Source organism: Streptococcus mitis, from assembly GCF_946190375.1.
GTDB classification, from domain to species: Bacteria; Bacillota; Bacilli; order Lactobacillales; family Streptococcaceae; genus Streptococcus; species Streptococcus mitis_CJ.
In genome coordinates this window covers 1-48,079 of sequence record NZ_CAMIAF010000016.1, presented here as the reverse complement: position 1 = coordinate 48,079, position 48,079 = coordinate 1, and the positions used below count along the sequence as shown (strand labels likewise).

Below are 48,079 nucleotides of genomic sequence, written 5' to 3'. Positions count from 1 at the left end.
ACCGTTATGGGGAGGATGGGAGGTAAAGTCCTACTCACCTTCAATCTATCTTTCTGTAACTTTATCTTCGCTAGACTGCTGGATAATAAAACTGCCCTTGAGGTTACCAAACACCTCTATGACATCAAGAACACTCTTCACCAAGCTGACAAAGATTTCTTCCAACTCTTTCCTGTCATTCTGACCGATAATGGTGGGGAGTTTGCCAGGGTCGATGATATCGAAATGGATGTGCGAGGAGAGAGTAAGCTGTTCTTTTGTGACCCTAATCGCTCTGACCAGAAAGGCAGAATTGAGAAAAATCACACGCTGATTCGCGACATTCTACCTAAAGGAACTTCTTTTGACAATTTAACTCAAGAGGACATCAATCTCGTTTGTTCGCATGTCAACAGCGTCAAACGTGCTGCTTTGAATGGAAAGTCAGCCTATGAGCTCTTTGCATTTACCTATGGAGAAGAGATTCCTAAGCTTCTCGGCATTTCTAAAATACCTGCAGAAGACGTCTGTCAGTCGTCTAAATTACTCCAACATAAGTTCTAAAAACTAACCTTTAACCGCATTCAAACGTCTCACAATAACTTCCACCATAGCGGAACTTAATCTGAAACGCTTTCAGATGAGGGGATTTTGTGCGCTCTTTTTTTCGATTCATTTTGGCTATAAAAGCGATGAAATCAAGCATTAGTAAAACCAGTGGAACTTACCCTGACACGGAATTCCACTGGTTTTTACGATTTTTATCAGACTAACTTCCACTTGGATTAGCGGTGGAAGTTAGTTTGGGAATTTACCCTTATAAATTGCTTATAAATTGCTTATAAATTGCTAAAGTCATATAACTGTGGGTACTGGTCACACTCTGGATTTTTAGGATGACAAATAGCTCTTCCAAAATAAATCATGGCCTGATGGGCTGCTAACCACTGCTCAGGTGGTAAGATATCCATGACCCGCTTTTCCACCTCAAGTGGTGTCGCTGATTTTTTGACGATATCATGGTGTTTGCAAATACGCTCCACATGAGTGTCTACTGCAAAGGCTGGAATCCCAAATCCTACACTCATGACAACATTGGCCGTCTTGCGACCAACACCTGCCAAACTCTCTAATTCCTGACGTGTTTGAGGGACTTGACCATCGAAATCATCTAGTAACTGTTGGGCACATTTTTTTAGGAATTTAGCCTTATTTCGATACAGTCCCAGGCGAGAAATGTGTGAGGCAATTTCACTTTCTGTTGCAACAGACATGGCTTGTGGCGTTGGAAAGGCAGCAAAGAGACCTGGTGTGGCCTTATTTACCGCTGCATCCGTTGTCTGAGCTGACAACATGACCGCAACCAAGAGTTCAAAATGATTGGTGAAATCAAGACTAGGCTTGGCATCTGGAAAAAGAGCAATGATTTCTTCTAGCACCTTTCGTGCACGTTTTTTTGACAAGACCATTATTCGTCTCCGTCAAATAGTCCTTGTAAGCCAGCAAAAGGACTGTTTTCTTCTTTCTTAACTGCCTGTTGAGCTTGGTATTCTTCCTCAGTCATGATTTGCCAGTCATTTCCTGAAACAAATCCTTGACCAGCTTCTTCTTCAGCCGTCAAGACCTTGATAGGAATGTTCAGAAGGATATTATCTGACACGCTCTCAGCAAGGTCAAGTTCTCCATTTTCGATAGGAAGGACCAAATCATCGTCTAAAACTTCCTGATCTAGTTGGTTAGATGCACCTTCCATGAAAACTTCCGTTACTGGATAAGATTCAACTAACTCAACTGGTTCCATACTGCGACTTGAAGCAAGAACAATGGTATAAGATAGTTGATAATCTAAGAAATACATACGGTCTTCGTACTGTACTTTCCCAACTGCAAGGATATCTTTTACATCTAAAATTTCTTGATTGCGTGCACGCAGGTCTGCGGCTAGGTCTAACGTTTGTTCAAAATGCAAGCCTTCAGACTGCTTACGAATTTCTTGAATATTTAATTTCATACTTCCTCCATAAAGATTTACTCTCTTGATTATACCATGAAAAGCCTACAAATCAGCCCACCAAACTTTGTAATTAAAATTCGATTTTTTAATATATTTATCACTATATTTTTTGGTGCTATACTATAGGCAAGAATACATGATAGCAAGGAGGATGCCCCTATGGAAGACAAAGAACTCATTACAAATGCTTACCACTCGTATTTTAGAGGTATTTTAGAGATTGGAATTTCCAGTTTTCTGTTGACAAAATTTCCTTAAAGGTATAGGATAAAGATACTAATACTCGGAGGTAAGGGAGACATGAACAACTAAATCTATCAAATAAAGAACCTTTATTTAGTAGATCTTGTTTTTGTCTCTTTTTGTGTGCTCTTTTATGCTCTTTTTCTGGCATTTTATACTCAATGAAAATCAAAGATCAAACTAGGAAGCTAGCCGCAGGCTGCTCAAAGCACTGCTTTGAGGTTGTAGATAAGACTGACGAAGTCAGCTCAAAACACTGTTTTGAGGTTGTGGATAGAACTGACGAAGTCAGTAATCATATCTACGGTAAGGCGACGCTGACGTGGTTTGAAGAGATTTTCGAAGAGTATTAATAGAGTTTTTTGACATAAACTTTGGCTCTACTAGGTAAAGTAGAGCTTTTTGTTATGCACTATGGACAACATTCTAGAAAGGGCAATCATATGATAAAAATCAATCACCTGACCATCACACAAAACAAAGATTTACGAGACCTTGTCTCTGACCTAAGCATGACCATCCAGGATGGGGAAAAGGTAGCTATTATTGGAGAGGAAGGAAATGGCAAATCAACCTTACTACGAGCTTTAATGGGGGAAGCATTACCTGATTTTACTATCAGGGGCGACATCCAGTCTGACTATCATTCTCTGGCCTACATTCCTCAAAAACTTCCCGAGGAGCTGAAAAAGAGAAGTCTACACGACTACTTCTTTTTAGATTCTATTGATTTAGACTACAGTATCCTCTATCGTTTAGCAGAGGAATTGCATTTTGATAGCAATCGTTTCGCAAGCGACCAAGAGATTGGTAGTCTATCAGGGGGTGAAGCTTTGAAAATTCAGCTCATCCATGAGTTAGCCAACCCCTTTGATATTCTATTTTTAGATGAACCTTCAAATGACCTAGACCTTGAGACGGTTGATTGGCTAAAATGTCAGATTCGAAAGATTCGGCAAACTGTTATTTTCATCTCCCATGATGAAGACTTTCTTTCTGAAACGGCAGACACTATTGTTCACTTGCGACTGGTCAAGCACCGTAAAGAAGCAGAAACGCTAGTAGAGCATTTAGACTATGATCGCTATAGTGAGCAGAGAAAGGCTAATTTTGCCAGACAAAGCCAGCAAGCTGCTAACGACCAAAGAGCCTACGATAAAACCATGGAAAAACATCGGCGAGTCAAGCAGAATGTAGAAACTGCGCTTCGAGCTACCAAAGACAGTACTGCAGGTCGCCTATTGGCTAAAAAGATGAAAACTGTTCTCTCTCAAGAAAAACGCTTTGAAAAGACAGCTCAGTCCATGACCCAAAAACCACTTGAAGAGGAAGAAATTAGACTTTTTTTCTCAGATATACAGCCATTATCAGCATCTAAAGTCTTAATCCAACTGGAAAAAGAAAATTTGTCCATTGACGACCGTGTTTTGGCTCAGGAACTACAACTAACTGTCCGTGGACAAGAAAAAATCGGTATCATTGGCCCAAATGGTATTGGGAAATCAACTCTATTAGCTAAATTAAAGCAACTTCTTAATGATAAAAGAGAGATTTCGCTTGGTTTTATGCCACAAGATTACCACAAAAAACTGAAATTGGATTTATCACCAATAGCCTACCTCAGCAAAACTGGAGAAAAAGAGGAACTGCAGAAAATCCAATCTCACTTAGCCAGTCTCAATTTCAGTTATCCAGAAATGCAGCATCAAATTCGCTCCTTATCTGGCGGGCAACAGGGAAAACTCCTGCTTTTGGATTTAGTGCTGCGCAAACCAAACTTTCTCCTGTTGGATGAACCTACACGAAACTTTTCTCCAACTTCTCAACCCCAAATTAGAAAACTCTTTGCTACATATCCAGGCGGACTCATCACTGTTTCGCATGACCGTCTTTTCTTAAAAGAGGTCTGTTCAAGCATCTATCGCTTGACAGAACATGGTTTGGAGGTAGTTAATTTATAAGATTCATACTCATGAGGATAATTCTTTGCTTTGGAGCGCTATTTAAACATTATAATCAGTGAATAAATCTTATATCCACATTCAAGTCAATAATTTCTTTCAAGATTATTTGTAATCAACTCTAAATAGACGGATAAAAACTACTTCTAACTATCAAAAAACGAGCACCTCCTCAGTTGGAAATGCTCGTTTTCTTATCTTGCCATGGTTTATAATTACAATGAGAAATAGGAAACAGCCTTGAATGGGAAAATCTCCTAGATCTACGACCACAAACATTTTTATTCTACTGGTTTTTCTTGATTTCCAGTACTTGTTGGAGATTCTGTTGTTTCCTTTTCTGAAACTGATTCAGCAGATTTAGAACCTGTTGCGTTGCTCGGTTTGTTTTCGTCGCTAGCAGTTTCACTGTTAGATTCTGTAGCTACATTTGGTTGGTTCTCAGCACTGCTGTTATCACCATTTGCCTCGGTATTTGTTGCTGGACTTGCTTCTTCACTCGCACTTGATTTTGACTTGATTTCTTGATTCAAGACCAGAATAGCTTTTGTCAATTCAAGTAAAGCAGACTTATCTTTACTCTTAGCAGAAAGTTGATCTAGTAGAGCATCCACCTTATCAAAGTCCTCATCAGAACCCTTATTGTTTTCTAAGTAAGCGTGAAGTGACATGAGGATATTGTAAAGTTTTTGATAGAGTACAAGTGTCTGAGGATCTTGCTCAGCATTTTCCTTCTCTTGTTGAAGAGCGCTAGCGATACGAGTCAAGACATCTTTCACCTGACTATTTACTTCATCCAAGTCTGCATCAGCCTTGTTTGTAGCAGCTTTGAGATTTTCTACTTCTTCTCCCAAGGATTGTCTGATTCCTTCTTCTTGGATTTGCTCTAAGAGTTGAGTTGCCTTGCTCAAGAGATTTTCTACTTGTTCCTTGCTGACATGATTCACATGCTCTTCAGGCATAAAGTCTCCATACAATTCTTTCAAGAAGCCATAAATAGCTGTCTTGGCACTTTGATTATCAACTTTTTCAGTATCTAGAACTGTCTGACTTGATTTCGCAGTAGTTGGCTGAGCTTTCAAAGCTTCTTCCACTTCTTGTTTTGCCTGATAGATACTTGGGAATAATTTGTTCAATTCTGCCGCCTTAAGGAAGGATTGAGATTGATACAAGGTCCAAGTCAACTGAGCCACTTTGTTTCGAAGTTCATCATTCAAACGACCGTCATTTACGTGTTCGTAGAAATACTTGATGTATTCTACAGTTGTAACACCTGTTCGATCATTAAAGTCTTGCAAGGCTTGAAGTTGTGATTCAACCGCTGCTAAACCAGCCTCATCTTTAGCCAACTTAGCTTCCTGGAGTCGAACGAGAAGGTCTTTCTTAGGAAGTCCATAAGAGTCTGTATCCAGTGTATTGATTTTATCAATCAAAGCTTGATATTTCTTATCTAAAGCACTTGTTTCAGCAGGCTTGACACTCTCATCAATATGGATATATTGCTTATCAAAGAGATCCAGTGTCGCAAGATAACCTGCTGTAGAGTTAGTTGCCAGTTTCTTCATGTTCTCAGTAAACTGACCTAAGGCTAACTCAATCTGTCTTTGTTCGATAGGCTTGTCTTTGTAGATGCTTCTGCTATCAGCTAGAAGTTGATCTACTTTTTCCAAGACAACCTTTTCATCAAAAGCTCCAGGTTGATAATTGGATTGTAGGGCTGGAATCTTGTTTTTCAAAGCTACTTCATAGCCCTTCGTTTGAACCTTGATGTAGTGATTGTGATCGCCATGAGGAATCACAAAACTACCATTTTCTACCTGTAAACTATAAGGAGACACACCATCTCGCAAAGCAGTGGTATAGAGTTCATTTAGGAAATCAAGTTCTGGATTTCCAGTCTGGAGTGGAAGTCGAACGTGTTCCTTACGAACAGCATAGGGATGGATATGAGTTGGATCGTAGGCTTGGTCTGGATTTCCAAAAACAAAGAATCCGTTTGAAATTCTAATCGCTTCAAGTGGAACACCGTAGGTCTTCGAAATATAAGCAATCTTTTCTTCATCGCTAGCATCTCTTGAGAAAGACTCTACCGTTTTAGCAAGAGGTTTTACAGGCTCTGCATCATGATGTGTTTTCAGATGATCCTGTGCGACCTTAATTTGCTCAGCTGTCAAATCTTTCTTATAGAAGTAATGATTATGGTCGCCGTGACTCATGACAAAGCCTTGATCATCCTCACTAATGACACGATCGGCATCAAAACCGTGATCATGGTCTTCACCATGATGGTGTCCATGATGATCTTCATCGTGATCGTCATCATGAGCTGGATTTGGTTTTGCTGTATTTGCCCCTTTCAAGTGGTCTTGCGCTGCCTTGATTTGATCAGCTGTCAAATCCTTCTTGAAGAAGTAATGATTGTGGTCGCCGTGACTCATGATAAATCCTGCTTCATCTTCAGCAATAATACGATTAGCATCAAAGCCGTGCCCACCTTCTTCATGTTTCTCATATGAAGTTCCTGGATTGACTGGAAGAGATGGCGAAGGTGTTGCTAGACCATTGTTTGGAAGAGTCGGTTGACCAATTTGATTCGTCTTAGGAATGTAATGGAAATGATCACCATGTCTTACAATATAAGCTGTAGCAGTTTCTTCAACAATATCTTTTGGATTAAAGATATAGCCATCAGATGTTGCAGAGATTGCCTTATTTGTAGTCAATGATTCATGATTCAAAGTAGACGAATTAGTTGGAAGACTTCCTAGACTAGACGCTACTTCATGAGGTTTTTCATTTGTAGAGACCGTAGAATCAGTTCCACCGATAGGCACCATTCTAGCAATCTTTTCTTCTAAAGGAGAGAGCTTGCTATAAGGAATAAAGTGATAATGATCGCCATGCGGAATCGCAACTCCATTTGGTGTACGACTGATAATCTTAGCAGGGTCAAAGACCAAACCATCTGATTCACTGTAACGTTGGTCGCTAGGTGAATTGTAGAGTTCTTTCAATAGACTTTGGAGATTTTCAGCTTTATTTGCTGGCTTGCTAGTTGAGCCTTGTGCTACAGATTGCGTGTTATTGTCACTAGCTGTTGAAGAATAGCTTAGCTGACTCGGTTGCGTATTTTTGCCAGCTAAATGAGCTTTTGCTGCTGCTAACTCACTAGCAGACAAATCACTTTTTGGAATGTAGTGATAGTGTCCTCCATGAGGAACGATATAAGCATCACCCGTATCTTCGATAATATCAGCTGGATTAAAGACATAACCATCATCTGTCGTATAGCGTCCCTGAGACCTTGCTACAGCAACATCAGAGCTGACCTTCTCATTATCTTTGACGTGTTCTTGTTTTTGACGATTGATTTCATCCTTAGTTCGAACATTATCAGCATGAGCTACATCTTTCAGGTAGACATAATATTTTCCATTGACCTTGATAATGTAGCCACCCTTGACCTCATTGACAATATCTCCATCTTTAAGTTGGTAGTTTGGATCCTTCATCAGAAGTTCTTCACTAAAGAGGGCATCATAAGGAACTTTCCCATTATAGTAATGATAGTGGTCGCCGTGTGACGTCACATAGCCCTGATCTGTAATTTTGATGACAATTTGCTCAGCCTGAATTCCTTCTTTCTGGCTAACCTGATCTGGTGTCAAGTTTTCACTTTTCTGACTTGATTGGCTACCATCCACATAAGAAACACGATTATTGTCTTTATTTTCCTGCGATCGATGCTGGTTCAATGCATAAGCACAAAGACTCAAGGATACGATAACAGCTGATCCAGCTGCTATATACTTTTTACTGAATTTCATAAATCCCTCATTTCAATAAATGATGAAGCTTTTTCTTAACTTCCTTTACTTGATTAAATAGTTTTCTAAATTGGTTATTTAACCAATTAATTAACCAGTAAATAGTTTACATTTTTTAAGTTTATCTGTCAAGATTTTTATGTTATTTTAATCATAATCACCCCTAAAACGGGTGGTTTGCCTGTCTCACACCTGACTTAGCGAAACGGACTGAAAGTCACGTAATCCAAAATATCGCCCCGTCTGGAGCGATATTTTTATTTTTTCTTTTTCGATGGTGTGTGGATAGCAATCTTCACTTCAAAGATTGTTCCCTTGGGTTTATTATCTTTAACAGTAATGGTTCCTTTAAGCGCATCTACAATTTGCTTGGCCAGAGATAATCCTAAACCAAAACCACCTTTTTGGCGGGTTCTAGCCTTGTCTACTCGATAAAAACGGTCAAAAATTTTCTTTTTATCTTCTGTCGAAATACCGACTCCATTATCAGAAACCAGTAAATACAGATTGCGATCGGTCGCCGAGATAAGAAAATCAATTTCACCATCCTCTTCAGTATACTTGACAGCATTATCAAATAGGATAGTCATCAACTGCTTCAAGAGAAGCTGATCTGTGACAATCGTGCGATGGATCCGATTTTCAAAACGGAAGACACGATCATTTTCCGAAGCAATCATCTCATAGTTTGTGAAAGTCGTATTAAAAAAGCTAGTTGGAACTTCTGCAAGTTCTGGCTTAATGCCATCATCTCTACGAGCTAAGTTCAACAAGTTTGTTGTCAAAAAACGCATATTTCGGACTTCTTCCAAACTAGAGGCAATGCTTTCGCTTACATCCATAATGGTTGCTTCTGGCTTACGAAAAAGGGTCTCTAAGCGATTTTGCAAAACTGCGAGTGGAGTTCGTAACTCATGACTAGCATTTTCCACAAAGGACTGTTGCTTCTGCATGCTCTCAAGCAGGGGACGAACACTGACCCTAGCTAGATAGAGACTGGCAATCAAAGACAACATCCAGAAACTAGCCATCACAATCACAATCAATTTCTCGTGCTTTTGACTAGCCTGCTCCAACTGACTGGTATTAATCAAGATAGCTGCATACTTGATATTGGTTGAAACCGAACTAATATTGGTTTCCATCAAAATCATGCGATAGATTTCTTCTTGTCCATAGCTATTAAAAACCTGAATCTGATAGATATGGCCTAGTTCTTTCTTCTCTAACTTAATCTTATCTAATCCCAAAAATCGATTTCCAGAAAGGAGCTGGGTAAAATTCTTATCAAAAAGAATGACTTCTGTGTTGGAACTGACATTGGGTTTTACTTCAGTCTTACTAGTATCTGTAGCGGCATTCTCTAAATCTTTAATCTCTTCTGTCGCCCTATTTACCGCCAGCTGAATAACTGCCTGAGGATTTTCACTCAGTCCATGAAGCTTATCATCCACCGAAGTATAGAGACTCGAATGCATGACCTGCAAAATAATCAAGGTCATGGTGGAGAAAATCAGAGTAAAGACACCAAAGTTGCGGATAAAATAACTAAAGTCATCCGCATACCATGTTTTTTTTAGTTTACTGAACATCTTTTAAAATATACCCAACACTGCGCAAGGTTTGCAAATTCTCTGCAAAAGTGGTTCCTTTTAATTTCTTACGGACTTTTGAAACATAGACTTCGACAACTGAAATCGTTGTGTCACTATCAAATCCCCATAGACGATCAAAAATCTGAGTCTTAGGCAAAATAACATTTTGATTTTGAAGGAAATAAACTAGTAAATCGAACTCTTTCCCCAGCAATTCGACAGGAGTATCTTCAACCTTAACGGTATTTGTTGATAAATTGATGAGAATATCTCCATAAGATAGCGTATTTTCATTAAACTTACCTGAACGTTTGAGAAGGGCTTGAATCCGCATTTTGAGTTCTTCTAAGTAGAAAGGTTTGGTCAGATAGTCATCCGCTCCCAGTTCAAATCCATGTCCCTTGTCATCCAAACTTTCCTTGGCAGTCATAATCAGAACTGGTGTCGTAATTCCCTTTTCACGCAATTCTTTCAAGACTTGGAAGCCATTTTTTTCAGGTAACATCAAATCGAGCAAAATCAAATCATAGACTCCACTCTCAGCTTCGTAGAGACCTTCTTCCCCATCAAATACCTGCATGACATCCGCAAAATCGTCTAAAAAGTCAAATACTGAATTTGACAGGCCTAGGTCATCCTCAACCAATAAGATTTTTATCATGAGAAACTCCTCCTTATTAAAACCATTATACCAAATTTGCCTTAAAAAAACTCAACTCTCTGCATTTTATACTCAATGAAAATCAAAGAGCAAACTAGGAAGCTAGCCGCAGGCTGTACTTGAGTACGGTAAGGCGACGCTGACGTGGTTTGAATTTGATTTTCGAAGAGTTTTACATGAGATAGCTGAGTTTTCTTTTTATTTTAGGCTTATTTATGCGTTTCCGTATTGAAGAACGACTACTTCCACTGCAGCTTTTTCACGGTTAATCAAGTCAACACGCGCTGCAATTTCCTTGATTCCCATACCGATGTTACGGCTAAGAGCAAGGTCAGAAAGTTGTGGCTCAAAAAATTCCTTGTACTCTGCCAAACGTTGCTGAGTCTTAAATACATGCGCAGGAAGGATAACAAAGCTATCAAAGCTCATATCTCCTCCAAGAGCTGCCTTAATCCAAGCCCAGTTTTCACGCGCCCAAGACCAAGCTGTTTCCTGAGTTGCTTGGTGAGCTAGGAATTGGTAATACCAAGCAGACAAGTCCTGCGGTTTCACCACAAATTTGTCCTTCCAAGCAGCAATCAAGGTTTGGATATTGTCCGCATCTTTACTATAGGCAAGAGCGGCTGCCAACTGACGTTTAAAGACAGCATCTGTTGCGTGCGTATAAGTATCAAGATAAAGTGCTAACAAGTCTTTGGTCTCGTGATGTTTCATCTCATTGATCAGGACTTGTGAGCGAATAGCTGCTGGAAGTCCTGCAAGATGATCCTTGTGAGCTTCGAAGATTTGGCTAGCGACTTGGCTAGCTGCTGCATCATTTGAGCGAATCATCATAGAAACAGCCAGCTGACGAACCAATTCATCCTCATCTGATTCTCCGTCTTTAGCTTCAAAACCAAGACGGTCATAATTGTGACGAGCCAATTTAGCAACCAAGGCTTTGAAGGCTCTTTCAGCTTCTGTACCTTCATCGATAAAACGCTCAAGAGCAGAAATCACTTGAGAAACAGCTGAAACGACAAGGTAAGATTCTTCTTTAGCAAGTTTATCAAGGACAGGGAGCAAATCAGCATAGGAAATGTGCCCTGCTTCAGCAAGCAAACGACGTTCTTGGACGATTTGAAGTTTACTTGTGTTATCAAGTTCTACTAGGTCTGCAAGCACAGCATCAAGTAATTGACCTTGATAGTCTGTAATGTAGTGGGCTGTATTTTCAGTGTTGAGACGAAGTGCTCCTTCATTTTCAGCAAGAAGTGCTGCATAGCCAGGGATTTCGATACTTTCAGTTTCAAGTGTATCAGGTAAACCTTTCCAGTTGCTATTGAGTGGCACTACCCAAAGTCGGTTCTTATCTTCGTGTTCACCGATAAAGAATTGTTTTTGCGAAATCTTCAATACATCATTTTCAACTGTGACAGTAAGGACTGGATAACCAGGTTGCTCCAACCAAGAATCCATGAAGGCTGCTACATCACGACCAGATGCTTGTCCGAGAGCATTCCAAAGGTTACGACCAATGGTATTTCCGTATTGGTGTTTTTCAAAGTAAGCGTGCAAACCTTTGGCAAAATCAGCATCCCCTAACCAACGACGAAGCATGTGCATGAGGCGACTTCCTTTGGCATAGACGATAGCTCCATCAAAGAGCGTATTGATTTCATCTGGGTGTTTGACTTCAACGTGAACAGATTGAACGCCATCCGTCGCATCGCGTTCAAGAGCGAGAGGTACTCCACCTGTTTGGAAATCTTCAAAGATATTCCAACTTGACTCGATGGCATCCACACAGACGTATTCCATCATGTTCGCGAAGCTTTCATTGAGCCAGAGGTCATCCCACCACTTCATAGTCACAAGGTTACCAAACCATTGGTGAGCAAGTTCGTGAGCAATGACAAGAGCTACCTGTTGACGGCTGGCAAAGGTAGAGTTCTCATCCACAACCAAGTAGACTTCACGATAAGTTACCAGACCCCAGTTTTCCATAGCACCTGCTGAGAAGTCAGGAAGGGCGATGTGGAGAGATTGAGGAATTGGGTACTTAACTCCGTAGTAATCTTCGTAAAACTCGATAGAGCGAACGGCGATATCAAGTGAGAAATCAAGGTTAGATAGTGGATGGGCTTTGGTTGAGTAGACACCTACGAGGGTACCGTTTTTAGTTTTAGCCGTTACCCCTTGCAAATCACCCGCAACAAAGGCCAACAAGTAAGAAGACATGCGAGGTGTTGTCTCAAACTTCCAGATACCTGTTTCCTTACGGTTTTCAACATCGATTTCTGGCATGTTAGACAAGGCCAATTCATCTTCTGCTTGGTCAAAACGTAGAGAGAGGTCAAAAGTTGCTTTGGCTTCTGGCTCATCCACACATGGGAAGGCTTCGCGCGCAAAATGGCTCTCAAATTGAGTAGACAAGACTTCCTTCTTAACTCCATCAACAGTATAGTAAGAAGGGTAAATCCCTGTCATGTTGTCTGTAATTTTTCCTGAGAAAGCGATAACCACTTCAACTTGACCTGCTTCTGCAAGTTCAAAATGAAGGGCTTCATTATCATGGTCAACTGTAAATGGACGAGCTTGACCTGCAACTTCTATAGAAGCGATTTCCAAGCCTTTTTGGTGGAGGGAAATACGGTCACTCTGTGCTTGACCAGTGATGGTCACCTTCCCTGAAAACGTCTTGGTCTCACGACTCAAGTCTAAAAATAAATCATAATGTTCAGGAACAAATTGCTTAATAAAATGTTCAACTGCTTGCATAGTTTTCTCCTATTCTAAGTTTAAGAGCTGCTGCTCTTCTTCAAACAAACTTATTATATCATGTTTTGCTTGAGAAAAAAGGATTGGACAGCGATTTCTAAAACTTTCTTCCGTCTAACAGTCTACAGGGGGTAGACCTTGCGAAATTCTTCTAAAACAACCTTGCTGTCAGGTGTAAAAGTCTGTCCTGCCTCCCTCAGCCACTCGGCGAAACAATCCTCATGAACCTGACGCCAATAGGCTAGGGATTTGTCACCTTCCCCTTCATTAAAGGCATGTTGCGCAGAAACTTGATTAAAGGGCTGAACGGAAACCCTTGTAATTTCGACAATGCAGACAGCCTGATTTTGACTGTCTAAAATGATGTCAAAGGTGCCTTCTTGCGGAAGAAGTTCGCCTTCTAGTGCGTAAAGGTCGTAGGCTGAAGCTGTTGCAGTCTTTTCGCCTTTTAAAACCAAATCTGCTAAAAGGTCTGGTTCCACTCCAAAAGCCCAAGCATCGATTTCATCTCCGATAGAGGGGTTAATTTTCTTGTATGCATTCCACATTTCTTGCGGTGTCATGGGCGCTCCTTTGTGATTTTTTACTTTCTTCTTTTATGTGTTTAAGATGATCTGCATGGTCAATTTCTAAATCAAAAATCTCTAGAATAGAACTGTAGTGAATAATGCACTTGATACCCAACTGATTCATTTTTTGTATGAAAGAAACATTCAGATATCCTGCTACAGCAAAATCAATCTTTTTCATCCTTGCTTTATCCTGCATCTGTCTCAGCATATCTAACATTATTGGACTTTCCATATCATGCCATTGACTGTTTCTTACAGTGGCAAAAACAAAAGAAGTCAAATCATTCATTCCGACTACAATCTTTGAAATGCCTGTTTCCATTATTCTGTCCAAGTCAAAATACGCTGACGGTAATTCAATCATAGTGCCGACTTTCCCAGTAAAACCATGCTGGCGCAATACTCTAATAGCTTGTTTTAACTGTTCAGCATCATTGACAAAAGGAAAGATAAGAGATAGATTGGGATTGATTTGATAAACTTCTGTAACGACATGTGCTTCAGTCTGAAATTCATCCGGACACGCCAGCAAACGCCTAGTTCCTCTATAGCCAAACAAGGGATGATTTTCGTCAAAATACTCTTTAGTCCCCTCTAAACAATTGGCTTCTGTATTTGTTAACTCTGAAAAACGATACCAAACCTCTTCATCTGAGTACAAGAAGCAAATAGTGTCTAGATAATCTTTTACAAATGCCTGACAACTTGGTAACAGGATGTTTTGATTGAACTCTCTCAACAAATATTCCCCACGAATCATGCCAATGTGGTGAAATAGTTGGGGGTAAACTTTTGCAATAATTTTTTCGCCACTAAGAGCTAGTTGGTTTCTCATCATTCACCTTCCAATTCATGTAAGAGGTCTTGTCCAATTATGGAAATCCTAATAATTCTGCTTTGACTTTCAGGACTAGTGGCGATGCATTCTCTTCTGTGATTTTTGATTTCCATCCAATTACTCCTACTTCAAAGACCAGCCACCATCTATTGTCAGAATTTGTCCTTGCATGGCAGATGCCTTTCCACTGGCCAACAAGAGACTGACTTCTGCCACTTCCTCTGGTTCAATCCAGCGCTTGATTGGCGTTTCACTCGCCACCCAGTCAGCCAATCCACCTGGCTCAAAGTCGGCAGCGGTCATACCCGTCTTGACTGCTCCTGGAGCAATACCAAAGACCTGAATACCAGCTTCTGCATAGTCTAGAGCCAACTGCTTGGTAAAGCCAGCTAGGGCGTGCTTCGAAGAAGTATAGGCGTGTCCACCACCGCCTGCTAGACTAGAAGCGATAGAACACATATTGATAATGGCCCCCTTTTTATTTTCCAGCATTTGTGTCAAATAATAGCGAGTCAACTCAACAGGAGTCACGTAGTTTATTTCAAAAATCTCTTGAATTTCCTGGGCTGATTGCTCCAAAAGTGGTTTATAATCATCCAAAACTCCAGCAGTATTGCACAAAACATCAACCTGAGGACACCAGTCAAAAATAGGCTCCAAGTCCAAGGTCAAATCTCTCTGTAAAAAATGGAAATCACCTTGTAGGAATGGATTTTCACCTTGGTCCACTCCATAAACTTGATAGTCCTTCTCTAAAAAAAGTCGAGCCTGAGCCAATCCGATACCTGAACTCACTCCTGTAATGAGTACACGCCTAGTCATGCACTTCTACCCAATCTGTCGCCAAAACATCACAAGGTGTCGGACTCCACATGGAAAAACCTTCTCCCTCCCCAGATACGTTGATTAGGAAATAGGGCGTTACTTCAAGCGCAACCCCATTTTGCTCGATAGTGTCAAAGATTTGGACATAGTTTTCCGCCCCTCCCCAACCAGTGCGTACATATTTTTTCTTAGCCTTTAAGCCAGGCAGAATTTCTTCAAAAGTCATGTTATTCTCCTTTAATTCTACATTCTTCATTTAATTATAACAAAAAACCGCTTTGCAACGGCTTTTTGACTCATTTTAAATCAAAATCTATAAGCATTTTATAATTATAGTCATTTAGTTTTAAAAAAGCGTTCCAAACATTCAAAAATATTTGGAACTTCCCTTAATAAATCCGTCACTTTCTTCTTCAAAATATCTCAAACTTGCTCAATAGGATTCAAATCTGGTGAATGAGGTGGTAGAGGTAAGAGAAAGTGTCTATTTTGGATACAGAGTTCATCCAAAATGTTCTTGGGATGAAAACTAGCATTGTCCATGACAATGACATGAGGTGTCTTCAAAGCAGGCAGGAGTTACGTTTTAAACCACTCCACAAAGAAATCGATTGTCATACTTTCCTCGTAAATCATGGGAGCTATAAACTCTCCGTCTACCTGTCCTGCAACAATTGAAGTCCGCTCAAAACACCGTTCGCTAATCTTTTCATAGACTTTCTCCTCTATAGGAGCCCGTGCATAAGGACGATAGAGGTAGTGGTCGATTCCTGTTTCGTCAATATATACGACTGGTAAATCTTTTAGGTTATCCAAAATATCAAGAAACTCAGCGACTTTCTGGTGTCCTTAATCTGCTTTAAAGCTGTCCATACTGAAGGAACAACACAATCAAAATGTGCCGCAATTTCCCGTAAAAAAGCGTCTGGATGAGCCTCTACAAAGGCTTTCAATTCCTCTAAAGGGATTTTCCGCTTTGTGACGACTCGCTTTTTCCGCTCTAAGTGTCCTTGTTCACGTCTTTCTTTTCCCACGTGAAGAGAGTTTTGACGCCAACATCAAAAACTTTAGCTGCTTCGACATGGCTATGTCCCTCTTTAATGTAATCTAATGCTCCTTGTTTAAAATCTGTACTATATACCATAGCTTTATTATAATATTCTTATTTAAAACTAAGCAACTATACCCTGGCTTGAACTGACTATTTTATATATTGTCTTACTTCGTCCTCACAAAAATATATCAAAAATCAAAAGCGCTTAGGAAAAAACTCTATTTCATTAGAGAATACAATAAAACGCATAATATCAAGTTTTTTTGGCTCGCTCCTGATATCATGCATTTTCTGTTCTTAAAACCTTTTTCTCAGTCTCTTGTTGTTACAAGTTCATCTTCAAGATCCTTGATTGGGGGTAAATCTAAAAACAAATTTTACCCAACTGATCCTTCCATTTCATAGCTAATCAAGCGATTCAGCTCAACTGCATATTCCATTGGAAGTTCTTTTGTGAAGGGCTCCACAAATCCCATAACAATCATCTCAGTTGCCTCAGATTCTGACAATCCACGGCTCATGAGGTAATAGAGTTGCTCTTCTGAAATCTTAGATACCTTAGCTTCGTGTTCCAAAGCGACTTGTGAGTTGTGAATTTCATTAAATGGAATGGTATCTGATGCTGACAAGTCATCCATGATAATGGTATCACATTCGATGTGAGAGACAGATTTCTTAGAGTTCTTATTAAAGGTTACCTGTCCACGGTAGTCAACCTTTCCTCCGCCTTTAGCGATGGATTTAGACACAATAGACGAGCTGGTATGTGGAGCATTGTGGATCATCTTGGCACCAGTGTCCTGGTGTTGCCCTGCATTAGCAAAGGCAATAGAGAGCATGGTACCACGCGCCCCTTCTCCATCTAGGTAAACAGATGGGTATTTCATGGTTGTTTTAGCACCCAAGTTACCATCAATCCACTCAACAGTGGCATCCTTTTGAGCTTTAGCACGTTTGGTTACCAAGTTATAGACGTTATCAGACCAGTTTTGGATGGTTGTATAGCGCATATAAGCTCCGTCCAAAGCAAAGATTTCTACGATGGCAGCGTGCAAGCTGTTACTTGAATAAGTAGGCGCTGTACATCCTTCTACATAATGGACACTTGCTCCTTCATCAACGATAATCAAGGTACGTTCAAACTGACCAGTATTTTCGTTGTTGATACGGAAGTAAGTTTGAAGTGGGATATCTACTTTGACCCCTTTTGGTACGTAGATAAAGGTTCCACCAGACCATACTGCTGAGTTAAGGGCAGCCAATTTGTTATCTGTTGGCGGTACCAACTTCGCAAAGTATTGTTTAAACAAGTCTGGGTATTCCTTGAGGGCAGAATCCGTATCTGTAAAGATAATCCCCAATTTCTGGAACTCTTCCTTCATATTGTGGTAAACCACTTCTGACTCATACTGGGCAGAGGCACCTGCTAGATAAGCACGCTCAGCTTCTGGAATCCCGATACGTTCAAAGGTTTCTTTGATTTTTTCAGGAACCTCATCCCATGAACGAGCTGGTTTATCAGATGGTTTTTGGTAGTAGATCAAGTCATCAAAATCAATCTCTGACAAGTCTGCTCCCCAAGTTTGCATGGGCATTTTTTTAAAGGTTTCATAAGACTTCAAACGGAATTCTAACATCCACTCAGGTTCTCCCTTAGCAGCTGATAGTTCACGAATGACATCTTCGTTCAATCCTTTTCCTGTCGATAGGACAGGCTCTACATCATCATGGAAACCAAATTTATATTCACCAAGGTCAATTGGTTTTGGTTCTACTCTTTCTTCAGCCATAATATCCTTTCTTTCATTCTTCATTTCTAATAGTCCATAAGACAAAAGAAACTTGTCTTACTTGTTTTCTTGATTTTTAATTGTTTTCTTCAGGGCATTCCAAGCTAGGGTTGCACACTTAATTCGTTGAGGGAATTTTGCAACGCCTGATAAGAAAGATGCATCTCCAAGTTGGTCTTGACGCTCATCTTTTTGCCCTTGAACCATTTCAGAAAAAATAGTTGCAAGTTCTAAAATTTCTTGTTTGGTTTTTCCTAAAACTGCATCTGTCATCATGCTAGCAGAGGCAGTCGAGATGGTACAACCTGAGTTTAGAAAAGCGATATCCTCCAAGCAGTCATCTGCATCAAACTTGACGGAGAGATTGATAACATCTCCACAGGTTGGATTATTGAGACTGATTTGCTCAGCATCATCCAGCTTCCCTTGATGATGTGGATTTTTCGAATGATCCGCTACCACTGCCATATAGAGGCTATCTAGTTTAGAAAGTGCCATTGAAAAACTCCTTTGTCTTTTGTAAGGCATCGATCAACTTGTCGCAATCTGCCTTGGTATTGTAGATATAAAAACTTGCACGAGCTGTTGCTGGGACATCCAAATACTGGAGCAAAGGTTGAGCGCAATGGTGACCCGCGCGAACAGCCACTCCTTCATAATCAAGTGCTGTAGCTAGGTCGTGCGGATGAAGATCACCTAGGTTAAAGGCAATGACACCTGAACGTTGAGCCAAATCCTGTGAACCATAAATGGTCAGTCCTTCAATCGCCTGCAGTTTTGGATAGACGTATGCGATTAATTCCTGTTCATGAGCTTCAATGGAATCCATACCAATCTTTTCCAGATAATCCACTGCCGCAGCAAGTCCGATTGCACCAGCCATGTTAGGAGTTCCAGCCTCAAATTTCCAAGGCAATTCTTTCCAACAAGCAGATTGCTCATAGACGAAATCAATCATCTCACCGCCAAATTCAACTGGTGACATTTGCTCCAGATACTTTTCTTTGCCATAAAGAACACCGATACCAGTCGGACCAGCCATCTTGTGACCTGAAAAGGCAAAGAAGTCCACATCCAAGTCCTGAACATCAATCTTCATATGAGGTGTAGATTGAGCACCATCCACCACCATGATGGCTCCCACTTGGTGGGCCAATTGAGTGATTTCTTTGATTGGATTGACCACACCAAGAACATTTGAGGCGTGAGCTAGGGAGACAAACTTGACTCTATCAGTCAATTTAGCTCGCAGATCATCCATATCCAAGGCTCCATCCTTGAGATAGACATAGACAAGCTCAGCCCCAGTCTTGCGACAGGCCTCCTGCCAAGGAATGATGTTGGAATGGTGTTCCATGACAGAAATCAAAACCTGGTCTCCCTCAGTCAAGACTTCCTCAGCATAACGCGCTACCCAGTTAAGACTAGTTGTCGTTCCTCTTGTAAAGAGAACTTCCTTTGTAGACCCTGCATTGATAAACTTACGAATTGTTTCACGGGCAGCTTCATAAGATGCTGTCGCTCTCTCAGCCAAGGTATGAACGCCACGATGAACATTGGCATTGTCGTTCTCATAGTAGCGGTTAATCGTCTCCAGAACTGCTAGTGGTTTTTGTGTCGTCGCAGCATTGTCCAAATAAACCAATGGTTCATCATTAACAATCTGGTCTAAAATTGGAAAATCCTTGCGAATCGCTTCTACATCTAACATAGGCTACCCCTTAGCGTTTTGACAATTTTTCTTCGATAGTTGCAATCATTTCATCACGAACTTCCTTGACAGGGATCTCAACGATAACGGATCCAAGGAAACCACGAACAACCAAGCGTTCTGCAGTTGCCTTATCCAAGCCACGGCTCATGAGGTAGTACATATCTTCTGGATCTACCTGACCGATAGAAGCTGCATGACCTGCAGTAACATCATTTTCATCAATCAAAAGAATTGGATTGGCATCTGAACGCGCTTGGTCTGAAAGCATAAGAACACGACTCTCTTGTTGCGCATCTGCTCCCTTGGCCCCCTTAATAATGTGACCGATACCGTTGAAAGTTAAAGTTGCTTTTTCAAGAATAACCCCATGTTGGAGGATATTTCCGATTGAGTTGCAACCATAGTTAGTTACTCGGGTATCAATCCCTTGTACCTGACGGCCACTTGAAAGAGCTACCACTTTAAGGTCAGCATTGCTACCATTACCAATCAAGTCACTATCAAAATCCGCAACGACATTTCCTTCGTTCATGACACCGATTGCCCAGTCAATACTTGCATCGTTACCTAGTTTACCACGACGGCTAATGTAAGCAGTAACATTTTCACCTAGACGGTCGATAGCCGCAAACTTCACTTGCGCACCAGAACGAGCAATCACTTCTACTGTGATATTAGCAGTTGCTTTGGCACTTCCTCCACCACGTGACTCTAAACGTTCTAGATAACTAATCTTAGAGTTTTTACCAGCGATAATCATAATATGCTTGTTAAACGGCACATCGCTATCGCTGTCTTGATAGAAAATTCCTTCGATTGGTTCTTTAATCTCAACGTTATCAGGAATGTAGAGAACAGCACCACTATTGAAATAAGCTGTATGGTAGGCTGCCAACTTGTCATCGTCATACTTAACAGATGACATGAAGAATTCTTCGATCAGCTCTGGAATTTCTTCTAAAGCTGAATGAAAGTCCGTAAAGACAACTCCTTGTTCAGCCAACTCAACTGGAGTTTGCTCAAAAACAGTTTGAGTTCCTACTTGCACCAACTTCAAGTGATTATCTAGTGCAGTGAAATCTGGAACATTTGCTGATGGCTCACTTTCTGTAATCGTTCCATCACCCAGATTCCAACGGTGGAATTTGACACGCTCAATAACTGGTAATTCCAAAGTCTCAATCTTGTCAAAAGCTTTTTGACGGAGATCAGCCAACCAGCTTGGTTCAGCGTGCATTTCTGAAAAAAGTTTAATAGTTTCTTTAGTCATTTACTTCTCCTAAAAGATACGAGGGAATTACAATTCTTCCTTGTAGTCGTAGCCAAGTTCTTCAGCTAGTTTTGCGTATCCTTCACGTTCCAAACGCGCAGCCAATTCTGGACCACCAGAAAGGACAACACGCCCCTCCATCATGACGTGTACCACATCAGGTGTGATGTAGTTCAAAAGACGTTGGTAGTGAGTGATAATCATAGCACCAAAGCCTTCACCACGCATGGCATTAACACCTTTAGAAACAACTTTAAGGGCATCAATATCAAGACCAGAGTCAATCTCATCCAAAAGGGCAAAAGTTGGTTCCAACATCAAGAGTTGAAGAATTTCATTTCGTTTTTTCTCACCACCAGAGAAACCTTCGTTGAGGTAACGCTCAGCCATTTCTTCTTTCATGTTGAGCAATTCCATCTTCTCATCCAATTTAGTGATAAACTCACGAACTGAAATCTTCTCATCGTCTTCTTTACCAGCATTCATAGCTGCACGAAGAAACTCAGCATTGGTAATTCCAGGAATTTCTGATGGGTATTGCATAGCAAGGAAAAGTCCCATACGCGCACGCTCGTCAACTTCCAACTCAAGGATGTTTACGCCATCAAACAAGACCTCACCTTTGGTAACTTCATAGTTTGGATTTCCCATGATAGCTGCAGAAAGAGTCGATTTACCAGTACCATTTGGTCCCATGATAGCAGCGATTTCTCCTGTTTTCAGGGTCAGGTTAACCCCTTTTAAAATTTCTTTTCCTTCAATCTCGACGTGAAGATCTTTAATCTCTAATACTGACATAATAGTTCCTTTCTTTTTCAAGACCTTTACAGTTCTTACTGGAAACATACTTGATTTCCCTAGAAAATACGGTAAAAGGTCAATAAATATACTTTTATAGTATAACAAAAAAAAGCCTAAAAGGCTTTGATTTTGTCTAGAAGCTGAGGACTAGTCTTTTCCTTTTAAATGCTGGTCAATGACGTCTACAATCTTGCCCATCAAGTAACTAACTCGGAAATTTCTAAAAAGCAAAATGGCCCAAAAGGCTGCCATAATATAACGACCAGTCATCCAAGCTTCATTGAAAAAATAGGTCTCAGCAGCTGTAAACAGCGCGATGATAATAAATTGTTGTCTATTCATAAACTTATTGTATCATGAAATCTTTCTTTAGTCTTCCTCTACCTTCACTTTATCAGCCAAAAATTCAAATCCTTCTGGAATCAAGCTTTCTTCTGCTTCTTTTTCAGTTTGAGAAGATTTGGCTTTGGCTGAAAAGGCTGCGCGAACTTCTTTCCATTCCTCCATGGAAATGGCTAAAATTTCGGGTGAAAAACCTGCTGCCTGACTGAGGATGTTACCAAACATAGTATTGAGATTGTCCCGTTTCATGGTTTGACCAGCATTGAAGTTAGACTCAAAAGCAAGAATAGCATGGTGTTCATTGGCCGCAACCGGTTGAGAACCAACTAATAGAGCCTTATCAGGACCTCCTAGACTTTCAATCACCTCTCCCCATGCATTCTGCAAGCGAATCAGATTTTGACGTGCTAAATCAGGATTTTCGACAGCCTCTTGTAAGATAGATTGAACCTTATTGCGATCCACACGATAGACTGTTTTGCCTGCTGTTGGGCGACTAGGAGCTGGATTTGTTGGCTTAGCTACGGTTCCCACATTGGCAAGTTCTTGTTTGAGACGTGCAACTTCCTGTCTCAATGCAGCAATTTCATGTTCAACTGCCCCAGAAAGAGCTGGTTCAGGTTTAACCTCCGCCAAACGGATGGTCATCATCTCAGCATAAATCTTGGGCTGCAAACTAGACTTAATATCCCCTAAACTCACCGTCGCTAAGCGAATCATTTCAAACAGATTTTCTTGAGGAAGTGCCAAATTCTCTACAAATACTGGACTATGATGAGTGTTTTCTCCACCTGTTTGAACAATTAACAAGTCTCTTAAATAGTGCAAAAGGTCCGTCACAAAACGAGTCATACTCTTACCATTGTCAAAAAGAAGATTTAAGCAAGACAAGGCCTTTGTAACATCCTGTTGAGATAAGGCAGCCACATAATCATCCAAGGCTGATAGGCTAATAGTACCAGTAATTTCTTCAGAGATGGCAGTCGTCAGCTCGTTTCCCTGTGTCAAACTCAAGGCTTGATCCAAAATAGACAAGGCATCCCGCATCCCACCTTCAGCCCGTCTTGCGATAATTTCCACTGCCTCTGGTTCAGAACTGATATTTTCTTTTTCTAAGATATAGCGGATATGTTCCTTAATATCCTGTGTCTTAATCGATTTAAATTCAAAACGTTGCACACGGGATAAAATCGTAGCAGGTATCTTGTGCAATTCAGTAGTAGCTAAAATAAAGACCACATTCTGTGTTGGCTCTTCCAGCGTCTTGAGAAGAGCATTAAAAGCCCCTGTAGACAGCATATGAACCTCATCTATGATATAAACCTTATAACGGGCAAGACTAGGGGCGTAGGTAGATTTATCACGAATTTCACGGATTTCATCGACCCCATTATTAGAAGCTGCATCCATTTCGATGACATCTTCTAAACTACCATCCGTCACTGCTTGACAAATATAGCAGTTATTACAAGGTTCACCCCCCACTTGATTGGGACAGTTCATAGCCTTGGCAAAAATTTTAGCTACACTGGTTTTTCCCGTTCCACGAGGACCTGAAAAAAGATAAGCATGACTTATTTTCTCTTGCTCCACCGCTTGTTTAAGAGTCTTAGCTACAACTTCTTGACCAACCAACTGGGAGAAGTTTTGACTTCTATATTTTCGATAAAGTGCTTGATACATTAGGCTTTCTCCCCAAACATTGTAAAGTCCCATTCTGTCTTTTCAAGCAAAATAGCGACAAATTGTTCCAAATAATCTCGATCCATAGCATCATAATCATCAAGCTCTGAAGAATCCAGATCCAGAACTCCGAGCAATTGACCATTCTTTATCATCGGCACAACAATTTCACTTTTAGCGCTACTATCACAAGAAATATAGTTGGGATAAGTCATTACATCTCCAACAATAACAGTTTCCTGAAAGTGAGCTGCCTCACCACAAACACCTTTGCCTAGCGCAATACGGATGCAGGAAACACCTCCTTGGAAAGGACCTAAAACCAATTCCTTTCCATCGAATAGATAAAAGCCTGAAAATACGGTATTAGGAAAGCGTGATTTTAGAAGAGCACTGGCGTTGGAAAGATTAGCCAAAACATTGGTTTCACCATCCAATAAAAAAGAGAGCTCCTCATTTAACATTTGATAACGTGATTGTTTTTCTGATTCTAACATAGGACTATTATATCAAAAAAGGCTTACAGACAAAAGAAAAATCCCTTGTTTAGTAAACAAAGGATTTTGTGAATTTTCAATTTGATTAAAGTTCGATATCACCGAACAAGTCAGCCATTGAGAATCCTGTTTGTGTTTCTGGAAGTTCGAAATCACGTTTTTCTTGACGTTTTGGACGACGTGGACGAGCAGCACGTTTTTCTTCTTTTTGTCCTTCTTCTTGAGCTGGACGCTCTTCAAGAGCTTTGATAGAAAGTGATACGCGCTCTGCATCTGCGTTAACTTCAAGAACTTTAACTTTAACTTCTTGACCAACTTTAAGAGCTTCTTTGGGATTTTCAATACGTTTGTGTGAAATTTGTGATACGTGAACAAGTCCATCGATACCTGGCAATACTTCAACAAATGCACCGAAGTCAGTCAAACGTTTAACTGTTCCTTCAACTACATCACCTTTAGCCAATTTTTGCTCAACGCCATCCCATGGTCCAGGTGTTGTTGCTTTAAGTGAAAGTGATACACGTCCTTCTTCTTCGTTAAGATCAAGGATTTTCACTTCAATTTCTTCACCAACAGTTACAACTGATTTTGGTGATACGTTACGTTCATGTGACAATTCAGTCAAGTGAACCAATCCGTCAACACCACCAAGGTCGATGAAAGCACCGAAGCTTGTGATACGTGCAACTTTACCAGTTACTACATCACCAACAGCCAATTTACCAAATACTTCAGCACGAGCTGCTGCAGTAGCTGCTTCAACAACTTCACGACGTGAAAGGATGAAGCGGTTTTCTTTAGCGTCAACTTCTTTGATCTTAGCATCAAATTCTTGACCTACAAAACGCTCAGTGTTACGTACGAAACGAGTATCCAACATCGAAGCTGGGATAAATCCACGAACACCTTCAAATTCTACTGAAAGTCCACCTTTAACGGCACGAGTTCCTTTAACAGTAACAACTTCTTCTTCACGACCAACAAGTTTGTCCCATGCTTTGCGAGCTTCAAGGCGTTTTTTAGATACAAGGTATGTAACTGTATCAGTATCTTTACCAACTACTTGACGAAGTACAAGAACATCCAATACTTCTCCTACTTTAACAAAGTCATTGATATCTGCATCGCGATCGTTTGTCAATTCGCGAAGAGTCAAGACACCTTCAACACCAGTTCCAGAGATTGCAACGTTAGCTTGAGTCGCATCAACTGTCAATACTTCAGCACTAACAACATCACCAGTCTCAACTTGGCTAACGCTATTTAGCAAATCTTCAAATTCGTTCATCTAAAAAATCCTCCAACAATCAAGTTTTTCTTAAACTTGACATACTTATAATTTTTTCCTAAGCACCCACAAGGACATGTTCATATCGTTCACGTCTTTCAATTATAAAAATAAAATACCCTAAGATATTTTGCTTTTTATCTTGATTATTACCTAAGAACTGGGGTAGCTGGATTCGAACCAACGCATGAGGGAGTCAAAGTCCCTTGCCTTACCGCTTGGCTATACCCCATTGATGAAATGGAGAGAGAGGGATTCGAACCCCCGAACCCGAAGGAGCGGATTTACAGTCCGCCGCGTTTAGCCTCTTCGCTATCTCTCCTACAATCAACATGGACTATTATATCATGAAAATTTCAAAAAAACAAGACTTATTTTGCTAAATTATAATTTTCAATCAAAATTTCCACAGCTTTTTCCAATTTTTTATAAAAACTATCGACATTTCCATTCTTTATGATGGCAAATTGTCCATCTAATTCGGCAATTTCTCCGATAACTTTTTTACCAATGGTCAACGTATAACCTTCAAAACTGTCTTTTCCTACATTAACCTTGGCATCTGCTACTTGAATTTCAATTTTTTTATCTTTCTTGCTCATTTCATACCTCTCTTCACTTTTTCTATTTTACAAGAAAATCCCAAAACTAGCAAGAAAAAACTCTATATCATTCCAAGTCTGATATAGAGTTTTCTGCTTTATTTAATGTGTTTTTCTAGTTCTTTTTGGTACTTACCATTTGATTCCAATTTTTCTTTTTGCCATTTTTTCAGTGCTTCTTCATATTCTTTTGTTGTAACGATATCTTTTTGCAATTTCATCCCTTTAAAGATATATGGGTCACCCTTAATACCAACTTGTGAGTATGGTTTTGAGAATGGCACGACATTACTTACAACTGGAGAACCACCAGATGAAGCAGTTGGCATCAATAATGAACTATCTGTCAACCAAGCTTGAGCCTTGGCATATTTTTCATAGCGTTCTTCAAGATTTGTAGTTTCTGAATCTGCATCATCCAATAATTTCTTATATTGGTCCAAACCAAGTTTCGCTACAACATCCTTATCTTTCCCTTTAGTAATACCAAGGTGTTTCATAGCAGAACCTGATTTAGGATCCATGATATTCAAGTAAGATGCTGGATCTTGATAGCTTGGAGCCCATCCTGTACTGTTCAAATCATAGTCTTTTTGAGAAGGAACACGCGCTTGAGAAGTGATTGTTTCCTTTTCATTATCTGTCATTTGAAGAACATCGATGACAACATTTTCAGCACCAAGAGTTGATTCGATTGACTGTTTGAAAGAGTTGCTTTGTTGAACAGCGATGGTATCTGTTTGTTCAACTGGGACATCCAAGTGAATTGGGAAAGTTACCCCTTTAGATTCCAAGTCTTTCTTAGCTTTTTCGAACGCAGCTTTAGCCTTATCAGGGTTGTAGATAGAATCCTTACCGTCAACTAGCTCAACACCTTTCCATTGGTCACCATAGTTCACCAACTCGGCTTGGGCGATTTGACCAAAGTTTTTACCCCCTGCTTGTACAAAGTTGTCAGGAACAAGGCTGTTACGAATAATCTTGTCCGCACCGTCATCACCATTTAGCTGGGCAGCATAAGAATGGCGGTTGAAGGCAAAGTTGATAGCCTGACGGAAGTCCTTATTAAGCATAGCTTCTTTTGTAGAAGTCTTTTGCTCTTCACTTGTTTTCGCAGTTTTATTATATGACTGACGATTTACGTTAAAGGTGAAGTAATAGCTACTTGAGTCCTGTGGGCTATAAGTGATTTTATCTCCGTATTGTTCCAAAGTAGAAGCAAAGTTTGAGCTACTTGGGAAGAGACGGGCTGTCGTATAGGCACCTGAAGAGAAGCTACGAATCAACGATTCCTGATCTGAACCATCGTAGTAGGTCAATTTGACCTTTTCAATTTTTACCTTTTCTTTATCCCAGTAGTTTGGATTTTTCTCGTATTCAATCAACGATTTAGACGTCAAGGTCTTCAAGATATAAGGACCATTGTAAAGAATCCCTGCTGGAGTAACTGCTCCATAATCTTTACCTGATGCCTTCAAAAACTCTTCATTTACAGGCAACATCGTCGCTGTTGTAACTTTAGAGTTCCAGAAACTTTCTGGTTTGTTTAGGGTATATTCAACTGTATAATCGTCCAAGGCCTTAACACCAACTGTAGAGAAATCATTGGTCTCACCAGTCATGTAGGCATCCAAACCCTTGATTGAATTTTGGATGAGAGAGACACCGTCTGACTTACCGTCAGCTACGTGTTTCAATCCTGTTACAAAGTCATGGGCTGTTACTTCTGCATATTCTTCACCTTCAGAAGTGTACCATTTAACTCCTTTACGAAGTTTGTAGGTATAAGTCAAACCATCTTTTGACACAGACCAATCCTCAGCCAAGGAAGGGATAACATTTCCGTACTGGTCGTTTTCCATCAAGCCATCAACCACGTTCCCGATGACATCTGTTGTAGATGTACGAGTCGCTATACTATAGTCCAAAGATGCTGGATCTACTGCATAGACATATGAAAATGTTGTCGGTGCATCTGCTTCTTTATCAGCTTTTCCACAAGCCACTAAAAGAGCTGTTGTGCTCAGGACCACTCCTGCTGTTAAGAGCCACTTTTTCGATTTCATCAAAAATCTCCTTTTGTTTGTTTTAATCTACTTTTACAATCCAACCTTCTGGCGCTTCAATATCACCAAACTGAATACCTGTCAATTCATCATAGAGTTTACGAGTCACAGGGCCAACTTCTGTTTCACTATAGAATACATGGAAATCATCGCCGTGCTGAATTCCACCAATTGGCGAAATAACTGCTGCTGTACCACAGGCACCTGCCTCTACAAAACGGTCAAGGTTATCAATTGGGACATCTCCCTCAATAGGAGTCAAGCCCAAGCGGTGTTCTGCCAAATAAAGCAAAGAATACTTAGTAATAGATGGCAAGATAGATGGACTCAATGGTGTTACAAACTCATTGTCAGCTGTAATTCCAAAGAAGTTAGCTGAACCGACTTCTTCAATCTTTGTATGAGTTGAAGGGTCTAGGTAGATAACATCTGAGAAATGACGTGATTTCGCCAATTTCCCTGGCAAGAGACTGGCAGCATAGTTCCCACCAACCTTAGCCGCACCTGTACCATTTGGAGCGGCACGGTCGTATTCATCCTGAATCAAGAAGTTGGTTGGAACCAAACCACCCTTAAAGTAATTTCCAACTGGCATAGCAAAGATGGTGAAAATGTATTCCTCTGCTGGTTTAACCCCGATAATATCTCCAACACCAATCAAAAGTGGACGAAGATAAAGGGTTCCACCTGTTCCATATGGTGGTACGTATTCTTCATTGGCGCGGACAACTGCCTTACAAGCTTCTACAAACATGTCTGTCGGAACTTGTGGCATCAAGAGACGATTACAAGTACGTTGCAGACGTTTAGCATTTTCGTCAGGACGGAAAAGTTGAACACTACCATCCTTAGTACGGTAAGCTTTCAAACCTTCAAATGCTTGTTGACCATAGTGAAGACTTGGAGAAGACTCTGAAATATGCAAAGTTGCATCCTCTGTGAGCTCTCCTTGATCCCATTGTCCATTTTTAAAATGAGCAATATAGCGATAAGGTAATTTCATATAGGAGAAACCAAGGTTCTCCCAATCAATCGTTACTGTCATATTCCACTCCTTATTCTAAAAACCTATTTCTTATATTCTACACTTTTTTTCTAAAATAGCAAGTATATTTTGTAATTTTCAGAAAATTTCTTCAATAAAAAGAATCTAAGGTATCAATAGTAATGAATCCTATATGGAGATTGCATAAAAGACTCAAATTATTCTTCTATCTCATTTAGTGAAATCTATTCAATAATTGAACTTATTTTTGACATACATAGAGCCCGTACATTAATATTAGTAACCTGTTTCGACAGAGATATGATAAAATGAACTAAAGATAGTACACAATGTGGTACAGTCATCTTATACCATATTCAATAGATTTACGTAAAAAAGTTCTTGCCTATTGTAAGCGAACAGGTAGTATAACAGAATTCCAAATCTCACTTAATACCATTATCTAAAAGAGAAAATAGGTAATCTAAACCATCAAGTAAAAGGAACAAAACCAAGAAAAGTTGATAGAGACAGACTTAAAAACTATCTTACCGACAATCCAGACGCTTATTTGACTGAAATAGCTTCTGAATTTGGCTGTCATCCAACTATAGCGTATTGAATCTAGAATAGCACATTACGGTTGCTAAAACATTTTTAGAAAAAATTGACTTTCTCAATCACTTTGTTCACATCTTATTTCAATCTACTATACTATCCACTATGCTCTCAAAGCTATAGGCTACACTCGAAAAAAAGAATCATACCTACTATGAACAAGCCCCAGAAAAGTAGCTTTATTTCTTATTCCTCCCCACTCACCTGAGTACAATCTTATTGAGAAAACCTGGGCTCATATCAAAAAGCACCTCAAAAAGAGTTTGGGACAAAAGTCTAACCTTAAATATAAAAAGCGAACAAAACGAGTTATCTGACATTCAGAATTCTATCTTGTTCGCTTTTTTCCTAATCTATCGATTTTAAAAATTTATAATAAAGAATTCCTAAAATCACAATATTTTTGTCCCAGACTCTTTTACGAGGCTCTTTTGTCCTATTCTTGTTTCAATCTGCTGTGTTTCTCATAAAAAACAAAAGGATTAAGGGAGTGAATTTCCTTAATCCGATAGTCTCTTAAGCCTGACGCTGACCAAAATCCTTAATCATCTGATCCATTTCTTGTCGACTAGGAGTTGTCAGCATATAAAGGTAATCTCCTTGAAGTTCTGCGAAGGCAGCTGGCATGATTTTTTTAACCTTGAACTGCTGACTGTATTTGGCAAGCAAGTCCTCTTCTGAATAGACATAGTGAGCATTTGCACGACGTGATGTAGCCAAACAATACTGAGGTTCAAACTCTGACGCTGGGAACTCTTCTCCTGCGACTATAGCTGCGTAGCCACGATAGAGGTCCAAGGAATGAGCAAAATTATAAACATCGATAGTGAAACCACCTGCAGGACGGTTATTGTACTCGATGGCAATGTAATCGTCCCCTTCACGGAAGAACTCAATATGGAAGAACCGTTCTTTCATGCCAAATTCCTTGACAATTGCCTCACCATATTTACGTAATTTAGGATCCATATCCTTGAGAACGTAATAAGAATTGTCCATCTTGTAAATCATGAGATCCAGCGGTGTATAGGCGTAATCAAAGGTTGTTGAGAAGACAATTTTACCATCCTTGTCCACAAGACCATCAAAGGTGCAAATTTCGCTGGAAGTGACAAATTTCTCAAAGAAATAAACGGTTGAATGATCCCACTCAGTCTTGAAGTGATTGATATCGTCTTCTGTCTCAAGCTTAAAGGTTGCGGCTGCTCCCACTCCATTGTCAGGTTTGGCAATCATTGGAAGGCCGATTTCATTCACAGCTTGATCCACATCTGCTTCCGTCTTAATAACAGATCCAGGTACCACAGGGACACCTGCTTTTTTGAAGAGTTTCTTCATTTCAGACTTAAATTTCGTCTTTTTGAGATCCTCTGGTTTGGCACCAAAGACATTGAATTGTTCTCTGAGTGTTGCATCTAGCTCAAGCCAGTATTCATTGTGGGATTCAATACGGTCAATTGGGCCATGTTTATAAAAGAGAAAAGCAACTGCACGTTTGACTTCATCTATATTTTCAAGATTGTCAACACGGAAATACTCGGTCAGGCTATTGCGCAAAGACTCATCTAATTGCTCGTATGGTTCTTGACCAATTCCCAAGACTGTGATGCCTTTATTGGCAAGTTCGATGGTAAACTGTTGAAAGTTTTGTGGATAGTAGGGAGAAATAACAAGGTAATTCATAGGTCACTCCTTTTATAAATAGAGATTACCGAGGAAATAAGGCATTTGTTTGCGCCACCATTCCCAGTCGTGGGCGACATCATGTCCCCACTCAGCAAACCAGGCTGGAATTTGTTTCTGGTCAAAGGCTTCTTTGAGCTTGTAGAAGGATGGTAAACCATCTTGTTCCCAGGCTCCAAGACCCGTACACAGCACAATCTCTGCCTGACGATAACGGTCAATAAACCAGCCGTCGTTTTGGTTCCAGATATAATCTACTGGCGAGTTTTGGTAAATTGCATCGTCATTGTAGTAATCTCCGACAAAGAAACGTGCGTCGTAGACACCACTAAGAGCAATTACTTTGGTAAAGACATCTGGATGCTGGAGGAAGAAATTGAGTGCATGGTAGGCACCCATCGAACAACCTGTCGTCATCATGCCATCAAACCAACCTGTCTTGTGCTTGATAAAAGGAATGGCCTCCTCAATCACATAGCGCTCGTAGGCACGGTGCATCTCTGCTTGGTCGTGACCGTTTTTCCAAGTGGCCAACCAGCTCTCACTGTCTACACTGGAGAGGGTAAAGAACTGAACACGGCCTTCATCTATAAAGGAAGCACAGGCATCAATCATGCCAAAATCATAGTATTCGTTGTGACTACCACCTGATGAAGCAAAGACCACAACTGGAATCCCAGCATGACCATAACGGTTAAGGTACATTTCACGGTTAAGATTGCCACTCCAGTGGCTAAGATGTTCAATATGCATTGGCTTTCTCCTTTCTTGCTTTACCATTTTTCTGCAAAAAATCTCAGACAGTCTGGTAAATTCTCCGACCAAGGGATTTCACTATGGATGGCACCAGACTGAACTTTCAAAACAAGATTGCCCAAGTGTACTCCCCCTGCTATCAAATCATGGTAATAGCGAAGCGATGAGTCGATATAGGCTTGTTTGATATTGCCAGCCATCAAGGTCTTGTCTGTATCATCTGCTTCTTCTGTTCCAACATAGATAAAGATACGCTGGTCAGGCGATAGTTGCTGACGCTCGATATAGCGGTTAAAGGCTTCTTGGTGGAGCCAGTTGGCAGATGAAAAGACGCCCAAGCAACCAATTTGGTCTTGGTATTCCAAACCGATAAACTGGGTAATATTGCCTCCTAGTGAGGAACCAATCATAGCCGTATGCTGGCGGTCAGCTTTGGTACGGTAGGTCTCATCGATAAAAGGTTTGACCACCTCCATGACAAACTCGGCATACTCCACACCCTTACCACCAAACTGCTGCCCTGGGATAGGAGATTCTTGGAACTTCCAAGCCGCATACTCATTCATCCGCCCCATACCATCATTATCAATGGCAACGACAATCATGCGACTGATATCAGGATTACGCTTAATAGCTGGGATAATCTTCCATGAATGGCCAATGAAAGACTCCTTGCTATAAAAAACATTTTGCCCGTCATGAAAGTAAACAACAGGATAGGAACGATCCGTGTCTTTCTCATAATCTTTAGGAAGAAGAACACGTACACGACGCTCCTTCCCTGTATAAGGAACCTTGAGTTTGTGTTCTTTCATTTTTAAATAAAAGTAGGATTGATTCATTGTCAGAAAACTCTCTATATTCAAAATTTTATCTTATTATATCACAATTATAGAAAAAAGTTAGTTTTGCTTCCACTTTTGGAATTAAAAACTAACTTTTTTATTTAATTTTCTAAATTCTTTTGGATTTTCTGATTTAGAGGAGATTATCAATCAAGTCATCCACTTCATCTTTTTCAGCTTGAGGTGTAATCTCGGTAATCATGATACCAGCCACTGCTCGTTCAACCAAGGCTTCAACATCCATACGCGCTTCGTACTGCTCCGCATTCTTAATCTTAGGATTTGTTTTTGGACGATCTGGTGCAAAAATCGTACAGCAGTCTTCAAAAGGCTGGATAGAAATTTCAAAGGTGTCGATTTCCTGGGCGATGTCAATGATTTCCAACTTGTCCATTGTCACAACTGGACGGATGATGGGAGTGTTGGTCACAGCGTTAATAGCCTGCATACTTTCAAGAGTTTGACTGGCTACTTGACCAAGACTTTCACCATTGATGATAACTAAACCATTTCGTACCTCACGAATACGATCGGTAATCCGCATCATAAAACGACGGGTCAAGGTCATGAGATAGGCTTCTGGCGCCTTAGCCTTAATTTCCTCTTGAATCTCTGTGAAAGGCACTTCGATAAACTGGATATTGCCCCCAAACTTGGTCAATTTACGGGTCAAATCTTGAGCTTTTTTTAGTGCACCAGGACTCGTGTAAGGTGGGCTGGCAAAATGAACAGCCTCAATATCCACTCCACGTTTCAAAGCAAGATAACCTGCCACAGGTGAGTCAATCCCTCCTGACAACATAAGCATCCCTTTACCTGAAGTTCCAACTGGCAAACCACCAGCCCCACGAATGGTTTCATAAGAAAGATAGGCTGCTTCTTCACGTATCTCCACCTGAAGATTGATGTCAGGACTTTTCATTTGAGCTTGCACATTTGGAATGGCTTCGAAAACAGCACCTCCAAGTGTTTGATTGAGTTCACGACTATCCAACTCAAAGTTGTGGTCGCTACGTTTACTAGAGATTTTAAAGGTCATGCCTTCCTTGTAGATGTCCTGCATAATCTCTTGGACAGCAGACTTCAGAACTTCTACAGATTTTTCAACCTTATAAACAGGGGAAAAGTTTTGAATTCCAAAGACTTGCTTAAGCGATTCTGCAACTGCTGTGTAATCCGCGCCATTGAGGTATGCATGGGCACGATCACGATCTGCGGTTACCTTAACTTGGGGATAGATAGACAAAACGTCTGAAATATTATTGCGAAGTTTATTGATGAAACGCATACGGTTTTTACCCTTGGTTGACAACTCACCGTAGCGAATCATAATTTCTGAATATTGCATGAATGCTCCTATCTTACTTTTCTAGTTTGATTGTAAATCAATTTTAACTTGGTCAAAAACTGCTCGACCTGACTCATATCATTTTCAAGGTCTAGGCTAAGACGCACAGCTGACTGAGCCTTATCCTTGTCCACTCCCATGGCAATCAAGGTGCCTGCAGGCTTACCAGCTTTTGAAGAACAAGCTGAAGTGGTGGAAATAAAAATATCATAGTCTTCAAAGGCATGAACAATGACTTCACCACGAACACCCTTGATTCCAAAAGTCAGGATATGAGAGGCAAAGTCTTCCTCATCTGAAAAGACAAAAATATCTGGATAGTCCAGAAGTGCTTGACGAATCACTGCCTTCATCTGCCCAGTCTTGCTAGTAAAGATATCTAGCTTTTCCATAGACAAGCGGAGGGCCTTAGCTGTCGCTGCAATTCCTGCCACATTTTCAGTTGTCGAACGGTAATCACGTTCCTGACCACCACCTGTTAAAAGAGGCGTAATCTTCTTGCCAGACTTGATATAGACAAAACCAACACCACGGATTCCGTGGAACTTGTGACCAGAGAAAGTCGCGAAATCCACTCGTTCTGTCAGATACTTTTCAGTCGGAATCTTGGCAAGTGCCTGAACCGCATCAACGTGGAAGGAAATAGTCGGCTTGTCTGCTAACAGTTCTGAAATAGCCTCAATGGGCTGAACAGAGCCAATTTCATTGTTCACTGCCATGATGGAAACGAGGTTCGTATCTGGTCGTATCAAATCTGCTAGGGCCTCAACATCGACAAATCCTTTCTCATCTACTGGAGCCAAATCCACTTCAAAACCTTGAGATTTCAACCAAAGAGCTGATTCCTTGACTGCTGGATGTTCAATGGCTGATACGATGATGTGCTTGCCAAACTGGGCTTTTTCAAAGGCCACACCCTTGATAACCCAGTTATCACCTTCTGTTCCACCAGATGTAAAGAAGATTTCATCGCTTTTCTTACCGATTAAATCTGCAATCTGTTGACGGGAAGCATCTAAAATTCGTGTTGCCTGGTCTCCCAAACGATGGAGACTAGATGGATTTCCTAAAATTTTTGAAGCGACCTGCATATAAGTTTCAAGTGCTTCAGAATAGGGCTTGGTCGTCGCCGAATTATCAAAGTAAATCATGTTTTCTCACGCTTTCTAAAATCACTCCTTCTATTGTATCATGAAACGGAGCTTGCGACAAGAAAGGGCAATTCCTCTTTTTTTAAGATTTTTTTAAAGAAATGCGGTATAATAAATTTTAATTAAAGGAGAGAATGTATGTCTAATTATCGTAGAACTTCAAAACCAAAAACAGAACACATCAAAAAAGGCTTTACAGTCTTTCAAAAAACCGTTGCTACAATCGCTAGTATCCTTGGCTTGATTACCGCAAGTATCACTATCATGAACGCCTTGGATAATAACAAAAATACTAAAAAAGAACCTACGACAAGCCAGACGACAACTATTGTCAAAGAAATTCAAAAAGAATCCCCTAAAGAAAATACTAGTCCCAATAAGGAAAATCACACCACTCAAGAAAAAACACAACAAGAAGAAACGCCAAAATCTAGCGTCAAGGAAGAGAAAAAAGAAGAGCAGAAAACATCAACTCAGGATTCTTCTACTCCTGCTCCTACTCCAAGTAAACCTGCTACTGAAAACGAAAAACAGGTCAATCCGCCAACTTCAGAAAATAAAAGCAATCCTCAGTAAGCACATGATCTAAGAAAAAATCAACTCAAAAAATAAAACTGCGCAGTAACTTCTGTCTTGACCACAATCAAGCTAAAGAGAGACTGTGTTTTTGTATAATTGATGTTTTAGATGCTAGATTCTTGACCAATTTTGTGAGATTCATACTCATAAAGATGAATCCTAGCGATGTTATGACAGTTTATTTATTTCTAACATAAACTCTGCACATGCCAAAAATACTCTCTCATCTGCCCCAAAAGGGAAAACATCCATTTTCTGTTTGACATAAATTCGAAAGCCTTCTTCACGCAGAAGTTAGTAACCCTTTTACATCTGACATAAATAACCTAGTTCAACCACTTCATAGGCATTACTTCCTGTTTTATTCTTATTTCATACTCTTCGAAAATCTCTTCAAAGCACGTCAGCATCGCCTTACCGTAGATATGGTTACTGACTTCGTCAGTTCTATCCACAACCTCAAAACAGTGTTTTGAGCTGACTTCGTCAGTTTTATCTGCAACCTCAAAGTTGTACTTTGAGCAACCTGCGGCTAGCTTCCTAGTTTGCTCTTTGATTTTCATTGGGTATCAATTATAAACCATGGCATAATAAAACGAGCATATCCAACTGATACATCGCTCGTTTTTTTACTATTTCAGAGGTGAGTTTTTGATCAACCTCTTTTTGCTTACTAAAAATTAAAGAATTCCATAGCCTGTTTGAAAAGCAATTCAGTATACTCTGGGTCTTCTTGCGCAATGGTTACCTGGTCTTGAATCATTTCCAAGTCATCTGTTATCATGCCATCTGCTCCTAGCTGAACAGATTTATCAAAGGACTCTGAACTATTGATGGTCCAAACGTACAATTTCTGATCGGTATTCCATAGCTTGTTGACAAAATTTTGGTCCAAGGTCGAATACTCCATAGTGTAACCTGTAGCTTTCGTTCTTGGAAAAATACTATTGTAAGGCAGGATAAAATAGACTGGAATTTGTGAATCGTAGGCCAACACCTGATCAATCACATGGTAGTCCAAGGATTGCATTTGGTGACCATTCTGCTTAAGAATCGTTCCATATTTTTCCATAAAGCGTTTCATCATATCTGGACTATCTTTTCGACTGGTTTTAATCTCAATAAGAAGTTTTTGATGCAATTCATTAGCTTTGTTAAGGTAGTCATCAAAACTAGATATCTTGGTATGATAGCCATTTTCAGAAATATCAAGTTTGGTTAATTCATCCAAAGTGAGATCCTGAGGATTGGCATTAACTCCTGTCAGATTCTTGATATTGGCATCATGCATCATGACAAACTGGCCATCTTTTGTTTCCTGAACATCTGTCTCAACGAAATCTGGAGATAACTGAGCGGTTTTTTCTAGTGATTGGACGGTATTTTGTACACCATTCTTATTAGATACTCCCCTGTGAGAGATAATTAAAGGTTTATTGGCAACTGGAGCTTCTAAATAAACATAACCCTCAAGAGCGAAAAAGATACCAGCACATCCCATCACTCCCCATCTCATCCAGTGGTCTTTCTTTCTCCTTGGTGTGATTTCTAGTTCCTCCCCTGTCAAAAAGGAAACAAACTTAATGAGAAAGTAAGTCAAGGCCATATAGTGGAAATTCTTAATCAAGACAAAGTTGATCATTCCCAGCACAAGAGATTCCCTATGGGTCAAACCATCCATCAGTGTCTGACTTGCCAAGATTGGAATCAATAAAAGAATGAAAAATAGGTAGGTTTTGACAACAATCCAAAGTAAGTTCCAGATATAAAACCAGGAGTGCTTTCTTGTCTTCTCTAGACTGTATTTGACTGCTTCTTTGACTGTTTTTTTCTCAAATAAAAGCTGGGGTAGGGCAAACATCAAACGTATTGAAATGTAGAACAGCAGCAAGGCTAGAACAGTGATTACCAAACCGACCAACCAATACTTATCTTCTACATAGGCTACTATGAATTCCGGAATGACGATTTTATTGAGATAATAAATCTTTAAAATCTTTCGAATCAATGGAAAGAGCATCATGATATAAAAGAAAATAAAGGCCATTTTGGAAATCGTCACTTGTCTCATAAATAAGAAACTTTGACGAAAGACCTTGCGACTGTACTCCAGCAGAGTTCTCTTTTCATGATAGAGGAGGTGTCGAGCTCCGATAAAGAGGAGTCCTATCTGGTAATAGGCGACCAGTAAATTAACAATTACCAGAACAAATAAAGCAAGACTAACAAAGGGAGAACCCTTTATAATAGTAAAAATATTGTTGTAGGAAAGAAAGAGATAACCTGTCTGTCGGAGCAACAGTCCAGCAATCCAAGAATTAAGTGGCAACCAGACAAACTCAATCATCATAAATATCAAGAAAAAGAGAAAGAGAATTTTATCTAGATTAAAGTAGATTTTCCTAAAACCTAGATTTTTAGTTTTTTCAGGTTTCATAGGCACTCCTAGTCAAATAATTGAGACAAATCCAAGCCTCCAAAAGGATTGTTTGATAGGCTACTTTCTGTCTCTAACAATTCTCTAGCTTGATCCGACTCCAAGAAGGACTCGTAAACACGTGCCGTCATCCGAGCATCCTCCAAGCTATTATGAGACTGACCTTGAAATCCAAGAAATGAGGCAACAGTTTGCAATTTGAGATTGGCAATACCATGTAAATCCGAACTACGACGTTCAAAGGCTTCATCATACAAATCCACCTTGTACTGCTGGCTGTAGTCTAAACCATGCTCCGCTAGAATAGGCAAATCACTTTTAGCAGCATTGTAGCCTACCATGGGTAAAGAACCCACAAACTCTTGGAAATCTTTTATAACTTTCTCCACTGGAGGAGCATCTTTTAAGGTCTCAGCTGTAATCCCAGTCAAACCATTGATAAAACTCTTTAGAGGCACACTAGTGTGGACATAGGAATCATAGGCATCGATTTCCTGACCATCTCTAAAACGCACTGCCGATACTTGAATCAGGTGTGTTTGTCCTTCGTGCTGATTAAATTCTAAATCGAAAGCAATGTAATCTTCTAATCGTTCCATTTTCTACCTCTCCTATACTGTTATTTTATACTCTTCGAAAATCAAATTCAAACCGCGTCAGCTTCGCCTTGCCGTAGATATATGTAACTGACTTCGTCAGTCTTATCTACAACCTCAAAGCAGTGCTTTGAGCAGCCTGCGGCTCGCTTCCTAGTTTGCTCTTTGATTTTCATTGAGTATTAATTGAGCAACTATACTATTTAGAAACAAAAGAAGCCATCAGGTTAGCATGTAACCTAAACAGCTCCTTGATTATCCTCCAAATAAACGAGCAAAAAAGCCTTTCTTAGTGGATTGGACTTCTTCTTTTGCTTGGTCCAGCTCTAGCTTGAGATTTTCTTGATCCTTCATGGCTTGAAGAGTCAATTGTTGCTGTTGATCCAGTTGTTTGTCTTTCTCAGCAATCTGACGGTCTTTGATGCGCATTTGCTCATCTTTTTCTGATAACTGACGATCCTTGGCTTTTAATTGTTCATAGAGACGAAGAATTTCTGCATTCTTCTCATCAACTAGAATCTCCATCAGTTCACGCTGCTTGACATCTTCACTGACAGGCTCATCTTCAAAAATCGTTTTTTTATAGATTTCTTCTAGCTTAATCAAGCCACTTCTGGTAACTACCGTTACCCCTTTGTCATTTTTATCTGTGTCTTCTTCTGGTAATTCTTTGACACGGTTATTGATTGCTTGGCGAGATAATCCTAAAACCTCTGCAATCTCACTGACGGTCATTTCAATACTCATAATATCCTCTGAAACGTTTTCTAGCTTTTCTTTATTTAAATCTTATCATAAGCTAGAAAAACTGTCAAATTTTCGCTTAATCTAAAGCCTTCAAAAAGGCTAATAAGACTTGGGCAGAGCGACGTCCAGCTTCTATAATAAACTCATCAAAAGAGATGTTTGCTTCATGGTTGGCATTGTCACTCATAGCTCGAATGACTAAAACTGGGAGATTAAGGGCATGCGCTGCCTGAGCAATAGCTGCTCCTTCCATCTCAACTGCTAAAACTTCTGGAAAATGGGACTTAATCGCTTCTATCTTGTCATTTCCTGCGACAAAACTATCTCCTGTAACAATCAAACCAAGATGCCAGTTCTGGTCCAATTGAGATAGATTCTCTTGAATTTTGGCAACAAAGATTTTGTCTGATTCGAAATAAAGCGGTTGTTGCGCCATTTGTCCATAAGCATAACCAAAAGCTGTGACATCCACATCATGATAGGCTAACTTGTCAGCAATCACGACATCCCCAACAGCGATACCCTCTGCTACTGCTCCAGCAGATCCCGTATTAATTAGAGCATCCACTTGGAAATGATCAGCCAAAATCGCCACACTCATAGCAGACATGACCTTACCAATTCCACTTTCTACAAGAACGACTTCATGAGAGGCAATGGTGCCTGTATGATAGGTATTCCCCAAAACAACATGCTCTTGGGCATTGTCTAAATGCTGGACCAAATAAGCTAGTTCTTCTGGCATAGCTGCAATAATTCCTATTTTCATTTCAATTCCTTTTCTATTACAAAAGTTTCATTGCTAAGACAAGCAAAATCAAGAGAAAGATGACTGCAAATAAAATCTTATTCAACTTAGAATTGAAGACATTTCTCTTAGTATTTTCAATGCGACGGCTTTTATGAATAGACGGTTCGACCTGAATCTTCAAGGTTTCCTGGCTAAAACCATGTTCCTTAGGATTGGCATAACCAAAACGGGAAGAAGAGGTTGGTAAAATCTTGGTCTCCTCATCATCTAGCAAAGGGGGACCTGAAATTTTTTCGCCTCTATTAGCTCTTTCAATCATTTCATCCGTTAATAAAGGTTTACCCATACTGACCTCCTCTATTTTTTGTGCAATTCCCAATACTGAACAGCCATAATTGTCTTGGCATCACAAATATGACCTGATTGGATTAATTCCTTAGCTTCTTCTAAGCTCACTTCAAGGACTTCTAAGGTTTCATCCTCATCCTGGGGACGAGGATTTTCCACCTTTGTCAAATCGCTTGCTAGGTAAAGTTTTAACTTTTCATTACAAAAGCCAATGGCTGAGTAAAAATCGTACAAGAGTTCTAACTTTCCTGTATAGGCTGTTTCTTCCTCTAATTCACGAAGGGCAGCTGCTACAGGGTCTGTATTTTCTCCTACTTCTAATTTTCCGGCTGGAATTTCGTAAGAGACAGCCTCGATGGCTTTGCGGTACTGCTTGACCAAGATGAGTTTTTGTTCATCTGTTACAGCTAAAACGCAGACAGCTCCATTGTGGAAAATCAAATCCCGTTGGGCAGTTCCCTTGCCTTCTGGTAATTCAACCTGATCTTGGACAAGTTTAAATATTGGTCCTTGATAGATTTCTTTTCGGCTTAGCGTTTTTTCTTCAAATTCCATGATAGACTCCTACTGATTCTTAGGATGATGAGGAAGACGTGTTGCATATTCGTCTTTGTTGACCTGACGACCGCGACCAATAGCAATAGCATCCGCCGGCACGTCTTTAGTAATAGTTGAACCAGCACCAACAAGGGAATTGTCACCAAGTTCTACTGGCGCAATAATAGTTGAATTTGAACCAACAAAGACATTGTTGCCAATGACTGTCTTGTATTTGTTTTTGCCGTCATAGTTGACTGTAATGGTTCCAGCACCAAAGTTAACCTTGCTACCCACTTCACAGTTTCCGATATAAGTCAAATGACCAGCCTTGGTATTTTCACCGATAGAAGACCCTTTCACCTCAACAAAGTTTCCAATATGAACTTGAGCACCCAGACTTGAACCTGGACGAATGTGGGCATAAGGACCGACTGTCACACCGTCTGCAACACTACTTTCCTCAATCATAGAATTGGTAATGACAGAACCTGCTCCGATAGTGCTATCCACTACATAAGTACCGTTTGTCAAAACAGTCTCAGCACCAATTTTCGTTTGCCCCTTCAAGGTAACATTGGCTTCGATTTGAACTTCCGGAGCAATCTCAACGTCAATATCAATATAAGTTGCTTCTGGATTGACAAAGCTGACCCCGTTGACCATGTGATAATGATTGATGCGACGACGCATAACCGACTCAGCAGTCGCAAGAGCCACACGGTCGTTTACCCCAAGACTTTCATCAAAATCTTTCAAAGTATAAGCGCCGACTTTTTCACCAGCTTCACGGAAAATGCCAATGACATCTGTAATATAGTATTCGCCTTGAGCGTTATTGGTATTGATATTTTTCAAAGCCTCAAACAAACGCTCGTTGTCAAAAACATATGTTCCAGTGTTGATTTCCTTGATTTGCTTTTCAAAATCTGTAGCATCCTTCTGCTCAACAATGCGAAGAACCTCAGCATTGTCATTACGAACAATTCGTCCATAGCCGAAAGGATTATCTGTTTCAGCAGTCAAGATAGTCGCTACATTCTTATGATTGATGTGGAAATCAATCAAGTTTTTCAAGCTTTCACCTGTGATTAAAGGAGTATCCCCTGCAATGACCAAGGTGTGACCTGATAAACCTTCTAAAATAGGCTCTGTCATCATAACTGCATGGCCAGTCCCTAACTGTACAGATTGAGTCACAAATTCTGTCTGTCCAGCCAAGACCTGCTCAACCAATTCTGCCTTGTGTCCGACAACTGTTACTGTCTTTTCAGGTTGGATAGCTCCCACACTACGGAAAACATGTTCCAGCATTGAAATACCCGCAACCTTGTGCAACACTTTTGGCAAATCAGATTTCATGCGAGTCCCTTTACCCGCTGCTAAAATAATGGCATAATTTGACATAATCTTCTCTTTTCTCTAGAAATTCCCTTTTATTATACCATATTTCAAATCATTCCGCGCCCTTGAATGAAAAAATGCTCCAAAGTCCTTTCCTTAACCCATTTTTTGAGTATTTTTTTTGATTTTTTTTCATTTTTAAGGTAAAATTATGAGATATGAGAAAGAAAATAAATCCGCTTATTTTGTTTGGTTTTTTTGGGATTATGATTTTCATTTTAATCCTGAATCGCCCTCGTTTTGAGGACCATCCTGTAAAAACAAAGTCAAATATCGCGCAAGTAGAAACGCAAGCGCTACATAATATAGATAAACCGGTGATTGATGTTTCTGGTTGGCAACGTCCTGAGGAAATTAATTACGATACTCTCTCCCAAAACATTTCTGGAGCTATTGTTCGCGTCCATAGTGGTGCTCAAACGTCCAAAGAGAACGATGCTTCCTATGTTAATGGTGTTGATAAGGCCTTTAAAACCCATATCACCGAGTTTCAAAAACGAAATGTCCCAGTTGGTGTCTATGCTTATTTAGCTGGAAAAAGTGTCCAAGAAATGGAAAAAGCCGCTGAAGTTTTTTATAACGCCTCTTCACCATACAGCCCTAGTTACTATTGGCTAGACGTGGAAGAAAAAACCATGTCCAATATGAACGAGGGTGTTGAAGCCTTTCGAGCAAAGCTAGAATCACTTGGTGCAAAAAATATCGGCATCTACGTTGGGGTCTACTTCATGGAAGAACACAGTATTGATACAGACAAGTTTACCTCTGTTTGGATTCCTTCATACGGTTCAAATACTGGATTTTTCGAAAGCAAACCTAATACGGACTTAGATTACGACATCCACCAGTACACTTCTAAAGGAAAAATTGCTGGCTTTGACCACGATTTAGATATCAACGTCATTTCTTCCTTAAAAAACAAAGAAGAAACCTTTAGAAAACTCTTTTTAAAACCTTAAAAGCATTTGTTTAGCATTTGCTTTTTCTTTTTGTGTTTGATTGTGATACAATATAGTAAGGATTTTTTGAAATAGAAATAGTTGGAGGAAAAATATGCTCTCATGGTTAGCACGCCTTATTAAAGGGATTGTAATTGCTCTTGGATTTATCCTACCGGGAATTTCCGGAGGGGTTCTAGCAGCAATCTTAGGAATTTATGAACGAATGATTGGTTTTCTGGCCCATCCCTTTAAGGACTTTAAAGAAAATGTTTTGTACTTTATTCCAGTTGCCATCGGTATGCTTCTGGGAATTGGCTTATTTTCTTACCCGATTGGATACTTGCTTGAAAATTATCAGGTCTTTGTCTTATGGAGCTTTGCGGGTGCCATTATTGGTACTGTTCCTAGCCTTCTCAAAGAATCAACTCGAGAATCTGACCGAGACAAGATTGATTTAGCTTGGTTCTGGACGACCTTTATTATTTCTGGATTAGGACTCTATGCCTTAAATTTTGTTGTTGGAACCTTAAGCGCCAGCTTTCTTAACTTCGTCCTAGCAGGTGCACTACTGGCTCTTGGCGTATTGGTACCTGGCCTCAGTCCATCAAATCTACTTTTAATTTTGGGACTCTATGCTCCTATGTTGACTGGTTTTAAAACCTTTGACCTCTTGGGAACTTTCTTCCCGATTGGAATTGGTGCAGGTGCAACTCTCATCGTTTTTTCAAAATTGATGGATTATGCCTTAAACAACTATCACTCACGCGTCTATCATTTCATCATCGGAATCGTCTTATCAAGCACCCTTTTGATCTTGATTCCAAATGCAGGAAACGCTGAGAGTATCCAATACACAGGCCTTTCACTTGTTGGGTATGTCATCATCGCCTTCTTCTTTGCACTGGGAATCTGGCTTGGTATTTGGATGAGCCAATTGGAGGATAAGTATAAATAATGGCAAAAAAAGTTAAAGTCAAAAAAACATTAGTAGAACAAATCCTGTCTAAAGCAGGTATCCAACATCAGGGGATTCAAATCAATGCCCTGGAAGGAGAGCTTCCTCAAGGTTATGAACGAGATCAGATTTTCAAAACCTTGGCTCTTTTGGGAGATAAAACAGGACCGATTATCGGAATTGTCCCTATCACTCAACACTTGTCGGAAAAGAAACTAGCCAAAATTTCTGGCAATAAAAAAGTGAGCATGATTCCACAAAAGGACTTGGAAAAGACAACAGGTTATATTCATGGAGCCAATAATCCTGTCGGAATTCGTCAGAAACACAATTATCCCATTTTTATCGATAAAATTGCTCTAGACTTGGATCAAATGATTGTCTCCGCTGGGGAAGTTGGTCACAGCATTATAGTCTCTCCCCAAGACTTAGCCAGCTTTGTAAAGGCCGACTTTGCAGATATCTTGGAGGACAGCAAGTAATGAAACTCTACTTTGTCCGCCACGGTCGTACTGTCTGGAACCAAGAAGGACGCTTTCAAGGTGCTAGTGGAGACTCTCCCCTTCTTCCTGAATCCATTGACACCCTAAAACGACTTGGCCAGTATCTCAAGGATATTCCTTTTGATTGGATTTATTCAAGTGATTTACCTCGAGCGGTCAAATCTGCTGAAGTTATCCAAAGTCAACTCAAGACGCCCTGTCCTTTAGAAAGTGTTCCTAATCTCCGTGAATGGCAGCTGGGGAAGTTAGAAGGTTTGAAAATTGCAACCTTGGAATCTATTTACCCACAACAAATCAAAGCTTTTCGATCTAATCTTGCTCAATTTGACACTCAAATGTTTGGAGCCGAATCCCTCTATAGCACAACACAACGAACTATCCAATTTATCAATTCCTTAAAAGATAGTCCGGCTGAGCGTATTCTAATTGTCGGTCACGGTGCTAATCTCACTGCCAGTCTTCGTACTCTTCTAGGATATAAAGAACCACTTCTTCGTAAAGATGGAGGTCTAGCAAATGCCAGCCTAACCATTCTAGAAACCCATGATTTTGAAACATTTACTCTCGATACTTGGAATGATACTTCCTATCAATAACAGAACTTGATTTTATACTCAATGAAAATCAAAGAGCAAACTAGGAAACTAGCCGCAGGCTGCTCAAAGCACAGCTTTGAGGTCGCAGATAAAACTGACGAAGTCAGGAACATGCATACGGCAAGGCGACGTTGGCGTGGTTTGAAGAAATTTTAGAAGAGTATTAGCGTCAAGTTCTTTTTAGTTTTGAAAGATTATCCGTGAATTTCTTGGCTATTTATGATAAAATGGGAGTATCGCAAAAAATGACTCATCGTATTCAATTTTGAGTAAAACTAGGAGGATCCCATGTCAACAGAACATATGGAAGAACTAAATGACCAGCAGATCGTTCGCCGTGAAAAAATGGCTGCGCTCCGTGAACAAGGAATCGATCCCTTTGGAAAACGCTTTGAACGTACTGCAAATTCACAAGAATTAAAAGATAAATTTGCTGACCTCGATAAAGAACAATTACACGATAAAAACGAAACAGCTACTATCGCAGGACGCTTGGTAACCAAACGTGGTAAAGGTAAAGTTGGATTTGCCCACCTTCAAGACCGCGAAGGTCAAATCCAGATCTACGTTCGTAAGGATGCTGTCGGTGAAGAAAACTACGAAATCTTCAAAAAAGCAGACCTTGGTGACTTCCTTGGTGTCGAAGGTGAAGTGATGCGTACAGATATGGGAGAACTCTCTATCAAGGCGACTCACATTACACACTTGTCTAAGGCACTTCGCCCACTTCCAGAGAAATTCCACGGTTTGACTGACGTTGAAACAATTTACCGTAAACGTTACCTTGACTTGATTTCTAACCGTGAAAGCTTTGAACGCTTTGTCACTCGTTCAAAAATCATTTCTGAAATCCGTCGTTACCTTGACCAAAAAGGCTTCCTTGAAGTAGAAACACCTGTTCTTCACAACGAGGCTGGTGGTGCTGCTGCCCGTCCATTTATCACTCACCACAATGCCCAAAACATTGATATGGTGCTTCGTATTGCGACTGAGCTTCACTTGAAACGCCTAATCGTAGGTGGTATGGAACGTGTCTATGAAATTGGCCGTATCTTCCGTAACGAAGGAATGGATGCTACTCACAACCCTGAGTTCACTTCTATCGAAGTTTACCAAGCTTATGCTGACTTCCAAGACATCATGGACTTGACTGAAGGCATTATCCAACATGCTGCTAAAGCTGTCAAAGGCGATGGTCCAGTCAACTATCAAGGTACTGAAATCAAGATTAACGAACCATTTAAACGTGTTCACATGGTGGATGCTATTAAAGACATTACTGGTGTCGATTTCTGGCAAGACATGACTTTGGAAGAAGCTAAAGCTATTGCTGCTGAGAAGAAAGTTCCAGTTGAGAAACACTACACTGAAGTTGGCCACATCATCAATGCTTTCTTTGAAGAGTTTGTTGAAGAAACCTTGATCCAACCAACCTTTGTCTATGGCCATCCAGTAGCTGTATCTCCGCTCGCTAAGAAAAATCCTGAAGACGAACGCTTTACAGACCGTTTCGAGCTCTTCATCATGACTAAAGAGTACGGTAATGCCTTTACTGAGTTGAACGACCCAATCGACCAGCTTAGCCGTTTCGAAGCCCAAGCTAAAGCCAAAGAACTTGGTGATGATGAAGCAACAGGCATCGACTATGACTACATCGAGGCCCTTGAATACGGTATGCCTCCTACAGGTGGTTTGGGAATCGGTATAGACCGTCTCTGCATGCTCCTCACCGACACAACTACTATCCGTGATGTATTGCTCTTCCCAACAATGAAATAAGCTCTTATCCTCTGGTAGTTGCCAGAGGATTTTTTGATGCAAAAAGAGACTGAGTAAAAACGGCTCTATAATATTTGTAGTGGGTAAATCCCCTATGGATATTATGGAGCCTCTTTTGTTGTAGAAAAAAAATCCCAT

Annotated in this window: 45 protein-coding genes, 2 tRNA genes and 4 pseudogenes; 11 read left to right on the top strand and 40 right to left on the bottom strand. The window is 40.2% G+C overall.

Annotation, left to right across the window (positions count from 1 at the left end; genetic code table 11):
• The coding region (locus tag N8M09_RS08390) for a transposase (protein ID WP_369009850.1) at positions 1 to 543 on the top strand (543 nt) is incomplete at its 5' end.
• 275 nt (positions 544 to 818) lie between these two features.
• On the opposite strand, the gene nth is transcribed toward N8M09_RS08390, so the two are convergent.
• Together nth and N8M09_RS08380 are read right to left on the bottom strand one after the other, a co-directional pair.
• On the bottom strand, positions 819 to 1,448 hold the full coding sequence (nth, locus tag N8M09_RS08385) for an endonuclease III (protein ID WP_138335931.1): 630 nt from the start codon (positions 1,446 to 1,448) through the stop codon (positions 819 to 821).
• Positions 1,448 to 1,990: a YceD family protein gene (locus N8M09_RS08380; protein ID WP_261046232.1), complete on the bottom strand. Its 543-nt coding sequence runs from the start codon at positions 1,988 to 1,990 to the stop codon at positions 1,448 to 1,450. The genes nth and N8M09_RS08380 overlap by 1 nt, the downstream gene beginning before the upstream one ends.
• A 407-nt stretch (positions 1,991 to 2,397) precedes the next feature.
• Here N8M09_RS08380 and N8M09_RS08375 point away from each other — a divergent pair, with 407 nt between their 5' ends.
• Together N8M09_RS08375 and N8M09_RS08370 are read left to right on the top strand one after the other, a co-directional pair.
• Positions 2,398 to 2,589: a hypothetical protein gene (locus N8M09_RS08375; protein WP_000692795.1), complete on the top strand. Its 192-nt coding sequence runs from the start codon at positions 2,398 to 2,400 to the stop codon at positions 2,587 to 2,589.
• 54 nt (positions 2,590 to 2,643) lie between these two features.
• A complete protein-coding gene (locus N8M09_RS08370) occupies positions 2,644 to 4,197 on the top strand; it encodes an ATP-binding cassette domain-containing protein (protein ID WP_261064853.1) in 1,554 nt (517 codons plus the stop codon).
• A 281-nt stretch (positions 4,198 to 4,478) separates the two neighbouring features.
• Here the strand turns inward: N8M09_RS08370 and N8M09_RS08365 are convergent, their stop codons facing one another.
• From N8M09_RS08365 to N8M09_RS08250, 24 genes and pseudogenes are all read right to left on the bottom strand, one after another.
• Positions 4,479 to 8,024 (bottom strand): pneumococcal-type histidine triad protein, encoded by a 3,546-nt coding sequence (locus tag N8M09_RS08365; RefSeq protein ID WP_261064852.1) that lies wholly within the window; start codon positions 8,022 to 8,024, stop codon positions 4,479 to 4,481.
• Between the two features lie 257 nt (positions 8,025 to 8,281).
• Positions 8,282 to 9,616 (bottom strand): two-component system sensor histidine kinase CiaH, encoded by a 1,335-nt coding sequence (gene ciaH / locus N8M09_RS08360; protein WP_261064851.1) that lies wholly within the window; start codon positions 9,614 to 9,616, stop codon positions 8,282 to 8,284.
• Positions 9,606 to 10,280 (bottom strand): two-component system response regulator CiaR, encoded by a 675-nt coding sequence (ciaR, locus tag N8M09_RS08355; protein ID WP_000590627.1) that lies wholly within the window; start codon positions 10,278 to 10,280, stop codon positions 9,606 to 9,608. Before ciaR ends, ciaH begins: the two co-directional genes overlap by 11 nt.
• Positions 10,281 to 10,493: 213 nt before the next feature.
• Positions 10,494 to 13,040, bottom strand: coding sequence for a M1 family metallopeptidase (locus N8M09_RS08350; RefSeq protein WP_261064850.1), 2,547 nt, complete (start codon positions 13,038 to 13,040; stop codon positions 10,494 to 10,496).
• A gap of 122 nt (positions 13,041 to 13,162) precedes the next feature.
• The gene (locus N8M09_RS08345) at positions 13,163 to 13,603 is read right to left on the bottom strand and encodes an ASCH domain-containing protein (RefSeq protein ID WP_261064849.1); all 441 of its coding nucleotides are present in this window, start codon (positions 13,601 to 13,603) and stop codon (positions 13,163 to 13,165) included.
• The gene (locus N8M09_RS08340) at positions 13,563 to 14,447 is read right to left on the bottom strand and encodes a putative PEP-binding protein (RefSeq protein ID WP_261064848.1); all 885 of its coding nucleotides are present in this window, start codon (positions 14,445 to 14,447) and stop codon (positions 13,563 to 13,565) included. The genes N8M09_RS08345 and N8M09_RS08340 overlap by 41 nt, the downstream gene beginning before the upstream one ends.
• Before the next feature lie 37 nt (positions 14,448 to 14,484).
• Positions 14,485 to 14,553: pseudogene (locus N8M09_RS08335) on the bottom strand (NUDIX hydrolase); the annotation flags it as partial.
• Between the two features lie 20 nt (positions 14,554 to 14,573).
• On the bottom strand, positions 14,574 to 15,272 hold the full coding sequence (locus tag N8M09_RS08330; protein ID WP_261064847.1) for a 3-oxoacyl-ACP reductase: 699 nt from the start codon (positions 15,270 to 15,272) through the stop codon (positions 14,574 to 14,576).
• Complete coding sequence (locus tag N8M09_RS08325) at positions 15,265 to 15,501, bottom strand: DUF2829 domain-containing protein (protein WP_314726061.1); 237 nt, start codon at positions 15,499 to 15,501, stop codon at positions 15,265 to 15,267. Before N8M09_RS08325 ends, N8M09_RS08330 begins: the two co-directional genes overlap by 8 nt.
• 110 nt (positions 15,502 to 15,611) lie before the next feature.
• A pseudogene (locus N8M09_RS08320) lies at positions 15,612 to 16,419 on the bottom strand (IS630 family transposase).
• Positions 16,420 to 16,706: 287 nt separating this feature from the next.
• Positions 16,707 to 18,119 carry a Fe-S cluster assembly protein SufB gene (gene sufB, locus N8M09_RS08315; protein ID WP_000797054.1) on the bottom strand — a complete coding sequence of 471 codons (1,413 nt, stop codon included), beginning with the start codon at positions 18,117 to 18,119 and terminating at the stop codon, positions 16,707 to 16,709.
• A 57-nt stretch (positions 18,120 to 18,176) separates the two neighbouring features.
• Positions 18,177 to 18,617: a Fe-S cluster assembly sulfur transfer protein SufU gene (gene sufU / locus N8M09_RS08310; protein ID WP_261054186.1), complete on the bottom strand. Its 441-nt coding sequence runs from the start codon at positions 18,615 to 18,617 to the stop codon at positions 18,177 to 18,179.
• A complete protein-coding gene (locus N8M09_RS08305; RefSeq protein ID WP_261064845.1) occupies positions 18,604 to 19,830 on the bottom strand; it encodes a cysteine desulfurase in 1,227 nt (408 codons plus the stop codon). The genes sufU and N8M09_RS08305 overlap by 14 nt, the downstream gene beginning before the upstream one ends.
• 10 nt (positions 19,831 to 19,840) lie before the next feature.
• Complete coding sequence (gene sufD, locus N8M09_RS08300) at positions 19,841 to 21,103, bottom strand: Fe-S cluster assembly protein SufD (RefSeq protein WP_261064844.1); 1,263 nt, start codon at positions 21,101 to 21,103, stop codon at positions 19,841 to 19,843.
• 27 nt (positions 21,104 to 21,130) lie between these two features.
• Positions 21,131 to 21,901: a Fe-S cluster assembly ATPase SufC gene (gene sufC / locus N8M09_RS08295; RefSeq protein WP_000114489.1), complete on the bottom strand. Its 771-nt coding sequence runs from the start codon at positions 21,899 to 21,901 to the stop codon at positions 21,131 to 21,133.
• Between the two features lie 150 nt (positions 21,902 to 22,051).
• Positions 22,052 to 22,246, bottom strand: coding sequence for a DUF3272 domain-containing protein (locus N8M09_RS08290; RefSeq protein ID WP_001081602.1), 195 nt, complete (start codon positions 22,244 to 22,246; stop codon positions 22,052 to 22,054).
• A 27-nt stretch (positions 22,247 to 22,273) separates the two neighbouring features.
• A complete protein-coding gene (gene dnaX / locus N8M09_RS08285; protein WP_261064843.1) occupies positions 22,274 to 23,929 on the bottom strand; it encodes a DNA polymerase III subunit gamma/tau in 1,656 nt (551 codons plus the stop codon).
• Positions 23,929 to 24,426: a GAF domain-containing protein gene (locus N8M09_RS08280; RefSeq protein WP_218764174.1), complete on the bottom strand. Its 498-nt coding sequence runs from the start codon at positions 24,424 to 24,426 to the stop codon at positions 23,929 to 23,931. Before N8M09_RS08280 ends, dnaX begins: the two co-directional genes overlap by 1 nt.
• Positions 24,427 to 24,511: 85 nt before the next feature.
• Positions 24,512 to 25,714 (bottom strand): 30S ribosomal protein S1, encoded by a 1,203-nt coding sequence (rpsA, locus tag N8M09_RS08275; protein ID WP_001001630.1) that lies wholly within the window; start codon positions 25,712 to 25,714, stop codon positions 24,512 to 24,514.
• 160 nt (positions 25,715 to 25,874) lie between these two features.
• Positions 25,875 to 25,946: transfer RNA gene (locus tag N8M09_RS08270), tRNA-Gln, on the bottom strand.
• A 9-nt stretch (positions 25,947 to 25,955) separates the two neighbouring features.
• Positions 25,956 to 26,036 (bottom strand) — tRNA-Tyr (locus N8M09_RS08265).
• Between the two features lie 49 nt (positions 26,037 to 26,085).
• The gene (locus tag N8M09_RS08260; RefSeq protein ID WP_000037113.1) at positions 26,086 to 26,316 is read right to left on the bottom strand and encodes a DUF2969 domain-containing protein; all 231 of its coding nucleotides are present in this window, start codon (positions 26,314 to 26,316) and stop codon (positions 26,086 to 26,088) included.
• A 98-nt stretch (positions 26,317 to 26,414) separates the two neighbouring features.
• Positions 26,415 to 28,382 carry a peptide ABC transporter substrate-binding protein gene (locus N8M09_RS08255; RefSeq protein ID WP_261064842.1) on the bottom strand — a complete coding sequence of 656 codons (1,968 nt, stop codon included), beginning with the start codon at positions 28,380 to 28,382 and terminating at the stop codon, positions 26,415 to 26,417.
• 22 nt (positions 28,383 to 28,404) lie between these two features.
• Positions 28,405 to 29,427, bottom strand: coding sequence for a branched-chain amino acid aminotransferase (locus N8M09_RS08250; protein ID WP_261064841.1), 1,023 nt, complete (start codon positions 29,425 to 29,427; stop codon positions 28,405 to 28,407).
• A 308-nt stretch (positions 29,428 to 29,735) separates the two neighbouring features.
• Between N8M09_RS08250 and N8M09_RS08245 the strand changes: the two are divergent.
• Both N8M09_RS08245 and N8M09_RS08240 read left to right on the top strand, forming a co-directional pair.
• A pseudogene (locus N8M09_RS08245) lies at positions 29,736 to 29,977 on the top strand (IS630 transposase-related protein); the annotation flags it as partial.
• A 196-nt stretch (positions 29,978 to 30,173) separates the two neighbouring features.
• Entirely contained in the window at positions 30,174 to 30,302 is a 129-nt protein-coding gene (locus tag N8M09_RS08240) for a transposase (protein WP_419991728.1), read from the top strand.
• Between the two features lie 199 nt (positions 30,303 to 30,501).
• Here the strand turns inward: N8M09_RS08240 and N8M09_RS08235 are convergent, their stop codons facing one another.
• The 5 genes from N8M09_RS08235 to N8M09_RS08215 form a co-directional block, all read right to left on the bottom strand.
• Complete coding sequence (locus N8M09_RS08235; protein ID WP_261064840.1) at positions 30,502 to 31,668, bottom strand: ATP-grasp domain-containing protein; 1,167 nt, start codon at positions 31,666 to 31,668, stop codon at positions 30,502 to 30,504.
• Positions 31,669 to 31,680: 12 nt separating this feature from the next.
• Positions 31,681 to 32,421, bottom strand: a complete 741-nt coding sequence (locus N8M09_RS08230) for an esterase family protein (RefSeq protein WP_261064839.1) — start codon at positions 32,419 to 32,421, stop codon at positions 31,681 to 31,683.
• Positions 32,422 to 32,441: 20 nt separating this feature from the next.
• Positions 32,442 to 33,266, bottom strand: coding sequence for an alpha/beta hydrolase (locus tag N8M09_RS08225; protein WP_261064838.1), 825 nt, complete (start codon positions 33,264 to 33,266; stop codon positions 32,442 to 32,444).
• 136 nt (positions 33,267 to 33,402) lie between these two features.
• Complete coding sequence (gene thiI, locus N8M09_RS08220) at positions 33,403 to 34,617, bottom strand: tRNA uracil 4-sulfurtransferase ThiI (RefSeq protein ID WP_261064837.1); 1,215 nt, start codon at positions 34,615 to 34,617, stop codon at positions 33,403 to 33,405.
• An 8-nt stretch (positions 34,618 to 34,625) separates the two neighbouring features.
• Positions 34,626 to 35,768 carry a cysteine desulfurase family protein gene (locus N8M09_RS08215; RefSeq protein WP_261064836.1) on the bottom strand — a complete coding sequence of 381 codons (1,143 nt, stop codon included), beginning with the start codon at positions 35,766 to 35,768 and terminating at the stop codon, positions 34,626 to 34,628.
• Between the two features lie 138 nt (positions 35,769 to 35,906).
• Between N8M09_RS08215 and N8M09_RS08210 the strand changes: the two genes are divergently transcribed.
• The gene (locus tag N8M09_RS08210) at positions 35,907 to 36,344 is read left to right on the top strand and encodes a DUF6556 family protein (protein ID WP_261053974.1); all 438 of its coding nucleotides are present in this window, start codon (positions 35,907 to 35,909) and stop codon (positions 36,342 to 36,344) included.
• Between the two features lie 20 nt (positions 36,345 to 36,364).
• Here the strand turns inward: N8M09_RS08210 and N8M09_RS08205 are convergent.
• From N8M09_RS08205 to glmU, 9 genes and pseudogenes are all read right to left on the bottom strand, one after another.
• Positions 36,365 to 36,632 (bottom strand): annotated as a pseudogene (locus N8M09_RS08205) (IS5/IS1182 family transposase); the annotation flags it as partial.
• 41 nt (positions 36,633 to 36,673) lie between these two features.
• Entirely contained in the window at positions 36,674 to 36,910 is a 237-nt protein-coding gene (locus N8M09_RS08200) for a hypothetical protein (RefSeq protein WP_261064835.1), read from the bottom strand.
• A 110-nt stretch (positions 36,911 to 37,020) separates the two neighbouring features.
• A complete protein-coding gene (locus N8M09_RS08195) occupies positions 37,021 to 38,784 on the bottom strand; it encodes a glycerophosphodiester phosphodiesterase (protein ID WP_261064834.1) in 1,764 nt (587 codons plus the stop codon).
• Between the two features lie 8 nt (positions 38,785 to 38,792).
• Positions 38,793 to 39,383: a 3'-5' exonuclease gene (locus tag N8M09_RS08190; protein ID WP_042751360.1), complete on the bottom strand. Its 591-nt coding sequence runs from the start codon at positions 39,381 to 39,383 to the stop codon at positions 38,793 to 38,795.
• 252 nt (positions 39,384 to 39,635) lie between these two features.
• On the bottom strand, positions 39,636 to 40,127 hold the full coding sequence (gene rocS / locus N8M09_RS08185) for a chromosome segregation protein RocS (protein WP_000021242.1): 492 nt from the start codon (positions 40,125 to 40,127) through the stop codon (positions 39,636 to 39,638).
• A gap of 76 nt (positions 40,128 to 40,203) precedes the next feature.
• A complete protein-coding gene (locus N8M09_RS08180; RefSeq protein WP_261064833.1) occupies positions 40,204 to 40,896 on the bottom strand; it encodes a 5'-methylthioadenosine/adenosylhomocysteine nucleosidase in 693 nt (230 codons plus the stop codon).
• A gap of 16 nt (positions 40,897 to 40,912) precedes the next feature.
• Positions 40,913 to 41,224 (bottom strand): cell wall synthase accessory phosphoprotein MacP, encoded by a 312-nt coding sequence (macP, locus tag N8M09_RS08175; RefSeq protein WP_000517862.1) that lies wholly within the window; start codon positions 41,222 to 41,224, stop codon positions 40,913 to 40,915.
• 11 nt (positions 41,225 to 41,235) lie between these two features.
• Positions 41,236 to 41,781 carry an NUDIX hydrolase gene (locus N8M09_RS08170; RefSeq protein WP_000393816.1) on the bottom strand — a complete coding sequence of 182 codons (546 nt, stop codon included), beginning with the start codon at positions 41,779 to 41,781 and terminating at the stop codon, positions 41,236 to 41,238.
• A gap of 9 nt (positions 41,782 to 41,790) precedes the next feature.
• Positions 41,791 to 43,170 carry a bifunctional UDP-N-acetylglucosamine diphosphorylase/glucosamine-1-phosphate N-acetyltransferase GlmU gene (gene glmU, locus N8M09_RS08165; RefSeq protein ID WP_261064832.1) on the bottom strand — a complete coding sequence of 460 codons (1,380 nt, stop codon included), beginning with the start codon at positions 43,168 to 43,170 and terminating at the stop codon, positions 41,791 to 41,793.
• A gap of 155 nt (positions 43,171 to 43,325) precedes the next feature.
• Here glmU and N8M09_RS08160 point away from each other — a divergent pair, with 155 nt between their 5' ends.
• The 5 genes from N8M09_RS08160 to lysS all read left to right on the top strand — a co-directional run bounded on the left by N8M09_RS08160 (position 43,326) and on the right by lysS (position 47,941).
• Positions 43,326 to 44,126 (top strand): glycoside hydrolase family 25 protein, encoded by an 801-nt coding sequence (locus tag N8M09_RS08160; protein ID WP_261064831.1) that lies wholly within the window; start codon positions 43,326 to 43,328, stop codon positions 44,124 to 44,126.
• A gap of 94 nt (positions 44,127 to 44,220) precedes the next feature.
• The gene (locus N8M09_RS08155) at positions 44,221 to 45,063 is read left to right on the top strand and encodes a DUF368 domain-containing protein (RefSeq protein ID WP_261064830.1); all 843 of its coding nucleotides are present in this window, start codon (positions 44,221 to 44,223) and stop codon (positions 45,061 to 45,063) included.
• On the top strand, positions 45,063 to 45,545 hold the full coding sequence (locus N8M09_RS08150) for an aminoacyl-tRNA deacylase (protein ID WP_261064829.1): 483 nt from the start codon (positions 45,063 to 45,065) through the stop codon (positions 45,543 to 45,545). The genes N8M09_RS08155 and N8M09_RS08150 overlap by 1 nt, the downstream gene beginning before the upstream one ends.
• Positions 45,545 to 46,162 carry a histidine phosphatase family protein gene (locus N8M09_RS08145; protein WP_261064828.1) on the top strand — a complete coding sequence of 206 codons (618 nt, stop codon included), beginning with the start codon at positions 45,545 to 45,547 and terminating at the stop codon, positions 46,160 to 46,162. Before N8M09_RS08150 ends, N8M09_RS08145 begins: the two co-directional genes overlap by 1 nt.
• Before the next feature lie 288 nt (positions 46,163 to 46,450).
• Entirely contained in the window at positions 46,451 to 47,941 is a 1,491-nt protein-coding gene (gene lysS / locus N8M09_RS08140; protein ID WP_261064827.1) for a lysine--tRNA ligase, read from the top strand.
• Positions 47,942 to 48,079 lie beyond the last annotated feature (138 nt).

Coding starts and splice junctions, on each gene's coding strand:
- nth (WP_138335931.1), bottom strand. CDS start 1,448: ATGGTCTTGTCAAAAAAACGTGCACGAAAGGTGCTAGAAGAAATCATT.
- N8M09_RS08380 (WP_261046232.1), bottom strand. CDS start 1,990: ATGAAATTAAATATTCAAGAAATTCGTAAGCAGTCTGAAGGCTTGCAT.
- N8M09_RS08375 (WP_000692795.1), top strand. CDS start 2,398: ATGAAAATCAAAGATCAAACTAGGAAGCTAGCCGCAGGCTGCTCAAAG.
- N8M09_RS08370 (WP_261064853.1), top strand. CDS start 2,644: ATGCACTATGGACAACATTCTAGAAAGGGCAATCATATGATAAAAATC.
- N8M09_RS08365 (WP_261064852.1), bottom strand. CDS start 8,024: ATGAAATTCAGTAAAAAGTATATAGCAGCTGGATCAGCTGTTATCGTA.
- ciaH (WP_261064851.1), bottom strand. CDS start 9,616: ATGTTCAGTAAACTAAAAAAAACATGGTATGCGGATGACTTTAGTTAT.
- ciaR (WP_000590627.1), bottom strand. CDS start 10,280: ATGATAAAAATCTTATTGGTTGAGGATGACCTAGGCCTGTCAAATTCA.
- N8M09_RS08350 (WP_261064850.1), bottom strand. CDS start 13,040: ATGCAAGCAGTTGAACATTTTATTAAGCAATTTGTTCCTGAACATTAT.
- N8M09_RS08345 (WP_261064849.1), bottom strand. CDS start 13,603: ATGACACCGCAAGAAATGTGGAATGCATACAAGAAAATTAACCCCTCT.
- N8M09_RS08340 (WP_261064848.1), bottom strand. CDS start 14,447: ATGAGAAACCAACTAGCTCTTAGTGGCGAAAAAATTATTGCAAAAGTT.
- N8M09_RS08330 (WP_261064847.1), bottom strand. CDS start 15,272: ATGACTAGGCGTGTACTCATTACAGGAGTGAGTTCAGGTATCGGATTG.
- N8M09_RS08325 (WP_314726061.1), bottom strand. CDS start 15,501: ATGACTTTTGAAGAAATTCTGCCTGGCTTAAAGGCTAAGAAAAAATAT.
- sufB (WP_000797054.1), bottom strand. CDS start 18,119: ATGGCTGAAGAAAGAGTAGAACCAAAACCAATTGACCTTGGTGAATAT.
- sufU (WP_261054186.1), bottom strand. CDS start 18,617: ATGGCACTTTCTAAACTAGATAGCCTCTATATGGCAGTGGTAGCGGAT.
- N8M09_RS08305 (WP_261064845.1), bottom strand. CDS start 19,830: ATGTTAGATGTAGAAGCGATTCGCAAGGATTTTCCAATTTTAGACCAG.
- sufD (WP_261064844.1), bottom strand. CDS start 21,103: ATGACTAAAGAAACTATTAAACTTTTTTCAGAAATGCACGCTGAACCA.
- sufC (WP_000114489.1), bottom strand. CDS start 21,901: ATGTCAGTATTAGAGATTAAAGATCTTCACGTCGAGATTGAAGGAAAA.
- N8M09_RS08290 (WP_001081602.1), bottom strand. CDS start 22,246: ATGAATAGACAACAATTTATTATCATCGCGCTGTTTACAGCTGCTGAG.
- dnaX (WP_261064843.1), bottom strand. CDS start 23,929: ATGTATCAAGCACTTTATCGAAAATATAGAAGTCAAAACTTCTCCCAG.
- N8M09_RS08280 (WP_218764174.1), bottom strand. CDS start 24,426: ATGTTAGAATCAGAAAAACAATCACGTTATCAAATGTTAAATGAGGAG.
- rpsA (WP_001001630.1), bottom strand. CDS start 25,714: ATGAACGAATTTGAAGATTTGCTAAATAGCGTTAGCCAAGTTGAGACT.
- N8M09_RS08260 (WP_000037113.1), bottom strand. CDS start 26,316: ATGAGCAAGAAAGATAAAAAAATTGAAATTCAAGTAGCAGATGCCAAG.
- N8M09_RS08255 (WP_261064842.1), bottom strand. CDS start 28,382: ATGAAATCGAAAAAGTGGCTCTTAACAGCAGGAGTGGTCCTGAGCACA.
- N8M09_RS08250 (WP_261064841.1), bottom strand. CDS start 29,427: ATGACAGTAACGATTGATTGGGAGAACCTTGGTTTCTCCTATATGAAA.
- N8M09_RS08235 (WP_261064840.1), bottom strand. CDS start 31,668: ATGAATTACCTTGTTATTTCTCCCTACTATCCACAAAACTTTCAACAG.
- N8M09_RS08230 (WP_261064839.1), bottom strand. CDS start 32,421: ATGCATATTGAACATCTTAGCCACTGGAGTGGCAATCTTAACCGTGAA.
- N8M09_RS08225 (WP_261064838.1), bottom strand. CDS start 33,266: ATGAATCAATCCTACTTTTATTTAAAAATGAAAGAACACAAACTCAAG.
- thiI (WP_261064837.1), bottom strand. CDS start 34,617: ATGCAATATTCAGAAATTATGATTCGCTACGGTGAGTTGTCAACCAAG.
- N8M09_RS08215 (WP_261064836.1), bottom strand. CDS start 35,768: ATGATTTACTTTGATAATTCGGCGACGACCAAGCCCTATTCTGAAGCA.
- N8M09_RS08210 (WP_261053974.1), top strand. CDS start 35,907: ATGTCTAATTATCGTAGAACTTCAAAACCAAAAACAGAACACATCAAA.
- N8M09_RS08200 (WP_261064835.1), bottom strand. CDS start 36,910: ATGAAAATCAAAGAGCAAACTAGGAAGCTAGCCGCAGGTTGCTCAAAG.
- N8M09_RS08195 (WP_261064834.1), bottom strand. CDS start 38,784: ATGAAACCTGAAAAAACTAAAAATCTAGGTTTTAGGAAAATCTACTTT.
- N8M09_RS08190 (WP_042751360.1), bottom strand. CDS start 39,383: ATGGAACGATTAGAAGATTACATTGCTTTCGATTTAGAATTTAATCAG.
- rocS (WP_000021242.1), bottom strand. CDS start 40,127: ATGAGTATTGAAATGACCGTCAGTGAGATTGCAGAGGTTTTAGGATTA.
- N8M09_RS08180 (WP_261064833.1), bottom strand. CDS start 40,896: ATGAAAATAGGAATTATTGCAGCTATGCCAGAAGAACTAGCTTATTTG.
- macP (WP_000517862.1), bottom strand. CDS start 41,224: ATGGGTAAACCTTTATTAACGGATGAAATGATTGAAAGAGCTAATAGA.
- N8M09_RS08170 (WP_000393816.1), bottom strand. CDS start 41,781: ATGGAATTTGAAGAAAAAACGCTAAGCCGAAAAGAAATCTATCAAGGA.
- glmU (WP_261064832.1), bottom strand. CDS start 43,170: ATGTCAAATTATGCCATTATTTTAGCAGCGGGTAAAGGGACTCGCATG.
- N8M09_RS08160 (WP_261064831.1), top strand. CDS start 43,326: ATGAGAAAGAAAATAAATCCGCTTATTTTGTTTGGTTTTTTTGGGATT.
- N8M09_RS08155 (WP_261064830.1), top strand. CDS start 44,221: ATGCTCTCATGGTTAGCACGCCTTATTAAAGGGATTGTAATTGCTCTT.
- N8M09_RS08150 (WP_261064829.1), top strand. CDS start 45,063: ATGGCAAAAAAAGTTAAAGTCAAAAAAACATTAGTAGAACAAATCCTG.
- N8M09_RS08145 (WP_261064828.1), top strand. CDS start 45,545: ATGAAACTCTACTTTGTCCGCCACGGTCGTACTGTCTGGAACCAAGAA.
- lysS (WP_261064827.1), top strand. CDS start 46,451: ATGTCAACAGAACATATGGAAGAACTAAATGACCAGCAGATCGTTCGC.